Raw genomic sequence first — 57,540 nt, forward strand, 5'->3', positions numbered from 1 at the left:
GATTTGCCCAGTCCGGCCAGTACCGGGGTCTGGATGTGGATGTGGCCCAGTACGTGGTCCACGAGCTGGGATACGCCGAGTCGCAGATTGTTTTCCGCCAGGTGAAGCCTGCGGACCGCGAGCGCATGCTCGAACAGGGCAAGGTGGACATGGTCGTGGCCGGCTATTCCATTACCCAGGATCGGCAGAGGCTGGTGGATTTCGCCGGGCCTTACCTGGCTGCGGCGCAGGACCTGCTGGTTCGCCGCACTCAGAGCGACATCGCCGGGGTGGATGACTTGGCCCAAAAGCGGGTCTGCGTGGCAGCGGGGTCCACCTCCGGGGCTCTGGTGCGCTCGCTGGCTCCCCAAGCCCTGGTCCAGGAGCGGGAGGAGTTCCCTGAGTGCATCACGGCCCTGCTCAGCGGGGACACCGATGCAGCCAGCGGCGACGACTTTGTCCTGGCCGGGCTGGCTCATGTTCGCGGCGGCGGTCAGCTGCGCCTAGTGGGAAAGCCTTTCTCCCATGAACGATACGGCATCGGGGTGCCCCACGGGGATCCGGAACTGGTGAACGTCATTGACCAGGCCCTGAAGAGGATGATGCGGGACGGATCCTTCAGGGCCGCCCTGGGTAGAGCCTCAAGGTCAATCGGCTTCTCCAATGATGGCGCCGCTCGCGCCCTGCAGCCTGACGACCACTGAGCACGGCTCCCGCCAGGACGACGGATGTTGGACACTGGCCCGGCCGTGTCCATGTGAATGGCGATAATTCACCTTATGAACGCGAATGAAGACAGGGATCATCAGCAGACCCAGGAATCCGATCAGCCTCAATTCCGCTACGATGCCGCCATGGCGCAAACCATCGAGGAGCACTGGCAGCAGCGCTGGGACAAGGAGGGCACCTTCTGGGCCGCCAACACCAAGGGCGACTTGACAGATGCCCAAGGGGAGCACGCTGAAGGCCGCAGTCCCTACTTCGTCATCGACATGTTCCCCTATCCTTCAGGCAAGGGCCTGCATGTGGGCCACCCCCTGGGCTACATCGCCACCGACGTGGTCAGTCGTTACCACCGGATGAAGGGCGAGAACGTCCTGCACGCCATGGGCTACGACGCCTTCGGCCTGCCCGCCGAGCAGTATGCAGTCCAGACCGGCCAGCACCCCCGGGTCACCACCGAACAGAACATCGCCAACATGCGCTGGCAGCTGCACAGGCTGGGACTCAGCTTCGACGACCGCCGCTCCTTCGCCACCATCGATACCGACTACGTGCGCTGGACCCAGTGGATTTTCTCGCGCATCTACGAGTCCTGGTACGACCCTGACTACCGTCGTGCGGACGGGGGAACGGGCTCGGCCAGGCCTATCAGCGAGTTGGTCGAGGCTTTCAAGTCCGGGAGCAGGCCCATCCCTGGCCATGCTGATGCCTCCTGGGATGACCTGGACGAGGCTGAGCGCTCCGAGGTGCTCAACGACTTCCGCCTGACCTACATCTCGCGCTCGCCGGTCAACTGGTGCCCCGGACTGGGCACGGTCTTGGCCAACGAGGAGGTGACTGCGGAGGGGCGCTCCGAGCGCGGCAACTACCCGGTCTACCAGCGTGAGCTCAAGCAGTGGTCCATGCGCATCACCGCCTATGGTCACCGGCTTCTGGAGGATCTGGACATTCTGGACTGGCCGGAAAAGGTCAAGCTCATGCAGCGCAATTGGATCGGGGAGTCGCACGGGGCATCAGTGGACTTCACCGTGCCCAGCCCTGACGGCGATCAGATCATGGAGGTTTACACCACCCGTCCCGACACGCTTTTTGGCGCCACCTTCGCTGTAGTCTCGCCCGAGCATGACCTGCTGCAGCACCTGCCCCAGGAGTGGTCTGAGGACGTGCCTGAGCAGTGGAAGGGCGGCTATGCCAATCCTGCGGAAGGCGTGCAGGCCTATCGCAGGGCCGCCGAGGCCAAGACCGCCAAGGATCGCGTGGATGAAGGCGGAGCCAAGACCGGCCTCTTTACCGGCCTGTACGCGGTCAACCCCATTACCGGGGCCAAGCTGCCCATCTTCACTGCCGACTACGTGCTGATGGACTATGGCACCGGAGCCATCATGGCTGTGCCTGGTGGCGATCAGCGCGATTATGACTTCGCCGTTAAGTACGGTCTTCCCGTCGTCTATACAGTCAGTCCGCTGCCTGAATCCGGTCAGACGCTGGATGGCTATCGAGGCAAGGCGCCTTTCGTCTCTCACGACGGCATTGTGGTCAACTCTTCGGTCCGGGCCACACAGGCTGCTGGCGACCAGCTCAGCTTGGACGGCTTGCGGGTTGATCAGGCCATCGAGAAGGTAACCGAATGGCTGGAGTCGGCCGGTGTGGGCCATGGGACGGTCTCCTACCGGCTGCGTGACTGGCTCTTCTCCAGGCAGCGCTATTGGGGCGAGCCCTTCCCGGTGGTCTATGACGACCAGGGCCTGCCCCACCTGCTGCCTGACGACCAGCTGCCGGTGGCCCTGCCGGATGTACCCGACTACTCGCCCAAGACATTTGATCCCGAAGATGCCCAGTCCAGCCCCGAGGCACCACTGAGCCGCAACCAGGACTGGGTGAATGTAACCCTGGATCTGGGCGACGGCCCCAAGGTCTACCACAGGGACACCAACACCATGCCCAACTGGGCTGGTTCTTGCTGGTACTACATGCGCTACATCGACCCTAAGGACGATCAGCATATGGTCGATCCGGAGGAATACGACTACTGGCTGGGCCCCAAGCATAACTCTACGGCCGGAGAGTCAGGCGGAGTTGACCTCTATGTGGGCGGCGTGGAGCACGCGGTCCTGCACCTGCTCTATGCCCGCTTCTGGCACAAGGTCCTCTACGATCTGGGATACGTCTCGTCCAAGGAGCCCTTCCACAAGCTCTTCAACCAGGGGATGATCCAGGCCTACGCCTACACGGACCGGCGCGGCCAATACGTGCCGGCCGCCGAGGTAGAAGAACATGAGGAGGGCGGCAAGGTCAGCTACTCCTGGCAGGGGCAGCCGGTCAACCGCGAGTTCGGCAAGATGGGCAAGAGCCTCAAGAACATCATCACCCCTGATGACATGTATCGCACCTATGGGGCTGACACCTTCCGCCTTTACGAGATGAGCATGGGCCCATTGGACGAGTCCAGGCCCTGGAACACACGCAACGTGGTGGGCGGCATGCGCTTCCTGCAACGGCTTTGGCGCAATGTGGTGGACGAGCAGACCGGCGAAGTGGTCCTGGACGAGGGAGAGCCCGACCAGAAAACCCTGAAGCTGCTCAACACCACCATCCATGATGTAACGGTGGAGATGGAGGCCATGCGGCCCAACACAGCCATTGCCAGGATGATCGTGCTCAACAACCATCTGACCGGGCTAAATCCGACGCCCAGGGCAGCCATTGAGCCACTGGTGCTCATGCTCTCTCCCATCGCCCCCCATATCTGCGAGGAGCTCTGGAGCCGGCTGGGTCACAAGGAGTCCCTGGCGCATGCCCACTGGCCGACCTGGGATGATCGCTATCTTGGCGAGGACACAGTCACTGCCGTGGTCCAGGTCAAGGGCAAGGTCCGCGGCAAGCTGCAGGTCAGCCCCGACATCGCGCCCGACCAGCTCAAGACCTTGGCCTTGTCCCTGCCCGCCGTTCAGGAGCGGCTGGGCGGCAAGGAGCCGCGGAAGGTCATCGTCAAGGCGCCCAAGATCGTTTCGGTCGTGCCAGCCTGATTCTGCGTTGCCCGCAGCCAGGCTGTGGACAGGCGATGATCTTCGACCACATAGCCCCTCGACCACATATCGGGGGGCTTTTCATGCCATGCTGGGCCCATGAGCATCAACATCACCCAGCCGCCGGCGCCGCCCCTGCAGGCTCTGGCCTTGAATCAATCAATTCGGTCGGAGCGGTCAGCCGAAGGCAAGGCCAACTCCCAGGTTCGACGGGATAGGCCCGTCTGGTCGTTTACGCCGCTTCAGGCCTTGACAGCCATCCTCATTCTGGTGGCGGCCCTCGCGGTCAGTCTGACCCTGCTTGCCCAGCAGGGACGGGTGCTGGCTGGGGGAGTAGATGAATCTGGGACTAGGTCGTCGGCTCAGGTGAACAGCGATGCAAACAGTGCGGCACATCGAGGCAAGCATGCTTCTGGAAAAGACCGCAGCCGTGATACTCAGGGTGAGGTAGGCGGCGAGCAGGCTGATCCAGTCTCAGGCTCCGCCCAAGATGCTGACAGAGTCGACAATGCCCCTGCTGTCGCGGCCTCAAGTGCCGGCACGGGGAAGGTCGATCAGGCAGGACGTGTGAACATCAATGCCGCCAGCCAACAGGATCTGGAAAACGTCAAAGGGATCGGTCCGGTCACGGCAGCAAAAATACTGGAGCATCGGCGCGCCATTGGCGGCCGCTACACCTCAGTAGACCAGCTTCTGGATGTTTCTGGCATCGGCGCCAAGACCCTGGCCCGATTACGCCCATATCTGGTGGCGCAATGATAGCAGGTCATTCAAGAGTTCACGATGGGGTCTACGATGCAACTGACCGGGAGAACGGCAGCCGCAATCTTCGGATGCTACCTGCTGCTTGTCTGGCTTGGGCGGTTGCCCTGCTGGTCCCTTGGCTGCTGGACCGGAGCATGGGCGGATCGGCGGCAGGATCAGCCAAGGGCGGCGACTGGGCCAAGTCCGTGGGGGAATCCAGAGGCTGCATGGCCGGTGGAGGCACGGGTACGACGGTCTGGCTGATGCCGCTCGTCCTGGCTCTTCCATTACTCCTTACAATGCTCCTGCTTGCCACCAAATTCGTCCGCTTGGTCGCCGCAGAGGACCCCGATTGCAGGAGTCGGGTATTTCGTCGGCTCCATCGCTCATGGAGACGGAACCATCTGCCCCGAGTGTGCACGCGTCTTGGGAACAGGAATAATTGGGGCAAAAGTCGTTGGAGCAAAGACCATAGGCATACACCCTGCGTGGATACTACGAACACTATAGACACCGGCTATTTGGACACCAGGAACACCAGTCATGTGAACGCGACTCATTGGAATAGTCGGTTTCATTGGTTGCGCCGGTTTTCAGATCATCGCTTGTATGCTGTCCTCAGGCGCTATTCCGCTCGTAGATCCTCCTCGTTCCGCTCTTCTTCTATGTCTATTTCTGTCTCGTCAACGTTGACGTCCGCTTGGTTTGGTCCTCGGAGGCTACCGATGCTGGCCGTACTGGCTGCAGTAGCTTTGGCTGTGGCAACTGCCGCCGCAGTTGGTCATGAGACAGTGCGTGGCGGGCCGGCAGCCCGTCAGATCCGTCAGGGGAAGGCGCTGGCCGAAGTGCGTGGCAAAGGTGTGGGACTTATGAGCTCATCCTCTCGTCGAGGCTGGGACTGCCAGGCGGAATTCAAGTTGCAATGGGTGACTGTGGCTAGGGTGCGCATGCCCTCTGATGAACGGATCTTGCTCTTTGGCCGTGGCCGGTCATGCCTGCTGCGGCAGGGCGGACAGTATCGCGCACGAGGTCTCTTGGAGCGCTCCGCTTACGGCCGTCCTATGCCTTGGCTGGCTGTGGAAAGCCGCATAAAAGAGGTCAGACCGCCAGGACTTTGTAGGCGATTGATCGCTCGCATGCAAGGAGCCTTTCTCGAACAGACCAGCAGGCTGGACGACCAGGGGCGGATCCTGGTACCGGGATTGACCATGGGCATCCTGGGTAACCAGGTCCTGCCCGGGTCGGGTGGTTCGCTGGGCAGGCCGGCAGTGGAACCCGCATATGCCGCCCGTCTGACCCAGGATTTCCGGACATCAGGCATCCTTCATCTAATGGCTGTCTCCGGCGGGCACTTTATGATCCTGGCCTCGTTGCTGGTTTTGATCATGCGGGCCCTACGCTCGCCGCCCTTGCTGATGGCCTTGGTTTTGTCTGTAGCCTATCTGGGTCTGGGTATGCTGATGGTCCCCGGGGATTCAGTCTTGCGAGCTCAGGCTATGGGGCTCCTTTCGGCATTGGCTCTGGCTGCTTGCAGGCCTGCCCAGTCGTTGAACACGCTGTCCTGGTGCGTCCTGCTGGTACTAATTCTGCGGCCTTCCATGGCTGCAAGCTTCGGCTTTGCGCTATCCTGTGGTGCCGTGCTGGGCATCGGCCTGGGCAACCGGTGGTTGACGGCCCTCCTTGAAGACCATCTTCCGGCATTGCTGGCACGTCCATTGGCCACGACCCTGTGCGCTCAGGCTGGGACTCTTCCCGTGCAGGTGCTGATGAGTCCCGGACTGCCTCTGCTGGCCCCACTGGCCAACCTGCTGGTCACTCCTGTGGTCGACGCTGCGACTGTGACCGGTCTGCTGGCCCTGCTCACCTCCTGGCTCTGGCCCCCATTGGGGCTCTTGCTGGCCCGACTGACCTCCCTGGGTACTGCAGTCATGGCTTTTGCCGCCACGTGGCTGGGTGAGGCGGCTGCTCCAGCGGCCTGGCCGCCTGGGCCAGTTGGCAGTGCCTGCCTGCTTGGTCTGGGTCTCATGGCTGTGATCGATCATCGGCTGATTCGACTCATCCGCGCTCAGATGCGGGACCATTCATGGTCGGCTGTGACAGACGAGGATTCGGGGGTCCCCTTTCGGCCATCGGCTTGGGGGTCGCTCAAGGGCTGGCTGCGGCAGACCAATGGCCTTCTAGCCCAGTTGGTCTTCAGAAAACGATCGAGGTTAATGTCCAGTGATGAAGGGAGATTTGAGTCATGACCAAAGCTCAGCAGGAGAACCCTTCCGTCCATCTGGTGGTCGGCGGCGACCCCTTCTTCAACGGGCAGCGCGTCAAGGAGCTGTGCGCACAGGCATGTGCCGCTCATCCGGACAGCGAATACATAGAGATGGATGCGGCAGACTGCGACGCTTACACCTTTCAAGAGGCGGTTGGCCCCTCCCTGCTCAGCCAGACAGCCGTGGTCCTTCTGGATGATCTGCAGGCGGCCGATGAGGCCTTGGCCCAGGCCTTAGTGGATTTCTGCCGCGAGCCCGCAGAATCCGAATCCAGCATTGTCATCGCGCGCCATGACGGGGGCAACCGGGGTCGCAGGCTTCTGGACCAGATGGCACAGGCCGGAGCAGTCATAGAGCATATACCGGATCTGAAGAAGTTCGACGACAAGGTCGACTTCGTTTATGGGCAATTCAAGGCCCACCAGCGTCGCATTCAGCCACGGGCGGCCCAGCGCCTGGTGGATGTCCTGGGCGAGCGCATTCCGGAACTGGCCGCCATGTGTTCCCAGCTCTGCTTCGATTTTGACCAGGATCCCATGACCTTGGAGATCGTCAACCGGTATTTGACTGATAACCCTGCTGTATCTGGATTCGCCGTGGCGGACAGGGCTCTTGCTGGCAGGCCTGCACAAGCTGTCGTCGCCTTGCGCTCAGCTCTGGAGCAGGGTAACGAACCAGTATCCCTTATCGGAGTATTGGCCCTGAAGCTGCGCACGCTGGGCAAGGAGGCGGCCATCGAGTCGGGATCCATCACCACAGCCGAGGCCAAGGCCGCCTACTGGCAGTTGCGGGAGGCCAAGAGGCAGCTGCGTGGATGGACCTCCTCCGGTCTGGCGGTCTGCATCGAGGCCTTGGCCCAGGCTGATGAGATCAGCAAAACCAGCAGCGGAGATGCCCGCTATGCTCTGGAACGGGCAGTGGAGTTGATTGCCGCCAAGGGAAGGACATTGGCATGAGACTGCAGGACAGCACCGGGCCACAGGATGGATTTGAACTGGTCGTTCCCACGGACGAGGACATGCAACGTCTGGGTAGAAGTCTGGCCTCGTACCTACATGGCGGGGACGTGATCCTCCTGTCTGGACCCTTGGGGGCGGGCAAGACCACGCTGGCCCAGGGGCTGGGCATCGGACTCGGAGTGGACGGCCCTGTGGTCTCTCCCACGTTTACCATCGCAAGAGAGTTGCATGGCCATTTGTCAGACGGCTCGCCGGTCACCCTGATCCACGTGGACGCCTATCGGTTGGGAGGGCAGGGCTATCTGCCCGGTGAGGATGCCGTGGATCGGCTCCTTGACGAGCTGGAGTCCCTTGGTCTGGATGAGGAATTGGAAGACCCGGGCCAAAGGACCATCATCCTGATGGAATGGGGCGAGCAGATGGCCTCTGCCCTGGCCGATCAACGCCTGGAAGTAACCATCGACCGACCTGTGGATCCCCGGGAAGATCTTGACGCGCCACCCAGCTCCCAGGGTCAGCGTATGGTACGTCTGCGTGGGGTGGGTCCTTCATGGGCCACCAGACTGGAGAAGATGAGAAAGGCGATGACTGCATGAGCGGGACCGATACGCCCCTTTTGGTGATCGATACCTCATATGGCTCGACTGTTGGGCTGCCCGAACGGGAGTCTTGCATCGAAACCGACTCGCGCTCGCACGTGGAACGCCTCCAGGTCAATATCGCCAAGGTCATGGATCAGGCCGGGCTGTCTGCAGACGATTTGAAGACCATCGTGGTGGGACTGGGCCCTGCGCCTTTCACCGGTCTGCGGTCAGGCATTGTCACCGCCAAAGCCCTGGCGTTTGCCACCGGCGCCCGTCTGCTGGGACAGGACATCCTGGAGCCGCAGGCCCGCTATGCCTATAGCCGGTTCAAGCAGCAGGTCAAAGACCATACCCGGCTCCTGGTTCTGGCTGTCAACGATGCTCGACGTCGGCAGCTCTACTACCGTCTCTTTGATGACTTTGGAGACCCGGAAGCCCCGGCCCGACCGCTGATCGAAATGAGCATCGACTATCCAGCAGCTATCTGTGAGACAATTACGGCCATCACAGAAGAGCAGGAGTCCCTGGACCAGGGCCCTGCCACTCTGGTCATTAGCGGCCACGGAGCCGGTCGCTACGCTGACCAGTGGGAGCGTCTGGGTAAGCATCCGGATATACGGGTGGTGCTGGACGTAGGATCCTTCCTGGAGGATAGGAATCGGGGGACAGGTCTGATGGCGGCTTGTGCATGCCGACGTGCCCAGCAGGGACTGATCGACCCCGTGGAGCCGCTTTACCTCCGTCGACCGGACGTCTCGGTGCCCAATCCGCTTAAGCACGTAGCAGTTCAGTCATGATTCGCAGGGCGGCCTTGGAGGACCTGGACCAGCTGGTCGACCTGGAGGCGCGCGTCTTCGATGATGAGGCCTGGAGTCGGCAGGCGCTGTGGTTTGAGTTGTCTGCGCCCTCGCGCACCTACCTGGTATGGGAAGACCAGGGCGGCATCCTAGGCTACGGAGGGTATTGGCCTGGCGAACGGGATGCCGAGCTGATGACCATCGGGGTGCTGCCGGAAGCCCGGAATCGCGGCATTGCAGGATCCCTGCTGGCCAAGCTGATTGCTGGTGCCGATCGCCAGGGTCTGCAGCGCATGAACCTTGAGGTGCGGGTAGACAACCGCGCGGCCATTCACCTATATGAGGACTTCGGCTTCTCGCAGACGGGCTTATGCAAAGGCTATTATCAGCCTGAAGGCGTGGATGCCTGGGCGATGACCAGACCTTTAAGCTCGGCCGGGCCTGGTCCGGTGGGTTCTGTCAGAAGCGAGCTTTCAGAAGGACAGGAAAGGATTATTGACCATGAGTGAGCCTCTGGTGCTTGGCATCGAATCCACCTGCGATGAGACAGCGGCCGCCCTGGTTCAGGGCAACAGGCTGCTGTCCAACGTGGTGGCATCCTCCATGAACGAGCATGCCCGCTATGGGGGCGTCATCCCTGAGATCGCTTCGCGAGCACATGCTGAATCCTTTGTACCGGTAGTCTCCAAGGCCCTGAAGGATGCGGATATGGACCTGTCTCAGGTGGATGCCATAGCGGTCTCAGCTGGCCCGGGACTGGCTGGTTGCCTGGCCGTAGGCGTTTCCGGTGCCAAGGCGCTGGCTTGGGCGGCGAAAAAACCCTTGTACGGCATCAACCATGTCATCGGACACATAGCGGTCACTCAGCTCCAGTTCGGTCCCTTCCCTCAGAATGCCCTGGCCCTGATCGTCTCAGGCGGCCACACCTCGCTGCTGCATGTGGATGACCTGGCGCGATCGGTTCAGGTGGTGGGCACCACCCTGGACGACGCGGCAGGGGAGTGCTTCGACAAGATTGCACGCCTGCTTGGCTTCCCCTATCCTGGAGGTCCCCACATCGACCACCATGCCCGTCTGGGCGACCCTCAAGCCATCGCCGTGCCCCAGGGGCTGACCAAGGGTCGGGCCGGGGTCGAACATCCTTACGACTTCAGCTTCTCCGGGGTCAAGACCGCCGTGGCTCGATGGGTCGAACGCAGACAGCAGGCGGGGCTCGACATTCCCGTGGAAGATGTCTGCGCCTCCCTGGCGGATTCCGTGGCCACTGTCCTATCCCGTAAGGCCATGGCCGCCTGCCACAGGTTCGACACGGATACCTTGATTGTCGGCGGCGGGTTCTCAGCCAATTCTCAGCTGCGCGGCAAGCTTCAGGAGTTCGGCGACCAGGAGGGCATCAAGATCCGCATTCCGAAGATCAACCTGTGCACGGACAACGGCGCCATGGTGGCCATGCTGGGCGTCAATCTGGTTCAGGCTGGCCTGGCCCCCTCTGCGCCTGACTTCTCCATTGATTCAGCCATGCCCATGGACAGGATCCTCATGTAATCGACACGCCAATTTGTCGGATACGGAGGTCCTGACTATAGTATGGTAATTGTGTTCAGCGAGAGTTGAACGGGACATTCCCGCATAGCTCAGTTGGCAGAGCGTTCGACTGTTAATCGAAATGTCGCTGGTTCAAGCCCAGCTGCGGGAGCTCTCAACCGCCGGTTCTCCGGCGGTTTTCTTTATGTGAGCCCTATTGGTGCTATCCGCGGTGAAGAGGCCTGCCTTGCAATGGGCCAGTCTATTAGTTTCGACTGAGTGCCTGATAGGAGATGGTCGAGACTCTGTCTCTCTATGTGTTTCTTTGACCCCGTGTGCAGAAAGTCGGCTTTGGGCTGTGCCTATATATACCAGTCATAAGACCCTACAAATCCCTAAGACATCGTGTTGCTGCGAATGCGTGTTGCGCGTTTTTTCAGTCAAATTAGAACAACGTTGTATGTATTGTTGATTCGGCCCTTTCTTTTTGTTGTATAGTGTAGTCAGTGATGTGCAGGGCTGCACGAAAAAAGCGAGGCAAAGAAATGGTTCTTATGCATATTTCATAGTGAAAACAACGTTGTACTCAAAAGGTGACACCCTGCACTGCTGATGGATTCAAAAGGCAGGGGAAAGGAGACCAGATCCATGGAAGAACGGAAGCAATCAAAGCCTGGAAAAGCGCATCTGATTCTGGACACGCGGACAAGGCCCATTCCCATCAATGAACGCGTTTTCGGCTCGTTCGTCGAGCATCTGGGTCGTGGTATCTATACAGGCATCTACGAACCTGATCATCCGACTGCAGACAAGGCGGGATTCAGACACGATGTCATTGATTTGGTAAAGGAGCTTGGCGTCACTGCTATCCGCTATCCCGGCGGGAATTTTGTATCCGGCTATCGCTGGGAGGATGGTGTCGGACCGCGTTCTGAACGTCCTAAGCGCATTGATCTGGCCTGGCATTCGGGCGAAAGCAATGAATTCGGTCTTCATGAGATGGCGGATTGGCTGGACGAGCTGGGCGGCAACGAGCTCATGGAGGCAGTCAATCTTGGTACACGGGGTATTCAAGAGGCACTTGATCTACTTGAATACGCCAATGTTCCTTATGGCACGGCTTTGTCCGACACGCGTCGACGTAATGGCCGTGAGCAGCCGTTCGGAATTCGGATGTGGTGCTTAGGCAATGAAATGGATGGTACTTGGCAGATCGGTCACAAGACTGCCCATGAATACGCCAGACTGGTTACTCAGACTGCAACAGCGATGCGCATGGTCGACCCCGATCTAGAGTTGGTGGCCTGCGGCTCTTCTTCGCACAGTATGCCTACCTTTGGTGAATGGGAACGCACTGTACTGGAGGAAGCCTACGATCAGATTAATTTCATTTCCTGCCACGCGTATTATGAGCCGCACAATCGCGATATGGCCAGCTTCTTGGCTTCCGGCGTCGATATGGATGGGTTCATCCGCGATGTAGCCTCAGTCATAGCGGCGGTTCGTGGCAGACTTAAGAGCAAGCACAAGGTCTATATATCTTTCGATGAATGGAATGTTTGGTATCAGGATGCGGAACCGAGTAAGTCTCCAGTAGGTATAGGCAACTGGCCTCAAGGTTCCAGACTTCTAGAAGATATATATTCGGTTGCTGATGCAGTGGTGTTTGGCGACCTGCTGATCACCCTGCTCAGAAATGCCGATATCGTTCATGCCGCCAGTCTGGCTCAGCTGGTCAACGTCATTGCTCCAATCATGACAGAGCCCGGTGGTCCTGCTTGGAGACAAACCATTTTCTTCCCGTTTGCCCTGACTGCCAAATACGCAAAGGGTGGCAGTGTGCTGCCCTCTCAGGAAGATTCTGACGCATGCAAAACCAGTCAATATGGCGATGTGCCGATGACGGACTCTGTGGCGGTCAGAGGAGCCGATGGTTCGCTGACAGTTTTCGTTGTCAACCGCTGCCTTGATCGGAGCGTGGAGTATTGCTCCGACCTTTCCGGACTCTATAAAGCTGAAAAAGTGGTTGTTCAGAGCCTCCATGATGAAGATATTGCTGCTCGCAATACGCTTGGGGATCCCGAGCGTGTCGGTTTGCGGACGCGTAAAGACTTTACCCTTGAGAACGGCAAACTGAGTATCATGCTTCCTCCGGTTTCGTGGACGGCTATTCACATAGATTGATAATTGCAAATTGTTGCTTTCCATATATATATTCATTTCCACATATATTCAAAGGAGAAATAATGAGGAGAACTGTGAGAATCATCGCAGCCGCGCTCTCGGGAGTCTTGGCGATTTCCATGGCTGCCTGTGGCGGCCGCGGAGGAGCCAAGAGTGAAAGTCAGGCTGAGCACAGCGATAAAACTGCGAATGCCAATGCACAATGCCAGAACAAGGTTAAGAAGCCGAATGCAGAAAAGGTCACCGTGTGGGCCTGGTATCCGGCCATTCAGAAAGTAGTCGATGACTACAACGAGAACCACGATGATATTCAAGTGTGCTGGACGAACGCTGGACAGGGAAGTCCTGAATACACCAAATTCAATAATGCTATAAAGGCCAAGTCCGGCGGTCCTGACATCATCCAGCTTGAATATGAAGCAATGCCGCAATTCGTCGCGGGGGTTCAGAAGCATCTGGTTGACCTTAGCAAGTATGGCATGAATGATCACAAGCAGGAGTACACGGAAGGCGCCTGGAAGAGCGTGAGCATGGGCGGCGGCAACTCCGTTTATGGCGTTCCTGTCGATCTTGGCCCCTTCGTCATGTATGTGCGTCAGGACATCTTCGATAAATACCACGTCAAAGTTCCAACCACCTGGAAGGAATTCGAGCAGGCAGGCAAGGATCTTAAAGCTGCCGGTTTCGACGGATTCCTGAGCGATTGGGCTCCTAACGGCACTGCTGTCAATCCTGCGCTCTTTGCTCAGGCTGGAGAGAAAGTGTACAAGTATTCGTCAAAGACGCCTGACAAGGTAGGCATTAAATTGGATGCCCCAGGCGTGCAGAAGGTTCTAAAGTACTGGCAGAACCTGGTCAAAGAGGGCCTGGTCGACACCACGGACGCCAATACGACCGACTGGAACAACAATATGATTTCCGGCAAGTATGCCGCCTATGTTCAGGCTTCCTGGCTGACTGGTTACATCAAGGGCTTGGACAATTCTTCAAGCGGGAATTTCAGGATCTATAAGGCACCGGTTTGGGATGACTCCACGCCTCAGGTCAACCAGGGAGGATCCGCTTGGGCTGTAACTGATCAAGCAAAAGACACCAAAGCAGCGGCCAATGTTGCTCACGATCTGTTCGACTCAGATACAGCACAGCATATCGGTGTCACCGATGGCGCATTGTTCCCATCTTGGAAGAAGCAGCTCGCATCGGACGCTTTCAAGAACATGCAAGAGCCATTTTTGGGCAACCAAAAGCCTAATGAAGTCACTATTCCAGTGGCTAATGCTTGGAAAGGCGACGAGTTCCTGCCCTTCCAGACTTATGCCTATGACGAACAGACCAAGTCCTTCTCTGCAATTGTCAAGAAAGGCAATGATTGCGAGGAGACCCTGAAGGCTCTGGAAACCAAGCTGAACAATTATGCCAAGCAGCAAGGTTTCACCATAGAGTGACTGCTCATTTTAATTGGAGGGATGTCGTAATCGGTGTCCCTCCTTTTTAGGAGGTTCTGAAATGGCTTCGAACGCAATGGTCAAGCCGAGAAAGACGAAAGCCAATGTCGGCAACAGTCATAGGGCAATGTGGGGATGGTTCTTCACGGCTCCCTTTGGGGTCATCTTTCTGCTGTTTCTTGTGATACCGCTTGCTTACGCATTCTATGTATCATTGTTTACTTATACACAGGTCAACGGGGAGTCCTTCTCGGGGTTCGCCAATTATCAGCGCGTTTTTACTGACTCGATATTCCTGGTCGGTATGGGGCGCGTCATTCTCTACACCGTTGTCATGGTTCCGATCCAATTGGGTCTGGCGCTGATATTCGCGCTGCTCCTGGACTCTTTTAAAAACAGGTTTGCTTCGGTCTCTCGCCTGGTTATCTTCCTGCCCTATGCGATTCCTGGTGTTATTGGTGCCTTGATGTGGGGATTTATGTACTCCAAGAATATGGGTCCGTTTACTACCATATTTGGGCTGTTCGGAATGCAGACTCCTGGATTCCTCACCGCCAATGGCATCTTCGGTTCATTGGTCAATGTCGTGACTTGGCAATGGACGGGGTACTACATGGTAATTCTGTACTCGGCCTTGCAGTCCATTCCGCATGAGCTTTATGAGTCGGCCAGAATAGATGGGGCTTCTGAACTGAAGATCGCTACAAGAATCAAGGTTCCGATGGTGTCAGGATCGTTGGTCATGGTGACCATCTTTTCCCTTATCGGCACCTTGCAGTTCTATACCGAACCCACCATTCTGCGCAATCAGGCGCCAACGGTAATACCGCCGGAGTATACGCCCAATATGTATGCGCAAGCTCTTGCTTTCAATTACAACCAGACTAATTACTCTGCCACGGTTTCGTTTGCTCTGGGATTGGTCGTAGTGATATTCAGCGTTTTGTTCATGAGACTGACTCGTCATCAGTCTGGATTGGAGGACTGACATGTCAGCCACAAGAACAAGTGGCGTTCGCAGAAGTGCCAAGCGCGTCCAGGGGAATACCAGCGTTTTTGTGTATGTAGTACTGATATTGGCCATGGTCTATTTCCTCCTGCCTGTATGGTGGCTGATCGTTGCCTCCACAAAGTCGAACTCTGGATTGTTCTTCGGCGCCCATGGCTCTATGTGGTTCGACAAGAATTTTGACCTGTGGAAGAACATCAGCCAGCTTACGACCTATCAGGATGGCATTTACTGGCGCTGGATTTTCAACTCCTTCCTTTATGCTCTTGTAGGAGGATTCGGCGCCACGGTAGTGGCGGTTATGGCCGGGTATGGTTTTTCCAAGTTCAGATTCCGTGGACGAAATCTATACTTCAACATCGTTCTCGGCGCTTTGATGATTCCTTCGACAGCCTTGGTGATACCCACGTTCCTGCTGATGTCTGACATTGGTATGACCAACACCATTTGGGCTGTGCTTTTGCCGTCCCTGCTTAATCCGATGGGTGTTTACCTGATGAGGATCTACTGCATGCAATCCCTACCCGATGAAATGATCGAGGCGGCTCGAGTTGATGGGGCAGGCGAGTTGAGAACTTTCACACAAGTTTCTCTGCCCATTATGATCCCAGCAATTACTACAGTCTTTCTGCTGTCCGTCGTGGGTGCCTGGAACAACTTCTTCCTACCCCAAGTTGTTCTCACTAATCCAAAGTTGTTCCCGATCACGGTAGGACTGACCCAATGGCAGACAAAATCCCAGGCCGGAGCAGCATCAGAACAGGTCTGGAATCTGGTGACTTCAGGAGCCTTCATCTCGATTATTCCCATGGTCTTGGCTTTCCTCTTCCTGCAAAGGTACTGGGTAGGAGGATTGACGGCCGGATCGGTCAAATCATGATTCAAGGAAGGGCCTGGTGTTTAGGCTGTATCTTCTTTGTTGAGATAAACTGAAAATAGAATTGTTGTTACGTATTCCGAATTCGCATAAGTCCACTATGTGGAGTTGCGTGAATTCGGAATATATGTAATTGCCGATTGGTAAGGGGCTCTATTGACAACCAGAGTGACTATCAAGGATGTAGCCAGGCATTCTGGTGTTTCCATCAAAACAGTGTCCAATGTCATCAACGGTACAGGCAGCATGCGTGATTCCACCAGAAAACGCGTGCAGGACTCCATTCGTGAACTTGGCTACATGATCAATGTATCGGCCCGTTCATTAAAAACGGGTGCCACCAAGCTTATAGGCCTGGGGATTTTCGATTTTTCGCAGCCATTCGCCCCTTATTTGGCAGATAAAGTCATAGACATATCACGAAAACACGGATACGGAACAGTAATTAGCACTTACGGGTCGGACGGATCAGGTCTGCCTGTCATCATGGACGAAATCACAAAGCTGTCAGCAGATGGGTGGCTGCTTTTTTCGGACCAGCCTTTAAAAAACGGAGGCATCATCCTCGATCAGCCTTATCCGATCGTTTTAGCCGGTGATTACAACTCCTATGATCGTGTTGACTGGGTGACTATGCCTAATACGAGAGCCATTCGGTATGTCACAGGCAGGTTACTGGATATGGGATGTCGTCGTATAGCAGTCTTCGGTGCACCGGAGAAGTCAAAGACGCGCAATGAATACATGTGCGCTACCGAAGGCCTGCAGGAACTGAGAATTAGGGGATATATAGAGGCCTTCGAAGAGCGGGGACTGCCGGTGGATTGGCGGATGCTTCTGCCGAAGGATTGGATGGAAGGAGTCAGTGGCGTACAGGCTGTGACACAAATGTTGTCCAGAGGTATACGCCCGGATGCGATTATTTGCCTGACTGATGCTATGGCACTGGGTGCCTTGCATGGTTTGCAGAACGAGGGAATCCGTATCCCTGAAGATGTCCAAGTCGTGGGATTCGACGATGTGCCGGAGTCGTCCTATTCGACTCCATCACTAACGACCATTGATCCATGCCTGAATGACTACGTTGAGCATGCTATTGATATGTTGATTGAGCGCATCCATGGGTACAAGGGCAAATCCAGGACCTTTGTGACTGATTTCCGACTCGTTGAGAGAGATTCAACCCTGGCGTTCCCGACAGAAAAACATACTGTAGCAATAGCTGCAACTAACAGAGCAGTGGCGGCCCGACCTTTGAATGTGATTTAAAAGCCGCCAGAAATGAGATCGTTTATTGAAGCAATTTCTAGTGGATTTGCTTTGAGGCTGGCCATCTGTGTGATTGGTTGATTTTAGTTCTCCAACTTTTTTAGTATCCTGGCAGTAGTTTCTCATTCGTATATTTTGCATCAGACGAGATGCACATGAGGATCTATCTGCATTCAGTGACGGTTGGTCTGGCCTTTACCTGCTTTTGTAAGAAAGGTTCTCGATTTCCATAATGCAAGATTCAGTCACCGCTTTTGACAGGTCTTTTTTTTCTCATTCCTTGCACTCTTGCATGAACAATCACTGTCAGGCTCCTGTCTGGACGAGCTGTGGACGACTGCATATTCGACCACATGTTCCTGCTCGATCACGGCGATTCCGGCATCCAATCCATCATGATGGTGGGCGCTCAATCGGGTACCCATGATGACGGAATGAAGGTGCGACTATGGCCTGTGCGCGTGACCATAAGAACAAGGGCATAGGGCGAGTTACCAGCCGGATGCCCATCATGCCTTCTGGCTGTCGGCCTCCCTGGTTTCCCAGAACGCTGCTGGTGCTGATCCTGGCACTTGTCCTGTCGGCCGCAGGGCCTACGGCAACCGTCACGGCTCAGCCTGCGCCGGCTCTGCCTTCGGCTGCAGCTCCGGTGCAGAACGGTCGAGTTGCCTCATCGACCTCAGTATGCCGCCGGGGCTGGCTGTGGCCGCTTGAACCTCTACCCGCCCATAAGGCCGCCCCAAGGGTTATACGTCCCTTCGACCCTCCGGACCGTCCGTGGCTGAGCGGTCATCGAGGGATTGATCTGGCGGCGGAGCAAGGCAGTATTATCCGTGCTCCGGCAGACGGCATCCTCGCCTTCGCGGGTTCCGTAGCAGGCAAGGACGTGGTCTCCATACTTCACGGCAACCTGGTCTCCACCTACGAGCCTGCACAGAGCTCTCTGCCAACAGGGACCCGGCTGCAGGCCGGGGCAATTTGGGGAAAGGTAGAAGGGGCCTCCGACCACTGTGCTCAGGAATGTCTGCACTGGGGTCTGAAAGACGACCAAGGCCATTATCTGGATCCCGGTGCCAAAGTCGGAGGGCATCGGATTCGACTCAAACCCTTATAGAAGCGACAGCGCCACTCAGGTGACTCGCGCGTTTACAGACCGGGTATATCGCCAGCCCGGGGGAGCGGTTAGAATCGTTAAGCACAACGCCGTTTCAGCAGGGAGTGGTCATGCAGAACATGCAGCAAGAATTCACGCGTCCGCTTGAGGAGCCGATAGATGCTGATGCCAGCGTCTTCTCCCTGCTTGAGGACAGGGTGGAGCGCCTGGGGGATGATCCTTTGATCGAATACCGGAGCAGACGTGAGTGGAGCACCATCACGGCCCGTGAGTTCCTGGATCGTGTGATCGGACTGGCCAAGGGGCTTATGGCCCGGGGGATAGGTCGGGGGGATTCGGTGGCCATCGTCTCGCACACCAGATGGGAGTGGACTGCTCTGGACATGGCCATCCTCGCCATTGGAGCGGTGACGGTGCCAGTCTACGAGACAGACTCGCCTGATCAGATCCGGCGCATCTTCAACGACTCCCATGTCGGCATGGCCTTTCTGGAGGATGACGACATGAGAGCCCGGGTGGACGCGGTTCGTTCCCAATGCGCCTATCTGAACGACCTTTATGTGATCACCAGGGGAGCTCTGACCACCATGACCGCCTATGGACGGGCGGTGGACCAGGCGGACTTCCAAGCCCGGACCGACTCGGTGCAAGGCTCCGACCTGGCTACCATCGTCTACACCTCAGGCTCCACGGGCAAGCCCAAGGGCATTGAACTCAGCCATAGCAACATCGTCTTCACTGTGCGATCGGGTGCTCAGGCAGTCCCTGACATCTGCCTGGGCGAGGGCAGACGGCTTCTGCTCTGCCTACCCCTGGCTCACGCCTTCGCCCGCTGCCTGCAGTTCTTCGCCATCGCCACGGACCTCACCTTGGGGCTTACCGGGTCCATCCGCAATCTGCTCCAGGACATGCAGACCTTCAAACCCACTTTCATCCTGGCTGTGCCGCGAATCTTCGAGAAGATCTACAACGCCGCATCCCAGCGAGCCGGCACAGGCGCCAGGGGCAGAATTTTCCTGGATGCTGCAGGTGTGGCCAGGCAGTGGTCCCGTCATCAGCAGACCGGCAGCCGAGTTCCTGTGTCGCTGAAGACCAAGCACCTCATGTATACGGGCACTGTCTACGATCCCATCCTGGAGGCCCTGGGTGGCCGGGTCAAGTATGCCATTTCGGGCGGAGCCCCTCTGGACAGGGACATTGCGGACTTCTTCAATGGCATAGGCCTGCCCTTGCTGGAGGGCTACGGCATGACCGAGACCATGGGTCCGGTGACGGTCAACCCCACCAAGGGCTACCGGCTGGGCACCATCGGTCTGCCCATGCCCGGCATCACCGTGGGCATCGACCAGGAGGACCAGCTATGCGTCAAGGGTCCCGACGTCTGCATGGGCTACCACAACCATCCCGAAATCACCACCAGGCAGATTCGCGACGGTTGGCTGCTGACCGGCGATCTGGGCAGTCTGGACGAGGACGGGTTCGTTCGGTTGACTGGCCGGCGCAAGGAAATCATCATTACTGCTGGTGGCAAGAACATCTCGCCGGTGCTGCTGGAGACGGCCGTTGAACGTTCGCCCATCATCAGCCACTGTATGGTCATCGGGGACCGCAGGCCATTCATCTCGGCCTTGATCACCCTCAATCCCGAGGAGGTTGACCGCTGGCTGCGGGACCAGGGCGCCGAGCCTTTGAAAGATGCTGCTGCGGCTGGGGGGAACCCCATCATCCGCACCGAGGTCGACCGTGCCGTGGATGCGGCCAATGCCGAGGTCTCACGGGCCGAGGGCATTCGCCGCTATCTGATTCTGGACCAGGACTTCACTCGAGAGAACGGTCTGCTCACCGCATCATACAAGCCCCGCCGGCAGGAGGTTCTCAAGCGGTATGAGGATCGGATCGAGCGGGAGATCTATGCTCAGAGACCCGCGTCTGCCGGTTTGATGTAGCCGGTATCGATCAGCGTCGCCTTGAGGTTGGAGGCTGACACCGCAACCAAGGGTCTTGACAAGCGGCGCACCTGTTTGCCGTTCTGGTTGATGGCCTGGATCGTGTTCATGGCTGGCACCTTACCCTGGCTGTTGAGGCCGATGCAAGCCTTGGCGATATCAGCCGCCAACCCAAGCCTGTCCTCTAGGCCGGTCATCCACTGACGTCCGTCCACGATTTGAGGGATGTTGTCCACGTAGGCGCCATATCCGCTGATGATGGGCCAGGCGGCGTGGTCGTCCGAGGGCGTGGATTCCTGAGTTTTGCCCGTGGTCTGCTGTGAAGAATCTGCATCCGACCCTGTCTGATTCCGGGTTGCAGGGTCCTGGGCGGGTTTGGGAACGCGCTGCCGATGCAGATCCTGGCGGCCGGCCATGGATCCGACAATGCCTGATATGGAAATCTCCGGGTTGACATCTGCCGATGTACCTCGATACCCCAGATCCCCGAGCTCAGAGACCACCCCGGAAACAATGAAGTCGTTCATGGCCAGAATGCCGTCCACCTCGGTACGGGTCTTGGTGCCATCGCTCATGGCCAGACGGGTCGCCAGCTCCTTGCCGGTAGCAGAAGCATCCTTGCCTGGGTCAAAAGCGACCGTCTGCCAGTCCTTCTCGGTGCTGTCTGCTTGCAGGCGCCCCGAGGGGCTGACAGCCCGGCCATCCCTGAAATAGGGGCCAAGCACTTGCCAGATTCCGGCGAAGGCCTGGGCGGGGAAAGAACTCTGCGCATCCTGCTCCTCTTGCCTTCCCTGCTGAGCCTGGCTGGCTTCAGCATCCTTGTCGGCAGAGGAGGCATCAGAGGAAGATGTCTCGGCTGTGCGGTTCGGCAGCAGAATCTCGATGCGGCAGGGGTTGTTCTTGCTGGCCTTGTCCAGCTCCAGCTTGCTGGCCAGCTTGTCCGCCTGCATTTGACCGATGGCCCGTGCATCAGACAACTGTACGAACAGATCCGGCTGAATGCCCGGCACCTGATTGGCCAGCAGCACCAGATGCATGCCCGCGCCCGCGGCCAGCCGCAGAGACGAGACCAGGCGTGCACTCGCCTTGTCTCTGGCATCAGTATCCAGTGACTTGCTGATGTAGTCGCCATACTGGCGGGTAATGGAGTCAGGCGAGGTCATGGGTGCCACCACCAGTGTGGTCGGCTCTGCGGTCTTCCCGGCCTTGCGCTCTGAAAGACGGTTGACCACGTAATCCTGCAGTTCCTTGCTTTGATCCTCCAGATTCCCGCTGGTGTAGGCATCGATGCGCTTGCCGGAAAGATGCTCCTTGGTCAGTGCCGCCTTGAGCTCTGGAACCAGGGCGGCCCACTTGTTGATGGGTGTGTGCTGGGAGAGGGTGATGCCGTCGGAGGGAGTGAAAATGGCCACTCGACCGGGCACTTCGGCAGCTGCCGTGGAGGTCGCCTGGCTCTGCGGGGCGTTTGGGGAGAATGATTTCCCTCCGCCCATGGCCGGACCGCAGGCACCAGCCGATGCCACCATGAACAGGCATGCCAGCAGGGCCAGCAAGCCTGACAAATGCCGTGCAAAGCCGGTCTTCTTCACGTTCGCTCCTTCGTTCCGACAGAACCCGACTCTGGTCGGGTTCCGAGCAACCATTATGGGCTCTCGGGCAGGAGCGTATGGAGCCTCCTTGCTTTTGCGCACAAGGTTCTCGCCTAGGGACAGACAGTCAAAACCGAACTGAGCAGATTAACCGCCTGCAACGGCCAGGAGATGATGCCGTGCCTGATCCGCTAGTCCGCCCTGGGGTCCTTGGCCGCTGTCGTAGTCGAAACCATACGCTCGGCGAGGGCATGGTCCAGGGCAGCCATAAACCCTTCGGTGTCCAGCCAGGGCTGGTCAGGACCGACCAGGCTGGCTAGGTCCTTGGTCATGCGGCCGGAGCGCACGGTCTCGACGACCACGGACTCCAGGGTTTGCGCAAACTGGGACACCTTGGGTGTGTCATCCAGCCGCGCCCGCTGCTTGAGTCCGCCGGTCCAGGCGAAAATGGATGCGATCGGATTGGTGGAGGTGGTTTCCCCTTTGAGCCAGCGCCGGTAATGCCTGGTCACGGTTCCATGGGCGGCCTCTGCCTCTACGGTCTGCCCATCGGCCGTCATCAGCATGGAATTCATGAGGCCGAGGGATCCGAACCCTTGAGCTATTGCATCGGATTGAACATCGCCGTCGTAGTTCTTGCAGGCCCAGACATAGCCTCCCTGCCACTTGAGGGAGGAGGCCACCATGTCGTCAATCAGCCGATGCTGGTAGGCCAGCCCCTCTTGTTCGAACCGACTTTGGTACTCCTGCTCGTAGACTCGGGCGAAAATGTCCTTGAACCGGCCGTCATAGGCCTTGAGGATGGTGTTCTTGGTGCTTAGGTAGACCGGGTAGTGCCTCTGCAGGGCATAGTTGAAGCAGGAGCGCGCAAAGTCACGGATGGAGTCGTCAAGGTTGAACTGAACCTGGGCCACACCCGGACCTGGGTAGACGGTCACTTCTCGGGTCACCGGCTCGCCCCCGTCATCGGGGGTGAAGGTAACGCTCAGCTTTCCAGGCTCGGGCACGGTAAAATCAGTGGCCTGGTATTGGTCGCCAAAGGCATGGCGGGCCACCACGATGGGTTTGGACCATCCGGGAACCAGTCGGGGGATGTTGTCGATGACGATGGGCTCGCGGAAGATGGTTCCGCCAAGAATGTTGCGAATGGTGCCGTTGGGCGACTTCCACATGCGCTTGAGACCGAATTCCTTCACCCGGGCCTCGTCCGGGGTTATTGTGGCGCACTTGATGCCCACATGCTCGCGCTGAATGGCCTGAGCCGCCTGCACGGTGACCTTGTCGTCGGTGGCGTCCCTGTTGCGGATGCTCAAGTCATGATAGTCCAGGTCCACATCCAGATAGGGCAGAATCAGCCGTTCTTTGATCATTTTCCATATGACCCGGGTCATCTCGTCACCGTCGAGCTCGACGATGCATCCCTTCACGGCGATCTTCTCCATGGCGACCTCCTAACAGTGGGCGGGTCGGGGGCCGGATCCTGCTCCCGGTGCCGCAGTTGCGCTCGCGGACAGTTCTATCCCAAGTTTGTTACCCTCCGTTCCCCTGCTCGTAACCCGTTCGTAGCACGCCGGAGCGTCATCATGAGGCGCTAGGCTGGCAGGTATGACACAGGAAATCGAAATCGGTCTCGGCAAGAAGGCCACGGTGGCCTATACGCTCGATGATGTCTCCATACTCCCATCAAGAAGGACCAGGGATCCCCAGGATGTGTCCACGGCCTGGCAGGTGGATGCCTACGAGTTCAACCTGCCTCTTCTGGCGGCGCCCATGGACTCGGTGACCAGTCCGGAGACGGCCATTGCCTTGGGACGGTTGGGTGGACTGGGCGTGCTGGACTTGGAGGGTTTATGGACCCGATACGAGGATCCGCGCCCTCAGCTGGATCAAATAGCCCATGCCTCGCCGGAGCAGGCTACCGGAGTCATTCAGGAGGCCTACCGTGAGCCGGTCAAGGCGGAACTGATCACCCGCCGTCTACAGGAGATTCGCAAGGCCGGGGTCACGGTGGCCGGTGCCCTGTCGCCTCAGCGCACCCAGGAGTTCTACGCTACAGTGGTCGATGCGGGCGTGGATCTCTTCGTGATCCGCGGCACGGCGGTCTCGGCTGAGCATGTCTCCACCAGTCATGAGCCTTTGGATTTGAAGAAGTTCATCTACGATCTGGACGTTCCGGTCATCGTTGGCGGGGCTGCTACCTACCAGGCTGCCCTGCATCTGATGCGCACGGGTGCTGCCGGGGTGCTGGTCGGGTTCGGCGGGGGAGCCTCCTCTACTGACTCCGCCACCATCGGAATTCAGGCTCCTATGGCCACGGCCATCTCGGATGTAGCCGAGGCGCGTCGCGACTACCTGGACGAGTCCGGTGGCCGCTACGTTCAGGTCATCGCCGACGGGGAGACCGGCACCTCGGGGTCCTTTGTCAAGGCTTTGGCTATGGGGGCCGATGCGGTCATGCTGGGCACGCCTCTGGCCAAGGCCATGGAGGCTCCCGGTCAGGGCATGCACTGGGGGGCCGAGGCACATCATCCTGAGCTGCCAAGGGGTCGCAGGGTCCAGGTTGGCCAGGTGGGGAGCCTGGAGCGCATACTCTTCGGACCCAGCGATCGCACCGATGGCAGCCTGAACCTGATCGGGGCCCTGCGCCGGGCCATGGCCTCCACCGGCTACGTGGATGTCAAGAACTTCCAGAAGTGCCGCGTGGCGGTGACTTCTGCTCCCCGCTGCTAAGCCGGACAGGGCATTCAAAGCCTATTTATCCACAATCGGTATCAAGGCCGGTTCAGGTTGACCACATTCCTGAACCGGCCTTTACATTGCCTCAGCGCATTCTTACTCTAGACGTAATCGCTGTCGTTGCGTCGGTCGCCCAGTGCACCTCGCCGGCATGATAGGGGGGACAAGCACATCGAAGTGCGAGGAGACAAGTATGACGGAGTACATGGATCTGGCGCCGACCTGGGATGGGAATCAGGCTGTCGGGGATTCGACAGAAAAGGACGTTGGCGGCTGGTGGCCGTCTACCTCTGCTCAGGTGCCGCTGGGACTTGGGGACATCAACCTGACAGTGCGAACTGTCAACTTCGTTCGGCCGACAGATACTGACGGGCATGAGGGGCTGACGGGTGATCTCAAGCGAATTCTGGTCAACCTGTGTGCGTTGGCATCCAGGGTCTTCGATGTGCTGCGGGGCCGTCTGCCGATGAAGAGCCTGGACCGCGTGCTCAACCGCGTCTGCATGGAACGGCTGGCTATGCTGGCCCAGCTGATGCGTGATCGGCATCTGGGCATGGTTCGCACGTCGGATCATGTCGGCCTGGCTTACCTGCCACTGATTCCTAAACTGGTCGAGCTCTACGGCGTGGACTGCGACCGGTACGAAACGACCATCGGATTCCTGGTCGGCGAGCGTACGGTGCTGACCAACCTGATCGTTGTCAGAAGCGGTTCGCGCTGGCTCTGTGTGCGCTTCGACATTGGCTAGGCGACGGCTTTGGCGGGTTGACCCATATGATGGTGGGTATGTTGCGTGAATTTACGGTCGAGCTTCAACACCCGACGACGGACAAGGACACCATCTATTCACTCCTGGCAAAACGCACCGCCCGCGACCCTGAGGAGCTGGTTGCCCAGTGGCAGGATCCCATGACCAGAAACTGGCACGATGTCAAGGCCGGGCAGATGTCCGCACGGGTTCGCGCTGTGGCCAAGGGCATGATGGCCCTGGGCGTGGAAAAGGGCAGCACCGTGGTCATCTATGCCTCCACCAGCTATGACTGGGGGGTCACGGACTTTGCCTGCGCCGCCATCGGGGCGGTCTCGGTACCCATCTACGAGACCGACTCGCCCAGCCAGGCCCAGAAGATCGTTCAGGACGTGGACTGCGTTCTGGCCTTCGCCGGCGACTCGGAGCATGCGCAGATTCTGGAGCAGGTTCGTGGGTCCTCGCCCAAGCTCAAGTATGTCTTCAATTTCGAAGCCGGGGGTCTGAACGCAGTCAGCGAATTCGGCCAGGGGATCGACGACGAGCGCCTTGACCAAGCCATAGCCCAGGTCAAGGCCGACGATCTGGCCACCATCGTCTACACTTCGGGTTCCACCGGGGAGCCCAAGGGCGCCATGCTCTCCAACCGGAACTTCGTCCACATCGTCTTCGTGGGCTGGGATGTGCTCTACCACATGCTGGCAGCGCCTTCCCGCCTGATGCTCTTCCTCCCCCTGGCCCACTGCTTCGCCCGCTACATCCAGTACGTGGCCATCGGCGCCCAAGGCGTGGTAGGATACGTCTCCAACGCCAAGCACCTGCTGACCGACCTGCGCACCTTCCGGCCCACCTACCTGCTGGGCGTGCCCCGTGTCTTTGAGAAGGTCTACAACGCCGCCTCGCAGAAGGCCGGCACAGGTCTGGCCGGCAAGGTCTTCGCCAAGGCCACCAGGCACTTCATCAAGTGGTCCAAAGACGAGCAGGAGGGGCGCGGCCACTCGCCGCTGACCCGCCTGGCCCACGCCTTCTACACCAAGACCGTCGGCAACACGATCGAATCGGCCCTGGGCTCCAACCTGAGCTACCTGGCCTGCGGCGGCGCGCCCATGAACGCCGACCTGGCCCACTTCTTCAACGGAATCGACGGGATCACCTTCATCCAAGGCTACGGGATGACTGAGACGGCAGCCCCCTGCATTGTCAACTTCGAGGATGCCAACGAGGTGGGGTCGGTCGGCCGCCCTGGCTCGGGCATCACAGTCAGGCTGAGCGACGACGACGAGCTTCTGGTCAAGGGCCCCAGCGTCTTCATGGGCTATTACCACCAGCCAGAGCTGGATTCCACCGTGCTCGATAAGGACGGCTGGCTGCACACCGGCGATCTGGCCCAGATCGACGACCAAGGCTTCGTCTTTATCACCGGTCGCAAGAAGGACGTCATCATCACCGCCGGCGGCAAGAATGTGAGCCCGGCTCCTATGGAGGATGTCATCAGCACCTGTCCGATTGTCTCCCAAGCCGTAGTCGTGGGCGACGGCAGGCCCTTCGTGGGCGCCTTGGTCACCCTGGATGCCGGCATGCTGAAGTCCTGGCTGGTCTCCCAGGGTCTGGACGCTGACATGAGCATGGAACAGGCCAGCCATAATGATGCCATCCATGCCTTCATCCAGCAGTATGTGGACAAGGCCAACTGCAACGTCTCGCGGGCCGAGTCGGTGCGCAAGTTCCTAGTGCTGGACAAGGACTTCAGCCAGGAGGACGGCACCCTGACCCCCAGTCTGAAGGTGGTGCGCCCCGAGGTGCTTCGCCAGTATTCCGAACTTGTGGACAAGGTCCTTTATGCGCCCAGGACGTCAGCCAAGCCCGCCGCCAAGGAGAATGACATCGTCAGCAGGGCACGGACCACTGTGAGCGACTCCCTGGCCAGCATGACCGGGCACAAGCGTGATGGTCGCCAGGAGGAGGAAGCAACCCCAGAGAACGAGAAGAACGGCCGCGACGGCCGGGATGACGAGGAGTAGGCAGTGGCGATTCGTACAATCAGAGTGGTTCCCGATCCGGTTTTGCGCACCCCCTGCGATCCTGTGACCAGCATCACCCCGGCTGTCCGCACTCTTGTGCGTGACCTGGTGGACACTGTCGACGACCCCGGCAGGGCAGGCCTGTCTGCCAACCAGATCGGCGTGGGCCTGCGCGTTTTCTCGTATAACATCGGCGGCAAGGTGGGCTACATCATCAATCCGGTCATTGATAAGACCTCCGGCGAGCAGTATGGCGAGGAGGGATGCCTGTCCCTGCCCAACCTCTGGTATCCGACCAGACGGGCCGACTACGCCCGAGCCCACGGCATCGATCTGGACGGTAAAACAGTGACTCTTGAAGGCCATGGCATTATGGGGCGGATGATCCAGCACGAGTGCGATCATCTGGACGGCCATGTCTATGTGGATCGGCTGGAGAGCGATGTCCGCCGCAAGGCCATGCAACAGCTGAGATCAACCAGGTAGGCAGAAGGAGAACACGATACCCGTGGTCATTGGCCTTGGGTATCATAGTAATCCGGCGTGTCATTGCGCATGTCCGCTGTCACGGGTGGACAGGCGCGCCAAGAGTATTCCCGAACGCACGCCGCGAATTCGCGCCATGTCCGCGACGCCCTGTGTCGGTCGGCTCCTCGGAGTTGCACGCAGGTGCACATGGCCAGGCAATAACCGACAATGAAAGGTACGGACATGGCACAGATCACCATGAGCGAAATGCTGAAGGCCGGCGTCCACTTCGGACACCAGACCCGTCGTTGGAACCCCAAGATGAAGCAGTACATCCTGATGGAGCGTAACGGCATCCACATCATCAACCTCTTCAAGTCGCTCGGTCTGATCGACCAGGCCTATGACTTCATCAAGCAGACCGTGGCCCACAACGGCACCGTGCTCTTCGTGGGGACCAAGAAGCAGGCCCAGGAGGCCATCAAGGCCCAGGCCACCCGGGTGAACATGCCCTACGTCTCCGAGCGCTGGCTGGGTGGCATGCTGACCAACTTCCAGACTGTGACCAAGCGGGTCGGCCGCTTGAAGGAGCTGGAGGAGATGGACTTCGACGACGTGCACGGCTCGGGGCTGACCAAGAAGGAGCTGCTGCTCCTTCGGCGCGAGAAGGACAAGCTGGAGCGTCAGCTGGGTGGCATCCGCAACATGAGCCGCACCCCTTCGGCCCTGTTCGTGGTCGACATCAACAAGGAGGCCCTGGCGGTCTCCGAGGCCAACAAGTTGGGCATCCCGGTCGTGGCTCTGGTGGACACCAACACGGATCCTGAGCTCGTCACCTACCCCATTCCTGCCAACGACGATGCCATTCGCGGCGTCGAGCTGCTGACTCGGCTCATGGCTGATGCCGTGGCTGACGGTCTGCTGGAGCGCTCCGGCAAGGCCGCCAAGACCGAGGAGGCCTCCGACCAGCCTATGGCCGAGTGGGAGAAGAACCTGCTGGAGAACAAGGACGGACAGCCGCAGGAACAGGGCCAGGAGGCCGCCCAGGCTCCCCAGGCCGAGCAGCCTGCGCAAGAGCAGCAGGAGACCCCCGCTGCTGATCAGGCCGCCTGAAACCTGGCGCCTAGATAGATACATCCAGGAAAGACCAGATAGGAGAGTTTCATGGCAAAAATCACCGCTGCACTGATCAAGGAGCTGCGTGATCAGACCGGCGCCGGCATGATGGACGTCAAGAAGGCCTTGACCGAGGCCGAGGGCGATATGGCCCGCGCCAAGGAGATCATCCGCGCCACCGGCATCCAGGCCGCAGGCGCCCGTGAGGGCCGCAAGGCTCAGGAGGGCCTGATCGCTTCCACCGTCGTGGAGGGTGGACAGGGCCAGATTGGCTATGCCGTCGAGCTCAACTCCGAGACCGACTTTGTGGCCAAGACCCCTCAGTTCGTTGAGTTCGGCCAGGAGGTCATCGGCGACGTGGCCAAGGCCGATGCCTCCAACGCCGAGCAGGTCGATGCTGCTCCATCCAAGTCCGGCACCGTCAAGGAGACTGTAGAGGAGGCCGGCGCGCTCTTCCATGAACACGTCAAGGTCGGCCAGGTGGCCCGGGTCGAAGGTCCCCGTGTCGAGATCTACGCCCACCGCAAGTCCGTGGAGATGCCCCCCTCCATCGTGGCCATGATCGCCACTGATGAGGCAGGCGCCCAGGTCGCTCATGAGGTGGCCCTGCAGATCTCCGCCATGAGCCCCAAGTGGCTCAGCCGCGAGGATGTGCCCGCTGACGTGGTGGAGTCCGAGCGTCGCGTGGCCACCGAGAAGTCCCAGGCCGAAGGCAAGCCCGAGAAGATCATTCCCAAGATCGTCGAGGGGCGTCTAAACGCCTTCTTCAAGGAGACCGTCCTGCTGGAGCAGCAGTACGTCAAGGACACCTCCAAGACCATTGACGACCTCTTCAAGCAGGCTGGCGGCAAGGCTTTGGCCTTCGCCCGTCTCGAGGTCGGCAAGGGCGACGAGGAGCAGTAAGCAGTCCGGCAATGTCTTAGGTCGTCTCGCCTGATCCTGCTTGAGTGGGTAGGCCGGACGGCCGGCATTGATGGCAGGGGAGCGGCTTCCATGGTCGCTCCCCTTCTTGTGTTTCGGGCTGATTCCCCGGGCCTATTACCTGGGTCTTCTCAAGGAGGTCTTGTCGCCCAGCCTCGATACCCTATTAGCGGCGTATTACGCACGTCATCATGTTTGGAGAAAGGGCTTTTATGACCGGATCCGATTCAGCGCAAAACCCAGCATCGTCTCGTCGTGTGCTGCTCAAGCTCTCCGGAGAGGCCTTCGGGGGAGGCGAGGTCGGCATTGACGTGCAGGTGGTCAAGCGGGTGGCCAAGGAAATCGTCCAGGCAGTGCAGAGCGGCGTGCAGGTCGCCATTGTGGTGGGCGGCGGCAACTTCTTCCGCGGAGCCGAGCTCAGCCAGGCCGGAATCGAGCGTTCGCGCGGCGACTACATGGGCATGCTGGGCACGGTCATGAACTGTCTGGCCTTGCAGGACTTCCTGGAGCAGGATGGTCAGGCCACCAGGGTGCAGACAGCCATCACCATGGGCCAGGTGGCCGAGCCCTACATCCCGCTTAAGGCCATCCGCCACCTGGAGAAGGGGCGCGTGGTCATCTTCGGCGCCGGATCCGGCATGCCTTACTTCTCAACCGATACCGTCTCCATCCAGCGGGCCTTGGAGATCCATTGCGTCGAGGTCCTGATGGGCAAGAACGGTGTGGACGGCGTGTACACGGCTGATCCGCACAAACAGGCATCTGCGCGCATGTTCACCAATCTGAGCTACCAGCGTGCACTGGTGGACAACCTGGCTGTTATGGATGCGGCAGCGCTGTCCATGGCCCGGGACAACGACATGCCTATCCGTGTCTTCGGACTGGAGGGCGAAGGCAACGTGACCGGGGCGCTCAAAGGCCAGCGTCTGGGCACCCTGGTTCACGGCGGTCCTGATCGTACCCTGTGACCGGCTGCGGGCTCGCATCGCGCCGCTTGGCCCCCGTGGCCCCATGGCCGTAGAGTATAAGAACGACGGACCTTACGCGCACAGGCGGATGGTCTATACAGCAAGGAGCAGATCATGACCACAGTGGTGGACCAGGCCGGAAGACAGATGGACAAGAGCATCGAGGCGACCAAGGAGAATTTCTCGGGAATTAGGACTGGGCGTGCCAACCCCTCCTTCCTCAACGACATCATGGTGGAGTATTACGGCACTCCCACGCCCATCAAGTCGCTGGCTTCCATAGGCGTCCCGGAGCCTCGCACTCTGGCCGTCACCCCCTTCGACCCCTCCCAGGCAGGCGCAGTCGAGAAGGCCATCCGCGACTCGGACCTGGGCGTCAACCCCAGCCGCGATGGCAACGTCATCAGGGTCACCATGCCCGAGCTGACCGAGGAGCGCCGCCGGGACTATGTCAAGCTGGCCAAGAACAAGGCCGAGGAGGGCAAGGTGGCTGTCCGCAACATCCGGCGCAAGGTCAAGGAAGAGCTGGAGGCTAAGGTCAAGGATGGCGACCTGGGTGAGGATGAAGGCAACCGGCTGCAGAAGGAGCTTGAGACCGTCACCAAGCAGAAGAACGACATGATCGACCAGCTTCTGGATGCCAAGGAGAAGGAGATTCTCGAAGTCTGATCCGCATGGGGAGGATCCACTGTATATGAGTACTAAGGAAAGCTCTGTCGAGACGGCCGGTCAGGATGCCGTCGCAACCCTGAATAAGCGGACCGGGCGTAACTTGCCGCAGGCGGTAGCCACTGGCGCGCTTCTGGTGGTTATCATCCTGGCCTGCATCCTGGTGCGCATCGATGCATTCATTTACCTGATTGTGGTTTTCATGACCCTGGGGCTCTGGGAGCTGAGGGTGGACTTTGCCACGGCAGGCCTGCATATACCGGTGGTCGAGCTCTGGATCTGCTCGGCGGCCACCATGCTGGCCTCCTTCTATGCGCCGGACCATGTGGCGGTCATGACCGCCGGAGTTTTGGTCACTGCCTTGGTCGGGGTTCTTGCGGCCACCCGCAACCACCGCCTGGGCGGTCGGCTGGTCAAGGCAGTGAATGCCAAGTTGTCGGGCAAGGATGCGCAGACCATGGCCGATGCCTCCTATGGCACCACAGGAGGGGAGAGCCGGTCAAGCAGCCTGGCCAATGTGGGCGTTACCCTCCTGACCGTTGTCTATATCACCCTCCTGGCCTGTCTGATAACCCTGCCCACCACCTTCGGTGGGCATCCTGCCGCGCACGCCTTCATGGTGATTTTCCTGCCTGCCTTAAGCGACATTGGCGGACTTCTCTTTGGCTCGATCTTCGGCAAGCACAAGATCTCGCCCCGTATCTCTCCTGGCAAGTCGCTGGAGGGGCTGGCAGGTTCCATGCTCTGCTGCCTGGTCGGCGCCCTGGTCATCTTTGCGGCTACCTACCCCATGGCGGATTGGGGACGGATCTGGTGGGTCGCCCTGCTCATGGGCATCATGGTCGGAGCCACAGGAACTCTTGGGGATCTGAGTGCATCCTTGATCAAACGCGACCTGGGGATCAAGGACATGGGCCACCTGCTCAAGGGTCATGGGGGGGTCCTGGACAGGGTGGATTCCATCCTCATGTCCGCACCGTTCATCACACTGGTCCTTTTGGTCACTGGTCTGTGACCGGAATCGATTGCAAGCGTATATTCATAGTTTTGTCAGATTGAATAGCTGATACAGGATGAGGTAGAGGCATGACAGACGTCGATTTGGCCGGTGCCGAGCCTGAGACCGGCATCACCCCCGGAGGCAAGGAAGGAGTTTTCAGGGATGTTCTGGCGGCAGACCATGCCCGACGAGGCAAGCCGCCGCGCCACTTTACGGACATGGACGAGCAGGAGCGTCAGGAGGTCTGCGCTCAACTGGGCCTGCCGAAATTCCGTGTCTCTCAACTGGCCAACCATTACTTCAACCATCTGTCCACCGACCCGGACGACTTCACGGACTTTCCCGCGGCCAGCCGCCAAGATGCTGCACGCCTCTTCTTCCCTGAACTGATAACCCCGGTCGCTGTTCAGAAGGCGGATCAGGGGACCACCGTCAAGACACTCTGGGAGCTCTTCGACGGGTCCAGGATCGAGTCTGTGCTCATGCGCTACCCCTCCAGGGCCACCCTCTGCATCTCCAGTCAGGTCGGCTGCGGCATGGGCTGCCCTTTCTGCGCCACAGGTCAGCTTGGATTGACGCGGAACATGTCGACTGGTGAGATTCTGGAACAGGTCAGGACTGCCTCCCAGATGATGAGGTCCGGACAGGTTGCCGGAGGTCCAGGTCGTCTGAGCAATATCGTCTTCATGGGGATGGGCGAGCCCATGGGCAACTACCGGGCTGTCCTGTCCGCCGTCAGACAGATCAGCGCTTTGCCCCCCAAGGGATTCGGTATTTCGGCCAGGAACATCACTGTCTCCACGGTCGGCGTGGTCCCTGGCATCCGCAAGCTGGCCAAAGAGGGGATTCCTGTCCGTCTGGCCGTTTCACTCCATGCTCCCAGCGACAAGCTGCGCGACGAGCTGGTTCCCATGAACCGCCGCTTCAACACCGCCCAGGTCCTGGATGCGGCCCACGACTACTACCTGGCCAGCGGCAGACGGGTCAGCATCGAGTATGCCCTGATGCGTGGCATCAACGACCAGGCCGAGCATGCCCACCTCCTGGCCAAGCGCCTCAACCACTACGGGGACGACTGGGCGCACGTCAACCCCATACCCCTGAATCCTATTGAGGGGTCTCGCTGGACTGCCTCCAGGCCCGAGGATGAGCAGAGCTTCCTGGACATTCTCCACAAGGCGGGCATCACTGCAACCATGAGGGACACACGAGGATCGGACATCGACGGCGCGTGCGGGCAGCTGGCAGCCAAGGCCGTCAAGCTTCAGGCCTGATTCAGCATTTTGCAATGTTCATGCCATAGTGCGGACACGCTATGGTTTCCGGACACTGCAGAAGCTAAAGTCGTTACTCAAACAAATCGGTTCAGGCAGGGAGGCAGGTCGCATGACAGTAGCGGTTCGTGTCATTCCATGCCTTGATGTCGACCAAGGCCGTGTGGTAAAGGGCGTCCATTTTAAGAATTTGCGCGATGCGGGCGATCCGGTCGAACTGGCTTCCGTCTACTACCAACAAGGCGCCGACGAACTGACCTTCCTGGATGTGACCGCTTCGGGCATCGGGCGAGCCACCATGGTGGACCTGGTCAAGAGCACTGCCGATCAGATCTTTATTCCGCTGACCGTCGGCGGTGGCGTGCGCACCCCGCAGGATGTCGATACCCTCCTGCGGTCAGGCGCCGATAAAGTCGGCATCAACACGGCAGCCATTGCCAATCCGCTGGTCATCGGAGACATCGCCCAGCGGTTCGGCCGACAGGTTCTGGTGCTCTCGGTCGATGCCCGCCGATCTGATGCACAGGGCATTACCTCGGGATATGAGGTGACCACCATGGGCGGCCGCCAGTCTGCCGGCATTGATGCCATCGACTGGGTCAAGCAGGCTCAGGAGCTCGGAGCCGGTGAGATCCTCCTCAACTCTATGGATGCGGACGGGACCCGTCGGGGATTCGATCTGGAGATGATCGCCGACGTGCGCAAGGCCGTATCCCTTCCGCTCATTGCCAGTGGCGGAGCAGGCAAAGCCGCCGATTTTCCTCCAGCTGTCAAGGCCGGGGCCGACGCGGTCCTGGCAGCTTCCGTCTTCCATTTTGGACAGGTGTCCGTCAAGGATGTCAAGCAGGCGCTCCATGCGGCCGGGTATCCGGTTCGATGGCAGGCCTAACCATTCCCGCAGACAATTTCGGCACTGCAAGGTGCATGGCTTTTACAGGCCCGTTGGCAGCCATCGTGAAACCATACCCATACGAAGACAATCAACCGACAAGGTCATGTCGGACAATTCAGCTGAACCAGTTGGATGAATATAAGGAGGATGAGGATCAATGCCACAGTCTTCGAAGGACCAGGAAGTACGTTTGAATCCGGTCATAGCAGCCAGGCTCAAGAAGGATGCCAAGGGACTTGTGGCCGCTGTGGTCCAGCAGTATGACAGCCATCAGGTGCTCATGGTCGGGTACATGGATGAGGAGGCCTTGAGACGCACCCTGACCACGGGCAGGGTCACCTTCTGGTCCCGCTCCAGGCAGGAATACTGGCGCAAGGGAGATACCTCCGGGCACGTCCAATACGTCAAGGGCGTCAGCATCGACTGCGACGGGGACGCGTTGCTTATCGAAGTCGACCAGGTGGGAGCGGCCTGCCATACCGGACACAGGTCCTGTTTTGAAGCCGGAGGACCCTTGCCAGCGGTGCAAGGCAACCGTACGCAGGCACAAATGCGGAGCGAGGAAGGGTAATCCAGTGCAGAAAAACGCTAAGGTTGTGGCAGGGAACACACAGGAAACTGGAGGGAAGGGCTCTATGACCGTCTTGGATGAACTGGTGGCCGGCGCCGTAGAGGATGCAAGGAGCCGGGTACAGAAGATTCCCTTGGAAAGCCTCAAGCAACAGGTCAGGAGCATGAAGCGCAAACCCCTGGACACTGCGCGACTGCTCAGGGAGAGTGTCGGCATTCCAATCATCGCGGAAATCAAGCGTGCCTCGCCCTCTAAGGGGTACCTTGCCGACATCAAAAACCCCGCCGCCCTGGCCCGGCAGTATGCCAACGGGGGCGCTTCGGCCATATCGGTCCTGACCGAGGGCAGGCGCTTCCTGGGGTCTTTGGAGGATCTGCGGCAGGTCAGACAGGCCGTGGGCATTCCCGTGCTCAACAAGAACTTCATTGTTTCTGACTATCAGGTCTGGGAGTCCAGGGCCAACGGAGCGGATATGATCCTGCTGATTGTCGCTGCCCTGGATGACACCCGCCTCAAGCACCTGCTCGACCTAGCCGGGAGCCTAGGCATGACCGCCCTGGTCGAAACGCATGATCGCCAGGAGATCGAGCGGGCCATCGCGGCCGGTGCCAGGGTGATCGGCATCAACGCCCGGAATCTGAAGGACCTGAATGTTGACGTTGACCAGTATGCCCGGCTGGCTTCCAACCTGCCCAAGGATGTGGTCAAGGTGGCCGAGTCCGGAGTGTTTGGCACGGTCGAGTTGGAGCGGTACGCCCGTGCCGGGGCCGATGCGGTTCTGATAGGAGAAGGCCTGGTCACCTCCCAGGATCAGGAGGGTACCGTCCGCCTGCTGGTTCAGGCTGGTCACAGTTTCAAGGCCGCCGAGGCAAGGCCCCTGTCGACCCATGACGGTCCCTATTTCGGCCCCTATGGCGGACGTTTCGTACCTGAGGCCCTGGTTGGCGCCCTTGACGAGCTGGAGCGGGTCTACAAGGAGGCCAAGGCTGATCCGGCCTTTCGTGAGGAGTTGAACAGACTCAACAGGGTCTATGTGGGGCGCCCCTCGGCTCTGACGCCAGCTCCCAGGTTCGCCAAGCTGATCAGCGATCGGGTCGGCGGCCAGGTCAGGGTCTTCCTGAAGCGGGAGGATCTGAATCACACTGGTGCCCACAAGATCAACAACGCCTTGGGTCAGGGGCTTCTGGTCAAACGTATGGGCAAGACCCGCGTCATCGCGGAGACCGGCGCCGGTCAGCACGGTGTGGCCACGGCTACGGTCTGCGCTCTCCTGGGCTTCAAGTGCCGAATCTACATGGGGCAGATCGACGCCCGCAGGCAGGCCCTGAATGTAGCCAGAATGAGGATGCTGGGAGCCGAAGTCGTCGAAGTGGCCACCGGGACCAGAATCCTCAAAGATGCCATAAACGAGGCCCTGCGCGACTGGGTGACCAACGTGGAGTCCACACACTACCTGCTGGGCACGGTGGCCGGCCCCCACCCCTTCCCGACCATCGTCAGGGACTTTCAGAAGGTCATCGGTGAAGAGGCTTCCGCACAGCTTTCCGCATACGGCATCGACCATCCCGACGGGGTTGTGGCCTGTGTCGGCGGAGGCTCCAACGCCATCGGCATCATGAACACCTTCCTGGACGATCCCAGGGTCTCCCTTTATGCATACGAGGCCGGCGGAGACGGACCCAGCTCGGGCAAGCACGCCATCCGCCTGTCGCCAGGCACAGGACAGGTCGGCGTCTTCCAAGGGGCCAAGTCCTATCTGTTGGAGGACGACCAGGGCCAGACCATGGATACCTACTCCATCTCCGCCGGCCTGGATTACGCCTCGGTTGGACCTGAGCACGCCTGGCTGCACGACATGGGCCGGGTCAAGTATGACTATGCGACTGATCAGGAGGCCATGCAGGCTTTCAGTGACCTCTGCCGGACCGAGGGCATCATCCCTGCCCTGGAGTCCTCGCACGCCCTGGCTGGAGCCAGCAAGGCGGCCACCGACCTTCTGCGCAGGGGAATCAAGAATCCTGTCATTCTGATCAACATCTCAGGCAGGGGCGACAAGGATGTAGCCACGGCGGGCAGGTGGTTCAGGTACCTGTCCGAGCAGGAGGCCAGCGATCTGGAAGCCCAGGCCGGGCACAGCAAGAGCGATCAAGCAGAAGAGGAGGTCCGATGATGGTCAACCAGCAATGGCAATGGCAGAAAGCCCCCGTCCGGCCCGCTCAGCCAAGGGGGGTCAGCCGCACGCCCAGCCCGTTGGCGTCCACTTTGCAGGCCCTTCGCCAGCAGGGCAGGCCGGCATTCATCGGTTACTTCCCCTACGGATTCCCCGACGTGCCCACATCCTTGGAGGCCATGCGGGTCATGGTGAAAAGCGGGGTCGACATCGTCGAGATAGGACTGCCATACAGCGACCCGGTCATGGATGGCCCGGTCATCCAGGCAGCCAGCAAGTGCGCCATCGACAATGGCGTCAAGGTCGAGGGTGTCTTCGATGCTGTCCGTCAGGTCCAGGCAGATGGCGCAAGGGCACTGGTCATGAGCTACTGGAATCTGATTCTGCATCGCGGGGTAGCTGATTTTGCGCGGCGCATGGCCGAGGCCGGCGGGTCCGGGCTGGTCACCCCGGATCTAATTGTCGACGAATCCGGGGAATGGATAGAGCAGTCAGATCGGTATGGCCTTGATCGGGTCTATCTGGTCTCGCCAGACTCCACCGATGCGCGTCTGCAGCTCACCTCACGCGCTGCCAGGGGCTTCGTTTATGCGACCTCCCGGATGGGCGTCACCGGGGAACGAGCCAGCATGTCCACCTCTGCCCAGAACTTGGTGGCGAGGGTCAGGCTTGCTGGCGCCCCTTATGTATGCGTAGGCATCGGGGTTTCGACCGCCCAGCAGGCCTCCCAGGTCGGCGCATACGCGGATGGGGTCATCGTCGGCTCGGCCCTGGTCCACTGTCTTCTGGATGACGAGGGCAGGCCGCGGAAGGACCGCAGAAAGGCGCTGGAAATCCTGTCTGAGGTCTGCTCCGACCTGCGTTGGGGCATCTCCCAGGCCAGGAAGTGAATGGTGCTGTAAGGCCCAGGGGCTAGATTGGGGCTTTATGACGCTTGCCTACATTCCATCGCCGGGAATATCCAGTTTTCAACTGGGGCCGGTCACTATCAGGTTCTATGCACTGACCATGCTCCTGGCCATCATCGTGGCTGCCTGGATCACGGCCAGGCGCTGGAAGAAGGAGGGTGGCCGGACCGACCAGATTCTGGACATCGCCATCTGCGCAGTACCGGCCGGTATCGTCGGCGCAAGGCTCTACCACGTCATCACCACCCCTGAGCGGTATTTCGGAGCTAATGGCAACCCAGCAGACATCCTGCGCATCTGGCGCGGAGGCCTGGGCATCTGGGGTGCAGTTCTCCTGGGAGCTCTGGCAGCCTGGGCCTGGTGCCGCCACAAGAATTACCCGACCGCCCTGCTGGCCGACAGCGTGGCTCCTGCCCTTCTGGTGGCCCAGGCCATCGGGAGGCTGGGCAACTGGTTCAACCAGGAGCTCTACGGGGCTCCCACCATGCTGCCCTGGGGACTGAAGATCGATGCGGCAGGTTCCGCCATCGGCAGTAGCGAACAGTGCTATGACGGGGCCACCTGCCCGACCGGCACCCTCTTCCAACCCACATTCCTGTATGAGATGATCTGGAATCTAATCGGCGCGGCCCTCCTGGTCTGGATCGGTCACAAGGCGGTGAACGTCCTCAAGGCCGGCTCCCTCTTCGCCCTGTATGTCATGTGGTACACACTGGGGCGCACCTGGATCGAGGCCCTTCGCATCGACTTCGCCCACGAATTCCTCGGGGTCAGAGTCAACGTCTGGGTGTCCATGACGGTCTTCTTCCTGGCGGCTGCAGCCTTCGTCCTCATAGCGCGCAAGGGCAAGCCGACCTCCCTGCTGTCAGAAAAGCTGAGGACCATCACCGAACTCGAGGTGCGTCAGGAATCCGAAGCCCAGAACAAGTAGGGCAGGGTCGGCCACCCAAGGATCGGGACCTGTGCAATTGAGCCACAAACCGGTGCCGCCGGTCTTCCGTACAACATAGACTAATCTCCATGAGCATTCAGATAGCACCCAGCATTCTTTCCGCCGATTTCGCCAACTTGGAGCGGGATCTCAAGGCTATTGCCAATGCCGATATGGTCCACGTGGACGTGATGGACCACCACTTTGTTCCCAACTTGACGCTTGGCGAGCCTGTGGTGGAGCGCATCTGCCAGGTGACCCACCTGCCGGTGGACGTCCATCTGATGATCGAGGACCCAGACCGCTGGGCTCCTGAATTCGCCAAGTTGGGTGTAGCCTCCGTCACCTTCCACACCGGGGCCGTCCATGCCCCGGTCCGTTTGGCCCGCCAGCTGCACGACATGGGGGCCAAGGCCTGCCTGGCCGTGCGCCCTGCCGAGCCTGTTGAGCCGATCTTCGATATTTTGAATGAGTTTGACATGATTCTGGTCATGACCGTGGAGCCAGGCTTCGGCGGCCAGCAGTTCCTGGACAATCAGATGCCTAAGACCCGCCGCCTGCGTGACCAGATAACCGCCCGTGGCCTCAAGACCCACATCCAGGTGGATGGCGGGGTAAGCCCCACTACGGCCCCCATCGTGGCAGAGGCTGGAGCCGATGTCCTGGTGGCAGGCTCCGCGGTCTACGGCGCTGACGACCCGGCCAAGGCCATTGACCAGATCAGGCAGGCCGCACAGGTAAGCTACAAGGACTGACAGGTTTTGCAGGAAGAATGGAGATAGCCAGATGAAGACCTTCGATGGGTTGTTTGCAGAGCTCACAACCAAGGCCATGGAGCGCCCAGAAGGATCCTTGACTGTTGCCGAGCTGGACAAGGGCACGCATTTCATCGGCAAGAAGATCAATGAAGAGGCCGGGGAGACCTGGATCGCCGCTGAATACGAGGGCAAGAAGCGGACGGCCGAAGAGATGAGTCAGCTGCTGTATCACATCCAGGTCATGATGATCGATCGGGGCATCACCCTGGAGGATGTCTACAGGTACCTGTGACTCTCAATCCCATCCCGCTGTAGATTCGCTTCCGCGATTAGGAGGTTGGCCGTGTTGAAGGTCGCGGTGCCCAATAAAGGCATGTTGTCCCAGCCCGCATGGAGGCTGCTGTCAGAGTCTGGCTACCGTCTGCGTTCCAACGACCGGCAGTTGGTCGTTGATGACGTGGACAACGGCATCCAGCTCTTTTACTTAAGGCCCAACGACATAGCTGTCTATGTCGGCCTGGGGACCATCGATCTGGGCATCACGGGGCGCGATCTTCTGCTGAACTCTGGCACCGGGGCTGTAGAAGTCATGCAGCTTGGATTCGGCGCGTCCGCCTTCAGGTTCGCCGCTCCGGGGACTAGCTCCATTAGGACCTTGCAGGACGTGGACGGCAGGCGGATCGCCACCACTTTCGACCGACTTCTTGAGGACTACCTGACAAGCAAGGGGCTCAAGGCCGAACTGATCCACCTGGACGGGGCAGTGGAGTCGTCAGTCCAGCTGGGAGTAGCCGACCTGATCGCCGATGTGGTCTCGACCGGCACCACCCTGCGCAATGCCGGGCTTCGGGTTTTCGGCGATCCCATTCTGAAGTCGGAGGGGATTCTCATCAGGTCGCCCCGCCTGGATCCGAATGATGAGCGGCTAGCGGTCATGTCCCGCAGGTTGGAGGGCGTGCTGACAGCCCGTCGCTATGTACTGATGGATTACGACATCCCGGTCGAGCGTGTAGCCATGGCTGTAGGCATCACGCCCGGGTACGAGTCGCCGACAGTCTCCTCCCTGCACGACAAGCAGTGGGCGGCTGTCAGGGCCATGGTCCCCAGGGACCAGGTGAACAACCTGATGGACCGTCTCTATGAGATCGGTGCGCGTGCCATCCTTGTAACAGCCCTTCAAGCTTCTAGAATGTAGTCGGATGGCACTGATCGATCGAATTTCACGCAGCAGGTACAGCCCTGAGCCGCGTTCCGTGATTCTCACTGTACCGAATCTCATCAGCCTGCTCCGCATCCTATCCATTCCTCTTATCGCCTATCTGGTGGCCAACCGGCATCTGATCATCTCCCTGGTAGTGATGCTGATTTCGGCCCTGTCAGACGGTGTGGACGGGATCATTGCCCGCAGGTTCAACCAGGTCAGCAAGCTGGGGCAGATCCTGGACCCGGTGGCCGATCGTCTGCTCATTCTCTGCTCCGTCCTTGCCTTGAGCATCGCCTCCATCCTGCCCTGGTGGCTTCTGGCCCTCGTCGGTGCTCGGGATGTGCTCATGGGCCTGCTGGTTCTGGCGCTGGCCCAGCACGGCTATGGCCCTCTACCGGTCCACTTCGCGGGCAAGACCGGGACGGCCGTGCTCATGCTGGCCATACCTGCCCTGATTTTTGCGGATGTGGGCACGTCGGCCTTCTTCCGCTTCTTCCATCTGGTGGCTCTTGCGGCTGTGATCTGGGGTGTGGCGCTCTACTGGTTGGCCGGGCTGATCTACGCACGTCAGGGCATCGGACTGCTTTGCCAGGACCGTCAGGACGGTCATCATGACTGAGCCGCAAATGATGCCTGAATCCTTCCCTGTGCCGCCCGACCGTGCCCTGATTCACCGCCGGGCGGCTTTTTCGCATTCCACTGCTGGTTTGGAGCGCCACTATGTGGATCAGGAAAGTTCTGAGCCTGCCCAGGAGTCCACACGTCGGCGCATGGCCGATGAGTCCCTGAGGCTGATCGATGATCTGACCAACCGCCCCATGGATCCCATGTTCGAGGATGCCCGCCTGTTGCCCGCTGAGCGCCGATCACCGCTGAGCGTCTGGGTGAACAGGATCCTGGTCTTCGTCATCTGTGTGCTGGTCGGATTGGCCGGCACTGGCATAGTTCAGGTGCTGCACCGTGATCCGCGTCAGAAGGTGCGCGAAAAGCTGATTACCCAGGTAGAGGCGGTCAGCAAGCGTGCCAATGACCTTAACGGGCAGATTTCTGACCTCAACGGCAATATCGACACGCTTTCGGATCAAGTGGGCGGCCAAGGCCAGAACAGCACCCAGACGGCCGACGATCTGACCAACGGCACCAGCAGGGTGCAGGGCCAGGGCATCGCCATCACCCTGGCCAACCCCATAGCCTCCAAAGATGCCCAGGACAATGCTGATCAAATCAAACTGGTCACCGACCAGGACCTGCAGTGGTTTCTGACCAAGCTCTGGTCTGCGGGGGCCGAGGCCATCGCCATCAACGGCAATAGAATAGGAACGCAGACCTCCGTGCGCACGGCTGGCCAGACCATCCTGGTGGGGACCGCCTCCATCGAGGCACCATACAAGATCGAGGCTATCGGCGATCAGAGCGCCCTGTCTGATCTGATGGCCCGAAGCGATCTGCAAAGCCGCCTGCGTGACATGAAGAATGCGAACATAACCGTCAATGTGAACAAGCAGCGGCGTCTCAGCCTGAATGCTGTAGGTCTGCCTAATCTGTCCTATGCCGGAAGGAGTCATTGACATGTCGGCAATTCTCGGCCTGATCCTGGGCGTGGTGGCGGGCATATTGCTCAAGCCCGACATTCCCATCGTCCTGCAGCCCTATCTGCCCATTATGGTGGTGGCAGCCTTGGATGCATTGATGGGCGCGGTCCGTTCCTACTTCGAGCGCAGCTTCTCGGACCGGGTCTTCGTGGTCTCCTTCATCTCCAATGTGATCACCGCCACTCTTCTGGTCTTCCTGGGCAATCAGCTGGGTGTGGGCTCCCAGCTGTCCACGGCCGTCATCGTGGTCCTAGGCATCCGCATTTTCTCCAACGTCTCCGCTATTCGACGTTTCATTTTCAAGGGGTGAGCATAATGAGACACACCCTCATCAGGAAGAAGCGCGATGAACGGATGCCCGAGAGCATTCCGCCCAGGCGGCCTGGGCGGGTCAGGGCTCCATCCGACGATACGCAGACCGGCGCTTTCCCGGTGGTTCGTCGGCGGCCTCTGCGCACACTCAACTCCAATGCCACCCGGGTCAGGCTGGTCACCAGCGTCCTGGTGGCCCTTATGTGTGCGCTGCTGGGCTTCGGGTATGCCGTCCAGGTGCGCAATAACCAGTCCTCCTACCAGAGCCTGTCCGAGGAAGAGCTGGTGCGGGTGTTGGATGAGACCAGCAATCAGGTTGACAAGCTGGAAGAGCGCAAGAGCCAGCTCAACCAGCAGCTGACCTCCATCAAGTCTGCCGCCGACAAGCAAAAGGAGGCCGCCCGCATCTCCCAGCAGAACGAACAGAGCAGCGGCATCCTGTCCGGACGGCTGCCGGCCCAGGGCAGGGGAGTGGTGGTGACAGTCACCGAAGACAGCGACCGTGTGGATGCCTCGACCATGTTCAACCTGATCGAGGAGCTGCGCAATGCCGGGGCTGAGGTCATATCCTTCAATGATGTCCGGGTGGTCACCAACACCTATCTGCTGGATACCCGCACCGGCCTGCAGTGCGACCATGCCAAGTTGCACAGCCCCTACGTAGTCAAGGCCATCGGAGACCCGGACAGCCTGCAGAATGCCATTCAGATAGCCGGGGGAGTGGGCTCGCGGATCAAGGTGCAATTCCATGCATCCGTTTCAGTGGACCAGTCCGATAGTGTCAAAATCGACCAGGTTCGACGCGTGCAGGACTATCAGTATGCAAAGCCTGTAGAATAGGCAATTATGACAGAACCTATTCCCACTGCAGGCGAGACGACTATCATCGGCATGCCGGCCCTGAATATTCCAGTCACCTCCAACGGTGACCGTCCACTGACCAAGGACGACCTGGAGACCATGGCCCGATTGCCCGAGGGTACGGCCCTGTTGATCTCTACCAGGGGAGCGGTGTCGGGATCACGCTATCTGCTGGACGAGGATCAGGTCAGCGTGGGCCGAGATCCAAAGGCGGACATTCTGTTGGACGACTCAACGGTCTCCCGGGCACACGCTATATTTGTACGGACCGATCATGGCTTCCGGGTTGAGGATACTGGCAGTCTCAACGGTACTTACGTCAACCGTGAACGCGTGGACCAGGCAGACCTTCACAACGGCGACGAAATCATGATCGGCAAGTTCAGGCTGGTCTACTTCGATAATCGGGCAGTCATCTCCAAAAGCTGATAGGGGGCATGGCATGGCCGATGAGATGCCGACGCTGGTCCAGGGTGAACTCTTTTCGCCTGAGCAGGCCGAGGGCACGACCCGGGGCTATCGGGGAACGGTCGCGGCCAAGGTGGCTAGCATCACCTATCGGCAACTGGATTATTGGGCCCGAAAACGGATTGTAGAACCATCAATCAAGGCCTCGCATGGCTCAGGCTCCCGCAGGCTCTATTCCTTCAAAGATGTGGTCATTTTAGCCGTCCTCAAGCGGCTTCTGGATGCCGGTGTCAATCTGGTCAACGCTACGAGCACCGTGGCTTATCTTGAGCGTCGAACCGTGGGTCAGCTTGAGCATGTGACCGTGGTCTGTGACGGTGATCAGGTCACCGAATGCTCAGGCGCGGATCAGGTCTTTGGGCTGATGCAATCCGGACGTGCAGTTTTTGCTATCTCCGTGGGCGCTATCTGGCATCGTATGGATCTGGAGCTGCAGACCTGCGACCATGTGGATTTGACTACCGGACAGCTGACCCCAGGCTTGCCTGAGCAGCCTATTGACGAGCTGACGGCTATGCGCCTGCGCCAGCGTCTGGAGCACCAGCATGAGCAGCGTCAGCGGGCTGCATGAGCGGCCATGTGCGGCATAAGCAGGGGAGAAAAAAATAAGTAATTTGACATAACGTACATTATCGGCCTATTCAGTCAGGATTTCGGTTTTGCTGGTTTCCAGCGTTTTGTTCATAGTCATTCTATTAACACTGACGTTGCAATAGCACAGCTGCATTAACAAGCGGTTTGTCAATTGCATAGGGCCGCCCAGGTGATTTCAGGTGGCCCCAGAAGTCATTTTGCTCGGGCTCAGTGCTGAATCTGATCGTTATCCTGACCTAGTCGAAGTAATTCTCGGCAGCTTGGCACATTTGGCCGACCTGGTCGATGACTCGATAGCAGCCGTGAGATTCCAGCTCTCCGGGTTCGGCATAGCCCCAGCCGCATCCTAGGCAGTCCAGACCGGTTTTCAGCGCTCCATCAGCATCAGTCCAGCGGTCACCGACCATGAGTGCTCGGTCTCCAAGTTTTGCATTGAAGCCAATCTGCCCAAGTGCATAGGTGATGACCTGGGCCTTGGTGATCCTGGTGGAGTCCTTGCTTGCGCCATAGACGCCATCAACCAGTGGTGCCAGTCCGAAGTGGTCGCATACCGGCAGTGCCTGGTACTCTGGTTTGCAGGTGGCCACAGCCAATGTCAGACCATGTTTGTGCATACGACTCAGCTGTTCGGGGATGCCGTCGAAGACGGTGGCGAGCAGACGTCCAGGAATGTATTGGCCAGGATGCTCCGGATCCTTGAATGCTGCCATCTCGCTGTAATAACGCCGGTAGATCTGTACGCCCTTATCGACGTCTTCCTCCCTGATGCCGTTGTGGCGCAAGGATACTCCGATAGCTGGTCCGATGAATCGTCTGAGCTGGCTCTCATTGGGCACAGGATGACCAAGCTCTTTGAAAGTCTGTACCACAGAGGCGATAATGCCCGGATGCGAGGCGGTCAGGGTGCCGTCCAGATCCAGCAGAACCAGGCGGCGCGGTGATTTACTCATAATCGGGGAACCATCCTTCTCGGTGCATTTTCAGGCGCTTGTCCAGTACGGCCTTGAGCTCGTCCTCGGACCGGCGCTCCAGCAGCATGTCCCAGTGGGTCCTGGTCGGTTTGCCGGTTTTGCCGGACTCCTGCTCGTCATGCCCCTCGAGTTGAGCGATCTGCCCGCAACGGCACTCCCACTCCTGCGGCACCTCAGCGCCCTCAGCCAGCGGCAGAATGGTCCGATGGCCCTTGGGGCAGATGTAGGCGACCTCGCTGCGTGCCGCGAAATCCACATTCTGATCGGATTCCAGGGACTTCGCCCCGATACTCATGCCGCGAAGACTGCGCTCTGCCATGATTCCTCCATACTCGTGTCCGTCACTGCCTCCAAGCTACAGAACAGTGTTGACCTGAAACTTATTCCCTGTCTGCGGCCGTGTTCACTCCACGCCCGTATAAGCCACAATGCCACGATTGACCTGGTCGGCGGCGATGCTGGCGGTTCTGGCAAGGTGATGCCCTCCCCTGCCCAGGTAGTGTTCGACCTGAACGATCTGGGTGAGCACATCGGACAGGCGCTTGGCATTGCGCACAAAGTCCCCCGCCGTCAGATCGCTGTCGCGCAGGATGGTGGTCAGCGAGTCGCCACAGGCCCAGTCGTAGATGGTCGGCCCCAAGCCAAAGTCGAGTTCCGGGGGCAGTTCCAATCCAGCCTGATTGCAGCGTTCCTGCACTTGGGACCACTGACGTTTCATATCCTCCATGGCCTCAACCAGCCTGTGAGCCCGGTATCCGGCCCTCTCCCCCGGCTGCTCCCCCACCCCACGGCGAGATTCGTAGACTAGTCCGGAGACTGCGGCTGCCAGCTCGGCGGGCTCCAGATCATTGAGGATGCCCCGATCAAGGATCTCTGCAAGACTCAGATCCTGCTCGCTGTAAATGCGCCGGAGCAGCTGGCCCTTCCGGGTCAGTCGGCAGACGTCTGGGTCCATAGGCCGGGTGTAGCACAGGTCAGCCAGAATCTGGCAGATCCTGTCGAACTGTCGTGAGACTGACCCTGTTTTGGACTCGTACTGTTCCCGGGTGCGCTGCAGCTCCTTATCCATGCGGATCCATCGGTTCCCCCAGCACAGATGCTTGGGCAGGTCAGGGCACTGGCGGCAGGGATGGTTGCGCTCCTGCTCACGCAGCTGGTCGATATGCCGGTCAAGGTCGCAGAATGCCCGGTTGCGGGCCTTCTCGCTGGTGAATCGTTGCCGTTTCAGTCGGCGGCGATCGTTTTTCTGGGCCGAAGAGAGGGCCGCACGGATACGCATGAACTCGATCAGATCGCCACGGTTGCATTGAGCAGCTTTCCGGTAGTCCTCCAGGCCGCTGGTCAGGGTCTCGATGCGCTCCTCCAGCTCGGAGGCTGATCGGTTGGCCTCCCACTGGGCAAAGGAGTGGTCCAGGGTGTCTCGGGCACGCGTGTAGCTGGATGAGTTGAGCAGGTTGACGGCCATGTTGAAGGTGGGCCGGAAGCTGGAGTGCAGCGGGTAAACCCTCCGGCTGGACAGCGCAGCCATGGTCTTGGGGCTGAAGTCCCGGTGGTCGACCACCACTACATGACCAATGTCGTCGATGCCGCGCCGGCCGGCTCGACCGGTCAGCTGGGTGAACTCGCCAGGCGTAAGAGCTACATGGCCTGTCCCGTCGAATTTCTCCAGCTTCTCGACCACCACGCAACGGGCGGGCATATTGATGCCCAAGGCCAGGGTCTCGGTGGCGAAGACCACCTTGAGAAGTCCTAACTCGAACAAGTGTTCGACTATCTGCCGAAAGAGAGTGACGACGCCGGCATGATGGGCGGCGAAGCCCTGCTCCAGAGCGAAGCGGAACTGGGCGAATCCCAGCGCTTTGAGATCCTCCTTGCTGAGCTGGCCGGCTGCCATGGAGTCCACGATGTGCCGTATGCGGCGGGCTTCCTCATCGGTGGTCAGCTGCAGCCCTGCTCGGATGCACTGCTGGACGGCCTGGTCGCAGCCGGTGCGCGAGAAGATGAAGTAGATGCCGGGCAGCATATCCATGAAGTCCAGCTCATCGACCACATCGGCCCGGCTTGGTCGATACCGCTCCCCTGTTCGCCGCTCCGGTCTGCCGCCCCGGCCATGACGGTGGTGGTGCCCCTGGTCGCGGGCCTGGGCGCGCTCCTGCCCAGCCTTGTCCAGCTGGGCCAGCCTGGAGACCAGACGCGGGTTGATCTTTGGGGTCTGCCGTCCTGAACCGTCATGCCGATACAAGTCCAAGATCTCGGGCTCGGTGTGCCTGTCGGCCTGGACCAGGACATGCTGTTCCAGCGGCACGGGCCGTCGCTCGGAGACCACCAGATGGGTGCGTCCGCGCACTGAGGAGATCCAGTCGGAGAACTCCTCCACGTTGGACACGGTGGCCGACAACCCCACGATTCGGGTTGAAGCCGGAAGATGGATGATGACCTCTTCCCAGACGGGCCCCCGGAAACGGTCGGCCAGATAGTGGACCTCATCCAGGATCACGTATTTCAGGGCCATCAGGGTGGAGGACTGCTCGTAGAGCATGTTGCGCAGGACCTCGGTGGTCATGACCACGATGTCCGCCTCGGAGTTGATGGAGGTGTCGCCGGTCAGCAGCCCCACCCGGTCCTCGCCGTATCGGTCGACCAGGTCATGGTATTTCTGGTTGCTCAGCGCCTTGATGGGGGTGGTGTAGAAGGTCTTGACGTTCTGTTCCTGGGCCAAAAATACTGCGAAGTCAGCCACGATGGTCTTGCCGGCGCCGGTCGGAGCGGCCACCAGGACGTTGTCGCCATCCTCAAGGGCGGTGATGGCCTCCAGCTGGAAGTCATCCAGGGGGAAGGGCAGCTTGGACTGAAAGCGTGCGGGAGCCCCGGTCATGCGCTTGCGGTGACGACTGAAACGGGCGTAGCGTTCCGCCGGCCCCGGTTCGGATGCTGTTGAATCCTGTCCGTGGTGACGATGACCTGACATGTTCCTCCAAGAACTACTTATTGAACTGCTTCCACCGCCGCCAGGTGCGGCCGTGGTTCCTCCTGCGCTGCTCCTTGCGCTGCAGGACCAGAGCATGGGCCTGGCTGTATCGCTCGGTTGACTGCGACAGGGGCAGGGCGAAGGCCGGACCCTCGGTCCTATCCGTTGCTTGGGACCGCCCTGCTGCCGGGGGTTGCGGCATGTGACGGTTCAGATCGTCCGAGACCCGCCCTATGGAGCGGCTGGCTGCCATGGCGTGGCGGATGGCGTAGACGGCTCCCCCGATCAGCATGGCCAGCATGAAGATCACTAAAAGGATCCAGATCCATCCAGGCATGTGACTCCTCTCCGACCGGGGCTAGTGCCGGTCCTGCTCCTTGTCGTGGGCGTCACTGATGGTGATCTCGCGTTGGGCGCGGGCCAGGATCATGGTGCGCAGGGTCTTGGGCGCCACTGCGGTGATGTGCTTGGCGTGGGCGATGCAGAAGGCTACGAACCAGGAGTCCGAGGAGACGGTCAGGTGGACTTTCTGCCCGGATCCGCAGGGCTCCACCGAGGCGCCCGGCAGCGACTTGATGTAGGGCAGATCCGGCCGGTCGGTAATGAAGACCGCAGCCGTGCCGTTGTCGAAGGACCACTTGCGTAGCTCGCCGACCGGCACATCCGGGAACTCCACCTTGTGGCTGGGCTTGACGATGGTCGCATGTTCGATTCTGGCTATTCGCAGAACCTGCCACTGCCGGTTGCGCCCGGTGCCCTGCTTGAGGTGACGGCTGGAATCCGAGGGAGCGTCTGCAGCCTCGGTGCCCTCTGCTGCATCGCCGATATCGGTCCAGGCGGCGACATAGTAGACGCCCTCATCCACAAAGATCTTGGCAGGGGCCACAACCTTGCGGCGGGTCCTGCCGGCAGCGTCCGTGTACTCCATGTCCAACAGGGACTCGGTCTTGATCGCCCGGCGGACCACCGAGAAACTCTTGGGTTCGGTCTCATACCCGGTAAGGGAGAGCCAGGGTGTCTCGCCCGGCCCAACATGCGTGCGCAGACGCTGATAGAGCGACTCGGCCTGGCTGCGGGACTGCTCGGGCAACAGGGGCGAATGGGCCAGGTAGTTGAGCGAGGCGGTCAGCATGCTCAGGTATTGGGGTGAAATGCCGGCCAGTCGCTCCAAGCCTAGTGAGTTGGTGGCCGAGACGATGCCGCTGTCGTCCAGCAGGGACCAATCGATGTCGAAGAACTGGCTACCAGCCATCTCACCGTCGTCCGAGACCGTGGTCAGGGTGTTGATGTCCTTGTGGATGGTGTTGACGTACTTGCGCAACTCTTCCTTGCTGTTGGGGTGGCCGATGAAGCGCTCGGCCAACTCGGCCAGGGAGAACTCCTCGCCCAGGTGTGCGGACAGGAAGAGCATGAGCCGCAGGCGGCGGTCCACCTCGGACCCGGTCTGGAAGGAGGATGCGCTGGCTCGGCGGGCGTGACGAAGGTCGGTATCGTCGTCGCTTAGGTCGGTGGCGAAATGCTCAACGCTGGTCCGAGCAATCTCCGGGGAGATGACCGTTGCCGCACCGGGGCTCTGCGACTCGTCGGCCAGCTTGAAGCGGGCGGCTGCATCCAGACGGCGCCGGAAGGCATCTGCGGCCTCCTGCGGGCTGACGATGGAGGCATCGGGGTGCTCCAGGACGAACATGGCCAAATCGTCCGAATCGGCATAGGCTACATTCAGGTTCTCTCCGTCCACGTCCACTGTGGCGGCGAAGCGTCGCGAATCGATGACCTTGACCAAATCGTCGGGAATGCGCTGGGTACCCAGTCCCGGAGCTATGGAGTCCAGACCCAAGCCAGGGATGGGCACTTGCGGCACGCGGGGCGTGGTGCGTGAGACCGGTCGGGTCGGCTCCTCACAGGCCTCCTGGGACATGGCAATGGATCGCGCAAGGTAGTTGGCCGCGGCCAACACCGGCATGTCCTCCTGGTTGAAGTGCATGCGAATGCGTGGTTCATCCCCCAGCTGCAGACGGTAGGAGGCGAAATCCTGCCCCTCGGACTTGGAGGAATACTCCGGCTGCCGGGATTCGATGGCTATGCCCATGGCCGCCAGCTTGGCCCGGTCACGCTGGAACTGCTTGGCAAACGCGGCCTTGGCAGCCTGATCTGCCAGCTCGCCATAGGAGTCGGCATAGGCCTTGACCCGCTGTGCTATCTGTCGTGAGGTAAGCCATTGCGGAAAAGCGGACGATAAGACGGCTAGGACATCAAGTTCATGCTTGCCCCACTTATCCGAAAAACGCCGTCTTCCGTTCGTGCCTTCTGCCATCAGTCCTCGCGTATCGTTAAAATTTTGCATATCAGTGCGCCTAACGCACATCTAACTATCATAGATTGATTTTGGGGGCTGTGGGAGCCAAACATCCAAATACGGTACCATTTCTTGACAGGCTGAACGCTGCTGCACCTGGCCCTAGATCCACTCGTCGGGTTCGATCCCCTGAGGCCCCACATACTGGCCGTTGGGCACGTATGATGAGCGTCCCTGGTCGCGCAGATGGGCATCCGCATACAAGGCCACATCCCTGCCAAAGGTCCAGTCCCCTTCGATGGTGACCGAGTTGGCAGCCGCCAGGCTGGGAACCCCGTAGGGGAATCGTTCGTCGAAGTCGGCGATGTACTTGTAATAGCGCTCATCCAGCTGGACGTTGGGGAAGTCGTAGTTGCCGTCCTCCATCTCGTAGGAGTCGGTCAGATGGAAACGGTCGGAGCGCATGATGAACAGGTCGTCAGTGGTCTTGACCGGCAGGAAGCGCATGCGGTCCACCTGCACGCAGATGGCTCCTTCGAAGAGCGAGGCGGCAGAGCCCATGGCAGTTTCCAACTGCACCACGGGACGGGTGGAAGGATCGGTGGGATCGACGGTCTTGCGGTTCTCGATGATGGGCAGGGGCAGCACGCCCTTGTATTGGGCCAGCTTGTCGCGAAGGGCGTCGACCCTGACCCAGATGCTGTTGGTGTTGAAGTAGGGGTGTTTGCGGATGGACATGGCCGAGCTGCGGTCATGTGGATCCACCTGGGACATCTCCCGTAGGATGAGGTGCCCAGTAGCCTTGTCGATGACGATGTGGCCGCCTTTGCGGTCGGCGTCGGTCCGCTTGGCTACCTCGATCATGAAGGGCGCTCCAGACTGTGCGAAATAGCCGGCCAAGGTCCTTGAAGGCCGGGCGCCCAGGTTGTCGGAGTTGGAGATGAACAGGTAGTCGATCCCCTGCTCCTTGAGTATGTCCAGCAGTCCGGTCTCCCAGATGGTCGAGAAGATGTCGCCGTGGCCGGGAGGGCACCATTCCAGATCGGGCTTGGCTGGGAAGTCGACCGGGCGGCCGGTGTCGGCGTCGATCTTGGGCTCGATGTGCTGAATGATCTCCATGGGCACATCATTCTGGACGAAGCGGCGGTCCTGCCTGACGACCCGCATGGTGTCTCGCGAGGTGCGGAAGGAGTTCATGAAAATCAGCGGCAGCGGCACCCCCAGGCGTTTTCGGGCCGTCAGCACCTGGCCCATGATGATGTCCAGGAAGCGCATCCGACGGGCCTTGTGGCGGCGGATGGGCAGCAGGGACTTGGCCTTCTCCAGGCCCATAGAGGTGCCCAGCCCACCGTTGAGCTTGATGAAAGCGGTGCGGGAGAACGCGTCCAAGGCCATGTCCATGTCCATGGAGTCGTGGATATCTTTGGTGCGGGGCACGTCCTTGAGCGGGGCGACGTCCTTCTCGCGCACACAGGCCTTGGCATCTCCCCGTTCCCAGGTTTCGTAGAGGTGCTGGAACTGGCTGATGGAGACTTCGCTCATGCCCCTCTCGCGCATCTTCGCGGCCGAAAGGTCGAAAACGTCTGTGCTCATGAAACCCCTTCCGGGCTGGGACGACTTGCGGCCGACGCGGGTTGCGCCGACCGTCCAAGATCATGATAGCAAGTTGATCATGTGGCCTGGCTTGTCTGGACCCGTCTGCCGGGACTCGCCGGACCGTTGTCGACCCCGCTACCCTGTGCTACTATCTCTACTCGGTGCTGATGCACCGTCGGGCCGTAGCGCAGTTTGGTAGCGCACTTGACTGGGGGTCAAGGGGTCGCGGGTTCAAATCCCGCCGGCCCGACGAAGATATTGGGGTTGCTGTCTCTCGGAGTTCCCTATCGTTTATCTTGCTCGGGGTCGCTAGGGAATATCACTGCTTCTTCTATTACTCACACATCCGGTGTGACAAATTGTGTCGCTAAGCATTGTTGGTATTTTGGATATTAAGTTGTGGTATCTCACAATCTTGCAGAGTCGGGTATATAATAGTCATCGCTTCTCTCTCTATCTGCGTGCCAAAGGCAGCATTTAACGGGCATGAAACCAGCAATTTGTAACTATTATTCACGAAATCCGAATTCATCCCAAATGGCGAAGCCGACAGTTGCGAAGGATAGTGTCCTGCGTACTCGCTCGACAGATAGCTTTAGGACACATGTCCGGTGAAATTCCCGCATTGTTGCGAAAGATTCCATAGAGGCGAAAACGGGTTCCTGCGTGGGGATTATGTTGCTAGCTGGGTTTGTGGATTGGTGTTTTCTTGGATAGTCGTCGGGTTCCTCGGTCAAAACGGGCCTGCAGGTCCGGAGCCGTGTCGATCCTTCCTGCAGAACCGTCCTGATTTCCTGGTTTCGGGCAGGGGGGGGGGCTGTTCGGCGATACGGGCAGATCCTGTATCTGGTGATGATGGCGTCCTCCGCATGCGTCGCGTTGTGCCAGGGCAAAAAGAGGTGTCTGGTAAATCTGGTTTGACAATGCGAAACCAGCCCCTAATAATGTAGCAAGCTACATTATGAAAGGTGGGCCATGGCAACTTTTGCCCTATCGGAGCACAGACCTGAAGGTCTGATAAAGATCGCCAACACACTGTTGGAGAAGCAGATGAACGAACTCATTTCAGCTATCCTTCCTGAACTCACCGGACCGCAGTTCGTCATCGTCTACTACCTCTATGAGCATCCCGAATGGACGATACGGCAGAAGGACGTAGCGGACAGGTTCTATCTGAGCCACCCGACGGTCAGAGGTATGGTGAAACGGCTGATCAGCGCAGGTTGGCTGACCGTCGGAAACGCGCAGGGTGACCGTCGTCAGGTGGTCCTCAACCTTACAGACAAGGCCAGATGCTCCATACGTCAGCAGGAAAGACGGATTCTTCGGGCCTTGGACACCACTACGGGCATGGCCCTCAGCGGATTCAGCGTCCGCGAACGACAGACTCTGGAAGCACTGCTGAGGCGAGTCATTGACAATATGAGCGAAATGAGCAGGCATGGAGGAGATGCATGATCAGCATGAGGACAGGCACAGACGGTGCTGGCGGATCCGAAGCAGGCAGGAACGGCAAACGCACTCGGATGATGGCCGTCCTGCTTGCCGGGGCCTTTCTCTCGCTGATGGCCGAGACCTTCCTGAACAATGCGCTGCCAACCATCATGAAAGATTTCGCAGTCTCCCAGTCCACGACCCAGTGGCTCAGCACTGCCTATCTGCTGGTCGTGGGCCTGATGATCCCCATATCGGCTTGGATATTCTCCAGCTTTCAGTCCAGAACCACCTATATGGCCATGATGGCCGTTTTTCTGCTGGGTTCCCTGGTCTGTGTCTTTTCCACAGGGCATTTCGCGCTCCTGCTGACGGGCAGGATCATCCAGGCCGCCGCAGCAGGCTCGCTCATGCCCTTCATCCAGAATGTGGTGCTCTTGCTTTTCCCGCCCGAGCGTCGCGGACTGGCGCTGGGGGTGGTCGGCCTGGTCGTGGCCCTGGGCCCCACCGTGGGTCCCACCTTGTCCGGTTTCATTCTGCAGCATTGGTCCTGGCGCGCTCTGTTCATCCTTCTGGCTACGGTCAGCATGCTCGTGCTGCTCGCCGCCTTCTTCTTCGTATACACGGTCAACCAGCCGCGGAAGGCAGAGCTTGATCTGGTTTCGGTAATCCTCTCCTGCCTGGGATTCGGCTGTCTGCTCTATGCCCTGTCGGCCATCGGCGACACGGGCCGGTTCTCCCCCATCACCATCGCACTGCTCCTGGCCGGCCTGGTCGTCATCTGGCTCTTTTGCCGCCGTCAGCTCTCCATGGAGCACCCACTTGTGGACCTGCGCGTGTTCAGTTCGGGCGTATTCACGCTGACGACCCTGCTCAGCACCTTGAGCAACATCTCCATGGTGGGAATCGAGCTGGTACTCCCCCTCTATCTGCAGAACAGCAGAGGGTCAAGCGCCCTGACATCCGGCCTGGTCATGCTTCCCGGCGCCATCGTCATGGGCATTTTCAATCCGCTTTCAGGCGGACTCTATGAGCGCATAGGCGTCAGGCGCATATCCCTGTTGGGCTACGCGGTCCTGGCCATCGGAACCCTGCCCATGGCCTGGTTCAGCACCAATACCGGGCTTATCGAGATCGCAGCCTGCTATGCCGTGCGGATGGCAGGCATCTCCCTGGTCATGATGACCACCTTTACCGAAGGCATCAATGCCCTGCCCCCAAGACTGACCGCAGACGGCAACGCAGTGGCCTCCACGGTAAGACAGATCGGCGGTTCTCTGGGGACGGCAGCCGCCATGATGATCGTCACCCTGGCAAGTGCCCGCCCTGCCGATGGGGCGGGCAGGGCGGTCGCCTTGGGTCGGGGATATCACTGGGCCTTCGTCTGTATGATCGCTGTGGCTCTGATCGGACTATGCTCCTCCTTCGCCCTGCGACGGAGGCGATCAATAGCTTGAGCGCCGTGGAATCTGGAGACAAGGGGCCTGCCTCTTGCCAGACCATCATCGCCGCTCTTAAGTGATCTGAGTGTTGTGGCTCGGTTAGTTGATGCGGTGACCAGATGCGCGGAAAGTAACTGCTGATGTCGATGGGGACCGTGACAATGCGTGAGCATGCTCCGGCTGCGATGAATGATTTGGAGGAGCGTGTCTAGCGATGGATGATGCAATGTGAGAGGGGAAGGGGATGACGTTGTTGTGCAGGTGAGGACTTGTGGAGGCTCAGCCCATCTCTCAGACTGCCCAGCGGATCCAGTCAGCACCGAGAGGGTGTTGTGGGGTGCTGCAAGATACCCTGGAAAAGGAGAGACACTGCCGTCTTCTTGGACAAAGCTGTCATCCATGCAAAACAATAAACTGCTGTTAGCGTCGCCAAGAAGATTTCCTTCATGTTTTGAGTGTTTTGAATGCTTCGGCTGAAAACCTTTTCTGTTCCCCGAGACTGTAGCATTATGCATGCAGACAACAAGATGCCAATGAGGGAGTGGGATGTCCGAAAATCCAGGCGGGGCAAGGCCTAAACGCAAATGGAGGCGGGTCTTTGTTGCCCTGGCAATAGCACTTGTTCTTGTCCTCGGAGTCATTCTGCCGGGAGCGGTCGTTTTGGTCTATGAGGACACCTTCGGAAAACGGTATGCCACGCCCGGGTGGATGCGTTATGCGCTCGCAGACTTTCCCGGATTGCGCATGAAGCGTTGCACCTTCCGTTCCAAGGACGGTCAGAAACTGGCTGGGTATCAGTATTCAAGAGACGAACCGAACCAGCGTGGAGGCGAAGCTGATGGCCTCGTCGTCATTGCTCATGGTTTCGGCGGCGGCGGGCAGAACACCTACATGGATGTTGCCGACTATTTCACCTCTCAGGGCTTTCTGGTCTTTGCTTATGACGCCACCGGCAATGACGAAAGCGCCGGCAGGTCTGTCAAGGGCCTTCCTCAAGGGGTCGAGGATCTGGACCAAGCTCTGCGTTTCGTAGAGGGCGAGAAAACATATGACAATCTCCCTGTTTTCCTGTTCGGACAGAGCTGGGGAGGGTATGCCGTCGGCGCTGTTCTCAACCTTCATCCAGAGGTCAAGGCTGCAGTTATGGTCTCTGGATTCAATCGTTCGATTGATATGATGAGTCAGCCACGCAGGAAAATCGCTGGCCCTGCCGTCTCGCTTATCCTGCCTTGTGTGGGCATCTATGAGCATATGAAGTTCGGGAAGTTTGCAGGTTACACTGCTTTGGATGGGTTGAAGAAATCCAAGGCGGGAATTTTCATCGCTCAGAGCCGGGACGACCAGGTGGTGCCGGTCAGATATAGCTATGACCTCTTCCATGAGGCATTGCAGGCCAACCCACGATTCTGTTTTCGTGAATACCAGGATCGCGGGCACGCCTATGTCTACTATTCACAGAATTCGGTGGGATACCGCAAGCAATTCGACCAGGATTACAAGGAGCATATGAAGCGACTGGGTCAAAAGCCGTCCAACGAAAGCTATAACGCATATGCGGCCAAACACTTCGACAAGTCAAAGGGCTTCGAGCTTGATCTGTCCCTGATGAACCAAATGG

The 57,540-nt window shown here is 59.4% G+C and carries 50 protein-coding genes, 2 tRNA genes and 2 pseudogenes (2 of these 54 running past the window's edge); 45 read left to right on the forward strand and 9 right to left on the reverse strand.

The genetic code is table 11. The features are described from left to right. From GYM67_RS04175 to GYM67_RS04255, 17 genes are all read left to right on the forward strand, one after another. A protein-coding gene (locus tag GYM67_RS04175; protein WP_220237254.1) for a glutamate ABC transporter substrate-binding protein crosses the window boundary here: on the forward strand, positions 1-683 show its 3' portion. The gene continues 148 nt to the left of window position 1, outside the view; 683 of the gene's 831 nt are visible here — the last part of the coding sequence; its start codon lies off the left edge, out of view; it ends in the stop codon at positions 681-683. 75 nt (positions 684-758) lie between these two features. Then, positions 759-3,728 (forward strand): leucine--tRNA ligase, encoded by a 2,970-nt coding sequence (leuS, locus tag GYM67_RS04180; RefSeq protein ID WP_220237255.1) that lies wholly within the window; start codon positions 759-761, stop codon positions 3,726-3,728. Positions 3,729-3,827: 99 nt separating this feature from the next. After that, the gene (locus tag GYM67_RS04185; RefSeq protein ID WP_220237256.1) at positions 3,828-4,487 is read left to right on the forward strand and encodes a ComEA family DNA-binding protein; all 660 of its coding nucleotides are present in this window, start codon (positions 3,828-3,830) and stop codon (positions 4,485-4,487) included. Positions 4,488-5,197: 710 nt separating this feature from the next. Then, the gene (locus tag GYM67_RS04190) at positions 5,198-6,718 is read left to right on the forward strand and encodes a ComEC/Rec2 family competence protein (RefSeq protein ID WP_220237257.1); all 1,521 of its coding nucleotides are present in this window, start codon (positions 5,198-5,200) and stop codon (positions 6,716-6,718) included. Then, the gene (gene holA / locus GYM67_RS04195) at positions 6,715-7,692 is read left to right on the forward strand and encodes a DNA polymerase III subunit delta (protein ID WP_220237258.1); all 978 of its coding nucleotides are present in this window, start codon (positions 6,715-6,717) and stop codon (positions 7,690-7,692) included. The genes GYM67_RS04190 and holA overlap by 4 nt, the downstream gene beginning before the upstream one ends. Beyond that, positions 7,689-8,291, forward strand: coding sequence for a tRNA (adenosine(37)-N6)-threonylcarbamoyltransferase complex ATPase subunit type 1 TsaE (tsaE, locus tag GYM67_RS04200; protein WP_220237259.1), 603 nt, complete (start codon positions 7,689-7,691; stop codon positions 8,289-8,291). Before holA ends, tsaE begins: the two co-directional genes overlap by 4 nt. Further along, the gene (gene tsaB / locus GYM67_RS04205) at positions 8,288-9,076 is read left to right on the forward strand and encodes a tRNA (adenosine(37)-N6)-threonylcarbamoyltransferase complex dimerization subunit type 1 TsaB (protein WP_220237260.1); all 789 of its coding nucleotides are present in this window, start codon (positions 8,288-8,290) and stop codon (positions 9,074-9,076) included. Before tsaE ends, tsaB begins: the two co-directional genes overlap by 4 nt. Then, positions 9,073-9,585, forward strand: coding sequence for a ribosomal protein S18-alanine N-acetyltransferase (gene rimI, locus GYM67_RS04210; protein ID WP_220237261.1), 513 nt, complete (start codon positions 9,073-9,075; stop codon positions 9,583-9,585). Before tsaB ends, rimI begins: the two co-directional genes overlap by 4 nt. Further along, positions 9,578-10,621 (forward strand): tRNA (adenosine(37)-N6)-threonylcarbamoyltransferase complex transferase subunit TsaD, encoded by a 1,044-nt coding sequence (gene tsaD, locus GYM67_RS04215; RefSeq protein ID WP_220237262.1) that lies wholly within the window; start codon positions 9,578-9,580, stop codon positions 10,619-10,621. Before rimI ends, tsaD begins: the two co-directional genes overlap by 8 nt. A 78-nt stretch (positions 10,622-10,699) precedes the next feature. Continuing rightward, positions 10,700-10,772 (forward strand) — tRNA-Asn (locus GYM67_RS04220). Positions 10,773-11,248: 476 nt separating this feature from the next. After that, positions 11,249-12,784, forward strand: a complete 1,536-nt coding sequence (gene arfA, locus GYM67_RS04225; protein WP_220237263.1) for an arabinosylfuranosidase ArfA — start codon at positions 11,249-11,251, stop codon at positions 12,782-12,784. A gap of 74 nt (positions 12,785-12,858) precedes the next feature. Beyond that, positions 12,859-14,229, forward strand: coding sequence for an ABC transporter substrate-binding protein (locus tag GYM67_RS04230; RefSeq protein ID WP_258561572.1), 1,371 nt, complete (start codon positions 12,859-12,861; stop codon positions 14,227-14,229). A gap of 61 nt (positions 14,230-14,290) precedes the next feature. Beyond that, positions 14,291-15,217, forward strand: coding sequence for a carbohydrate ABC transporter permease (locus GYM67_RS04235; RefSeq protein WP_220237265.1), 927 nt, complete (start codon positions 14,291-14,293; stop codon positions 15,215-15,217). 1 nt (position 15,218) lies between these two features. Beyond that, on the forward strand, positions 15,219-16,118 hold the full coding sequence (locus tag GYM67_RS04240) for a carbohydrate ABC transporter permease (RefSeq protein ID WP_220237266.1): 900 nt from the start codon (positions 15,219-15,221) through the stop codon (positions 16,116-16,118). Between the two features lie 153 nt (positions 16,119-16,271). Further along, a complete protein-coding gene (locus GYM67_RS04245; protein WP_220237267.1) occupies positions 16,272-17,384 on the forward strand; it encodes a LacI family DNA-binding transcriptional regulator in 1,113 nt (370 codons plus the stop codon). Between the two features lie 448 nt (positions 17,385-17,832). Beyond that, on the forward strand, positions 17,833-18,498 hold the full coding sequence (locus tag GYM67_RS04250; RefSeq protein ID WP_220237268.1) for a M23 family metallopeptidase: 666 nt from the start codon (positions 17,833-17,835) through the stop codon (positions 18,496-18,498). A 119-nt stretch (positions 18,499-18,617) separates the two neighbouring features. Next, positions 18,618-20,444 carry an AMP-dependent synthetase/ligase gene (locus GYM67_RS04255; RefSeq protein WP_220237403.1) on the forward strand — a complete coding sequence of 609 codons (1,827 nt, stop codon included), beginning with the start codon at positions 18,618-18,620 and terminating at the stop codon, positions 20,442-20,444. Here GYM67_RS04255 and GYM67_RS04260 read toward each other — a convergent pair. Next, a complete protein-coding gene (locus GYM67_RS04260) occupies positions 20,414-21,970 on the reverse strand; it encodes a type 1 periplasmic-binding domain-containing protein (RefSeq protein WP_220237404.1) in 1,557 nt (518 codons plus the stop codon). The genes GYM67_RS04255 and GYM67_RS04260 overlap by 31 nt on opposite strands. A gap of 254 nt (positions 21,971-22,224) precedes the next feature. Continuing rightward, positions 22,225-23,475 (reverse strand): NADP-dependent isocitrate dehydrogenase, encoded by a 1,251-nt coding sequence (locus GYM67_RS04265; RefSeq protein WP_220237269.1) that lies wholly within the window; start codon positions 23,473-23,475, stop codon positions 22,225-22,227. A gap of 163 nt (positions 23,476-23,638) precedes the next feature. Here GYM67_RS04265 and GYM67_RS04270 point away from each other — a divergent pair, with 163 nt between their 5' ends. From GYM67_RS04270 to GYM67_RS04385, 24 genes are all read left to right on the forward strand, one after another. Further along, a complete protein-coding gene (locus tag GYM67_RS04270) occupies positions 23,639-24,763 on the forward strand; it encodes a GuaB3 family IMP dehydrogenase-related protein (RefSeq protein WP_220237270.1) in 1,125 nt (374 codons plus the stop codon). A 199-nt stretch (positions 24,764-24,962) separates the two neighbouring features. After that, entirely contained in the window at positions 24,963-25,517 is a 555-nt protein-coding gene (locus tag GYM67_RS04275; RefSeq protein ID WP_220237271.1) for a hypothetical protein, read from the forward strand. A 38-nt stretch (positions 25,518-25,555) separates the two neighbouring features. Next, positions 25,556-27,538 carry an AMP-dependent synthetase/ligase gene (locus GYM67_RS04280; protein ID WP_220237272.1) on the forward strand — a complete coding sequence of 661 codons (1,983 nt, stop codon included), beginning with the start codon at positions 25,556-25,558 and terminating at the stop codon, positions 27,536-27,538. 3 nt (positions 27,539-27,541) lie between these two features. Further along, on the forward strand, positions 27,542-28,024 hold the full coding sequence (locus GYM67_RS04285) for a peptide deformylase (protein ID WP_220237273.1): 483 nt from the start codon (positions 27,542-27,544) through the stop codon (positions 28,022-28,024). A gap of 225 nt (positions 28,025-28,249) precedes the next feature. Continuing rightward, a complete protein-coding gene (rpsB, locus tag GYM67_RS04290; protein ID WP_220237274.1) occupies positions 28,250-29,119 on the forward strand; it encodes a 30S ribosomal protein S2 in 870 nt (289 codons plus the stop codon). Between the two features lie 51 nt (positions 29,120-29,170). Then, a complete protein-coding gene (tsf, locus tag GYM67_RS04295) occupies positions 29,171-30,025 on the forward strand; it encodes a translation elongation factor Ts (RefSeq protein WP_220237275.1) in 855 nt (284 codons plus the stop codon). 230 nt (positions 30,026-30,255) lie between these two features. Then, positions 30,256-31,011, forward strand: coding sequence for a UMP kinase (gene pyrH, locus GYM67_RS04300; protein WP_220237276.1), 756 nt, complete (start codon positions 30,256-30,258; stop codon positions 31,009-31,011). A gap of 114 nt (positions 31,012-31,125) precedes the next feature. Next, entirely contained in the window at positions 31,126-31,680 is a 555-nt protein-coding gene (frr, locus tag GYM67_RS04305) for a ribosome recycling factor (RefSeq protein WP_029678900.1), read from the forward strand. Positions 31,681-31,705: 25 nt separating this feature from the next. After that, positions 31,706-32,695 (forward strand): phosphatidate cytidylyltransferase, encoded by a 990-nt coding sequence (locus GYM67_RS04310; protein ID WP_220237277.1) that lies wholly within the window; start codon positions 31,706-31,708, stop codon positions 32,693-32,695. A gap of 71 nt (positions 32,696-32,766) precedes the next feature. Next, positions 32,767-33,954 (forward strand): dual-specificity RNA methyltransferase RlmN, encoded by a 1,188-nt coding sequence (rlmN, locus tag GYM67_RS04315; RefSeq protein WP_220237278.1) that lies wholly within the window; start codon positions 32,767-32,769, stop codon positions 33,952-33,954. Positions 33,955-34,066: 112 nt separating this feature from the next. Beyond that, positions 34,067-34,843: an imidazole glycerol phosphate synthase subunit HisF gene (hisF, locus tag GYM67_RS04320; protein WP_220237279.1), complete on the forward strand. Its 777-nt coding sequence runs from the start codon at positions 34,067-34,069 to the stop codon at positions 34,841-34,843. 160 nt (positions 34,844-35,003) lie between these two features. Then, positions 35,004-35,417 carry a phosphoribosyl-AMP cyclohydrolase gene (hisI, locus tag GYM67_RS04325; RefSeq protein WP_220237280.1) on the forward strand — a complete coding sequence of 138 codons (414 nt, stop codon included), beginning with the start codon at positions 35,004-35,006 and terminating at the stop codon, positions 35,415-35,417. A gap of 64 nt (positions 35,418-35,481) precedes the next feature. Next, positions 35,482-37,587 carry a tryptophan synthase subunit beta gene (gene trpB / locus GYM67_RS04330; RefSeq protein ID WP_220237281.1) on the forward strand — a complete coding sequence of 702 codons (2,106 nt, stop codon included), beginning with the start codon at positions 35,482-35,484 and terminating at the stop codon, positions 37,585-37,587. Beyond that, complete coding sequence (trpA, locus tag GYM67_RS04335; protein ID WP_220237405.1) at positions 37,587-38,477, forward strand: tryptophan synthase subunit alpha; 891 nt, start codon at positions 37,587-37,589, stop codon at positions 38,475-38,477. Before trpB ends, trpA begins: the two co-directional genes overlap by 1 nt. Positions 38,478-38,514: 37 nt before the next feature. Continuing rightward, the gene (gene lgt / locus GYM67_RS04340) at positions 38,515-39,426 is read left to right on the forward strand and encodes a prolipoprotein diacylglyceryl transferase (protein ID WP_220237282.1); all 912 of its coding nucleotides are present in this window, start codon (positions 38,515-38,517) and stop codon (positions 39,424-39,426) included. 89 nt (positions 39,427-39,515) lie between these two features. Further along, entirely contained in the window at positions 39,516-40,181 is a 666-nt protein-coding gene (gene rpe / locus GYM67_RS04345) for a ribulose-phosphate 3-epimerase (RefSeq protein ID WP_220237283.1), read from the forward strand. A gap of 31 nt (positions 40,182-40,212) precedes the next feature. Beyond that, a complete protein-coding gene (locus GYM67_RS04350) occupies positions 40,213-40,476 on the forward strand; it encodes a phosphoribosyl-ATP diphosphatase (protein WP_220237284.1) in 264 nt (87 codons plus the stop codon). A 51-nt stretch (positions 40,477-40,527) separates the two neighbouring features. Then, complete coding sequence (gene hisG / locus GYM67_RS04355; RefSeq protein ID WP_220237285.1) at positions 40,528-41,379, forward strand: ATP phosphoribosyltransferase; 852 nt, start codon at positions 40,528-40,530, stop codon at positions 41,377-41,379. A gap of 4 nt (positions 41,380-41,383) precedes the next feature. Next, positions 41,384-42,007 carry a CDP-alcohol phosphatidyltransferase family protein gene (locus GYM67_RS04360; RefSeq protein WP_220237286.1) on the forward strand — a complete coding sequence of 208 codons (624 nt, stop codon included), beginning with the start codon at positions 41,384-41,386 and terminating at the stop codon, positions 42,005-42,007. After that, positions 42,000-42,956, forward strand: a complete 957-nt coding sequence (locus tag GYM67_RS04365; RefSeq protein ID WP_220237287.1) for a DUF881 domain-containing protein — start codon at positions 42,000-42,002, stop codon at positions 42,954-42,956. The genes GYM67_RS04360 and GYM67_RS04365 overlap by 8 nt, the downstream gene beginning before the upstream one ends. A gap of 1 nt (position 42,957) precedes the next feature. After that, entirely contained in the window at positions 42,958-43,290 is a 333-nt protein-coding gene (locus GYM67_RS04370; RefSeq protein ID WP_220237288.1) for a small basic family protein, read from the forward strand. Positions 43,291-43,295: 5 nt separating this feature from the next. Beyond that, complete coding sequence (locus GYM67_RS04375) at positions 43,296-44,132, forward strand: DUF881 domain-containing protein (protein WP_258561575.1); 837 nt, start codon at positions 43,296-43,298, stop codon at positions 44,130-44,132. 6 nt (positions 44,133-44,138) lie between these two features. After that, the gene (locus GYM67_RS04380) at positions 44,139-44,582 is read left to right on the forward strand and encodes an FHA domain-containing protein (protein ID WP_220237289.1); all 444 of its coding nucleotides are present in this window, start codon (positions 44,139-44,141) and stop codon (positions 44,580-44,582) included. A 13-nt stretch (positions 44,583-44,595) separates the two neighbouring features. Further along, entirely contained in the window at positions 44,596-45,192 is a 597-nt protein-coding gene (locus tag GYM67_RS04385; RefSeq protein WP_220237290.1) for a MerR family transcriptional regulator, read from the forward strand. 259 nt (positions 45,193-45,451) lie between these two features. Here GYM67_RS04385 and GYM67_RS04390 read toward each other — a convergent pair whose 3' ends face one another. The 7 genes and pseudogenes from GYM67_RS04390 to GYM67_RS04415 form a co-directional block, all read right to left on the reverse strand. After that, a complete protein-coding gene (locus GYM67_RS04390) occupies positions 45,452-46,165 on the reverse strand; it encodes an HAD hydrolase-like protein (RefSeq protein WP_220237291.1) in 714 nt (237 codons plus the stop codon). Then, entirely contained in the window at positions 46,158-46,505 is a 348-nt protein-coding gene (locus GYM67_RS04395; RefSeq protein WP_220237292.1) for an RNA polymerase-binding protein RbpA, read from the reverse strand. Before GYM67_RS04395 ends, GYM67_RS04390 begins: the two co-directional genes overlap by 8 nt. A gap of 84 nt (positions 46,506-46,589) precedes the next feature. After that, positions 46,590-49,154: a DEAD/DEAH box helicase gene (locus GYM67_RS04400; protein ID WP_220237293.1), complete on the reverse strand. Its 2,565-nt coding sequence runs from the start codon at positions 49,152-49,154 to the stop codon at positions 46,590-46,592. 13 nt (positions 49,155-49,167) lie between these two features. Then, positions 49,168-49,491 carry a hypothetical protein gene (locus GYM67_RS04405; protein WP_220237294.1) on the reverse strand — a complete coding sequence of 108 codons (324 nt, stop codon included), beginning with the start codon at positions 49,489-49,491 and terminating at the stop codon, positions 49,168-49,170. Between the two features lie 21 nt (positions 49,492-49,512). Then, positions 49,513-50,610 (reverse strand): annotated as a pseudogene (locus GYM67_RS09390) (helix-turn-helix transcriptional regulator); the annotation flags it as partial. A gap of 74 nt (positions 50,611-50,684) precedes the next feature. Continuing rightward, a pseudogene (locus GYM67_RS09395) lies at positions 50,685-51,468 on the reverse strand (helix-turn-helix transcriptional regulator); the annotation flags it as partial. Positions 51,469-51,612: 144 nt separating this feature from the next. Further along, positions 51,613-53,043, reverse strand: coding sequence for a UTP--glucose-1-phosphate uridylyltransferase (locus GYM67_RS04415; protein WP_220237296.1), 1,431 nt, complete (start codon positions 53,041-53,043; stop codon positions 51,613-51,615). Between the two features lie 179 nt (positions 53,044-53,222). On the opposite strand from GYM67_RS04415, the gene GYM67_RS04420 reads away from it, so the two are divergent. From GYM67_RS04420 to GYM67_RS04435, 4 genes are all read left to right on the forward strand, one after another. Further along, a tRNA-Pro gene (locus GYM67_RS04420) sits at positions 53,223-53,296 on the forward strand. Between the two features lie 725 nt (positions 53,297-54,021). After that, on the forward strand, positions 54,022-54,504 hold the full coding sequence (locus tag GYM67_RS04425) for a MarR family winged helix-turn-helix transcriptional regulator (protein ID WP_220237297.1): 483 nt from the start codon (positions 54,022-54,024) through the stop codon (positions 54,502-54,504). Beyond that, positions 54,501-55,937 carry an MDR family MFS transporter gene (locus GYM67_RS04430; RefSeq protein WP_258561576.1) on the forward strand — a complete coding sequence of 479 codons (1,437 nt, stop codon included), beginning with the start codon at positions 54,501-54,503 and terminating at the stop codon, positions 55,935-55,937. Before GYM67_RS04425 ends, GYM67_RS04430 begins: the two co-directional genes overlap by 4 nt. A gap of 531 nt (positions 55,938-56,468) precedes the next feature. Then, positions 56,469-57,540 carry the 5' portion of an alpha/beta hydrolase family protein gene (locus tag GYM67_RS04435; protein WP_220237298.1) on the forward strand. It continues 29 nt past the right edge of the window, so the window shows 1,072 of its 1,101 coding nt (coding positions 1-1,072); its start codon is at positions 56,469-56,471; its stop codon lies off the right edge, out of view.

The sequence above is a fragment of the Bifidobacterium asteroides genome (genome assembly GCF_019469425.1).
Lineage (GTDB): Bacteria > Actinomycetota > Actinomycetes > Actinomycetales > Bifidobacteriaceae > Bombiscardovia > Bombiscardovia asteroides_I.

Bases quoted from the DNA above. Each gene is read 5' to 3' on its own strand.
- rpsB (WP_220237274.1), top strand. From the start codon at position 28,250: ATGGCACAGATCACCATGAGCGAAATGCTGAAGGCCGGCGTCCACTTC.
- GYM67_RS04430 (WP_258561576.1), top strand. From the start codon at position 54,501: ATGATCAGCATGAGGACAGGCACAGACGGTGCTGGCGGATCCGAAGCA.
- GYM67_RS04390 (WP_220237291.1), bottom strand. From the start codon at position 46,165: ATGAGTAAATCACCGCGCCGCCTGGTTCTGCTGGATCTGGACGGCACC.
- GYM67_RS04275 (WP_220237271.1), top strand. From the start codon at position 24,963: ATGACGGAGTACATGGATCTGGCGCCGACCTGGGATGGGAATCAGGCT.
- rpe (WP_220237283.1), top strand. From the start codon at position 39,516: ATGAGCATTCAGATAGCACCCAGCATTCTTTCCGCCGATTTCGCCAAC.
- hisF (WP_220237279.1), top strand. From the start codon at position 34,067: ATGACAGTAGCGGTTCGTGTCATTCCATGCCTTGATGTCGACCAAGGC.
- frr (WP_029678900.1), top strand. From the start codon at position 31,126: ATGACCACAGTGGTGGACCAGGCCGGAAGACAGATGGACAAGAGCATC.
- GYM67_RS04395 (WP_220237292.1), bottom strand. From the start codon at position 46,505: ATGGCAGAGCGCAGTCTTCGCGGCATGAGTATCGGGGCGAAGTCCCTG.
- tsaD (WP_220237262.1), top strand. From the start codon at position 9,578: ATGAGTGAGCCTCTGGTGCTTGGCATCGAATCCACCTGCGATGAGACA.
- GYM67_RS04400 (WP_220237293.1), bottom strand. From the start codon at position 49,154: ATGTCAGGTCATCGTCACCACGGACAGGATTCAACAGCATCCGAACCG.
- GYM67_RS04270 (WP_220237270.1), top strand. From the start codon at position 23,639: ATGACACAGGAAATCGAAATCGGTCTCGGCAAGAAGGCCACGGTGGCC.
- GYM67_RS04240 (WP_220237266.1), top strand. From the start codon at position 15,219: ATGTCAGCCACAAGAACAAGTGGCGTTCGCAGAAGTGCCAAGCGCGTC.
- GYM67_RS04425 (WP_220237297.1), top strand. From the start codon at position 54,022: ATGGCAACTTTTGCCCTATCGGAGCACAGACCTGAAGGTCTGATAAAG.
- GYM67_RS04190 (WP_220237257.1), top strand. From the start codon at position 5,198: ATGCTGGCCGTACTGGCTGCAGTAGCTTTGGCTGTGGCAACTGCCGCC.
- hisI (WP_220237280.1), top strand. From the start codon at position 35,004: ATGCCACAGTCTTCGAAGGACCAGGAAGTACGTTTGAATCCGGTCATA.
- GYM67_RS04280 (WP_220237272.1), top strand. From the start codon at position 25,556: ATGTTGCGTGAATTTACGGTCGAGCTTCAACACCCGACGACGGACAAG.
- pyrH (WP_220237276.1), top strand. From the start codon at position 30,256: ATGACCGGATCCGATTCAGCGCAAAACCCAGCATCGTCTCGTCGTGTG.
- GYM67_RS04360 (WP_220237286.1), top strand. From the start codon at position 41,384: ATGGCACTGATCGATCGAATTTCACGCAGCAGGTACAGCCCTGAGCCG.
- holA (WP_220237258.1), top strand. From the start codon at position 6,715: ATGACCAAAGCTCAGCAGGAGAACCCTTCCGTCCATCTGGTGGTCGGC.
- GYM67_RS04265 (WP_220237269.1), bottom strand. From the start codon at position 23,475: ATGGAGAAGATCGCCGTGAAGGGATGCATCGTCGAGCTCGACGGTGAC.
- GYM67_RS04370 (WP_220237288.1), top strand. From the start codon at position 42,958: ATGTCGGCAATTCTCGGCCTGATCCTGGGCGTGGTGGCGGGCATATTG.
- leuS (WP_220237255.1), top strand. From the start codon at position 759: ATGAACGCGAATGAAGACAGGGATCATCAGCAGACCCAGGAATCCGAT.
- GYM67_RS04310 (WP_220237277.1), top strand. From the start codon at position 31,706: ATGAGTACTAAGGAAAGCTCTGTCGAGACGGCCGGTCAGGATGCCGTC.
- GYM67_RS04255 (WP_220237403.1), top strand. From the start codon at position 18,618: ATGCAGCAAGAATTCACGCGTCCGCTTGAGGAGCCGATAGATGCTGAT.
- GYM67_RS04365 (WP_220237287.1), top strand. From the start codon at position 42,000: ATGACTGAGCCGCAAATGATGCCTGAATCCTTCCCTGTGCCGCCCGAC.
- GYM67_RS04350 (WP_220237284.1), top strand. From the start codon at position 40,213: ATGAAGACCTTCGATGGGTTGTTTGCAGAGCTCACAACCAAGGCCATG.
- GYM67_RS04405 (WP_220237294.1), bottom strand. From the start codon at position 49,491: ATGCCTGGATGGATCTGGATCCTTTTAGTGATCTTCATGCTGGCCATG.
- GYM67_RS04415 (WP_220237296.1), bottom strand. From the start codon at position 53,043: ATGAGCACAGACGTTTTCGACCTTTCGGCCGCGAAGATGCGCGAGAGG.
- GYM67_RS04250 (WP_220237268.1), top strand. From the start codon at position 17,833: ATGGCCTGTGCGCGTGACCATAAGAACAAGGGCATAGGGCGAGTTACC.
- GYM67_RS04260 (WP_220237404.1), bottom strand. From the start codon at position 21,970: ATGGTGGCATCGGCTGGTGCCTGCGGTCCGGCCATGGGCGGAGGGAAA.
- tsaB (WP_220237260.1), top strand. From the start codon at position 8,288: ATGAGCGGGACCGATACGCCCCTTTTGGTGATCGATACCTCATATGGC.
- trpA (WP_220237405.1), top strand. From the start codon at position 37,587: ATGGTCAACCAGCAATGGCAATGGCAGAAAGCCCCCGTCCGGCCCGCT.
- rlmN (WP_220237278.1), top strand. From the start codon at position 32,767: ATGACAGACGTCGATTTGGCCGGTGCCGAGCCTGAGACCGGCATCACC.
- tsaE (WP_220237259.1), top strand. From the start codon at position 7,689: ATGAGACTGCAGGACAGCACCGGGCCACAGGATGGATTTGAACTGGTC.
- arfA (WP_220237263.1), top strand. From the start codon at position 11,249: ATGGAAGAACGGAAGCAATCAAAGCCTGGAAAAGCGCATCTGATTCTG.
- tsf (WP_220237275.1), top strand. From the start codon at position 29,171: ATGGCAAAAATCACCGCTGCACTGATCAAGGAGCTGCGTGATCAGACC.
- GYM67_RS04235 (WP_220237265.1), top strand. From the start codon at position 14,291: ATGGCTTCGAACGCAATGGTCAAGCCGAGAAAGACGAAAGCCAATGTC.
- lgt (WP_220237282.1), top strand. From the start codon at position 38,515: ATGACGCTTGCCTACATTCCATCGCCGGGAATATCCAGTTTTCAACTG.
- trpB (WP_220237281.1), top strand. From the start codon at position 35,482: ATGACCGTCTTGGATGAACTGGTGGCCGGCGCCGTAGAGGATGCAAGG.
- GYM67_RS04375 (WP_258561575.1), top strand. From the start codon at position 43,296: ATGAGACACACCCTCATCAGGAAGAAGCGCGATGAACGGATGCCCGAG.
- GYM67_RS04380 (WP_220237289.1), top strand. From the start codon at position 44,139: ATGACAGAACCTATTCCCACTGCAGGCGAGACGACTATCATCGGCATG.
- rimI (WP_220237261.1), top strand. From the start codon at position 9,073: ATGATTCGCAGGGCGGCCTTGGAGGACCTGGACCAGCTGGTCGACCTG.
- GYM67_RS04185 (WP_220237256.1), top strand. From the start codon at position 3,828: ATGAGCATCAACATCACCCAGCCGCCGGCGCCGCCCCTGCAGGCTCTG.
- GYM67_RS04385 (WP_220237290.1), top strand. From the start codon at position 44,596: ATGGCCGATGAGATGCCGACGCTGGTCCAGGGTGAACTCTTTTCGCCT.